Raw genomic sequence first — 57,671 nt, 5'->3', positions numbered from 1 at the left:
AGTAGGGCAAGGAGAGCCAGATAGAAATATTGTCTCATCATCCGACAGGTAACTTTGTTTCAGCAAAGATAGCCTGTTTCTTTCAGATATGCAAGCATTGTCAGCCTAATTTGCCGGTGGGTTGTACTGCCACAGTTCATGCGGAGAACCTGCTTTGTTGACATACATGCAATGAGAGGGGAAGAATACGCCTGCGCGTGCGGCGGCCGGAAGGGTGCGTCCCTCCGGAAGACAGCCTGTCTGGAAAATCCTCAATGGCTGTTTTTTTGATGAATTTTCTTTACGATTGCAGGCTGTGAAACCCTCCGTTCCGTGCATCCTGACCATTCCCGGAATGGCAGAATGTGATGGACTGTATCGTAACCGTTGGTCACTTGGCTTCCAATCAACGCCCGATAGCGTTCTAAGCGGTGCTTGTTTGCAAGCCAACTAACGCCCACTTGCAACGCAACTGGGTACCTCTTTCTGGAGTGTATTCTATCTGTCTGATTACAAACAGGTTGCTGATGTATTGGAATGTGCTTTTCTCTCGTTGGAAAGGTGTTTGGCATGGTCAGATGGAAGGTGGACGGAGGCTGTCGTTCCGTTTCTTCTGTTTCTGACTGGCGGCGGTAAATTATTATGACAGTACAGACTTCTTTTCCGCCTTCAGTCCGGTGTCCCCGGACCGCCGGGACAGGGTGTCCGGATCCGGCCGCCGGTCTTTCAATTGTAGCCGGCGATAAACCGGCGGGGGAATCAGGTATCCGTCCTGGCCCGATGTCCGGTCAGTCACCGGGATACCTGATGCCCCACGCCGGTCTGAGGAGACGCTGTTATCTCCTTGCCATGAAGTAGCTTGTGCCGGCCTGCATCTGCCGTACCTCGTAGACACCTGCTGCATCGGGTGTGACGTCAGCTGTCAGACCGTTGCTCAGGAAGGCCTTTACGGATCCGTCGCCATTGAAATGGAGCACTTTCTTTTCCTGTCCTTCAGCATTCATGTACCATGTGTTCTCCTGCTTGTTGTAAGTGAAATAGAACACGCTTCCGTCCGGCTTGGTGATCTGGTAGCCGTTCTCCAGGTATTTCACGGCATACATCAGCCCGTCGTCGCCCTTGATGTTACGGGTCTTGCCCACACGGTTGGCAACGGGGTTGTCGCCTGTCCAGAACTCAATGGTGTTGAGGATGAACATGTCGGCGGCACTGCAGATTGCGTAGGCCGGGGAGATGACCAGGAAGATGATCTCATTGAGGAACTTGGATTTCGTTGCATGCTTGTTCCACTTTGCGAGCTTGTTGAACAAGGCGAATGAGCCTACGCAGGAGCTCATGAGGGTCGCTCCTGCCAGGAGGACGACCATTGACTTTAGTCCTTTTACTTTCATACTTTCAATTTGTTAGTGAATGAATAGGGTTTTCTTATCATATAATGTAGAAACGGAAAGAAAGGCTGCTTATTTTGTCGCGGGTGATTTTTTTGGTCTTCAGGAATTGGGAGTGATGAGGTTCGTTTCTCGTGCGTTGATGGATTTAATGAAATATCACACGGAGGCAGGGAGCTGTTGGAGAAGTGAAAAGGTAAAAGAGCAAAAGGGCAGACGTTATTCTGTCATTCCGCCGTCCGGTCCTCAGTATGCCTTATGATGTAGCTGTCTTACTTTGTCATTCCGTATTCCGGAAGAATCTTTTTCCGATGGCACAGGAGCCGCCCCAGGCCGGGGGAGGGGACAGGGGCTCCCCGAACCGGGGCGGGGACAGAGGCTCCCCCTGGGTACTCCGAGGGAGGGGGGGCAGGGAGCGGTGGATGACGAGGGTGGGTGATGTATAATCCGGCTAAAATCGATGACTTGATGGCCGTTCCTTTCTCTCCTTCGTGTTCCTTGTCGTCTATCCTCCATAAAACAGGCTGATAATTCAGGAACTTTATATAAATTCCTCTATAAAACCGGCCTGTATTCCAGAGATTTTATCTAAATTTGCATATCATCGAACTTAAACATTGGTATCCATATTATACTTTAACAGAACAATGAAGAAAACCTACATTGCCCTTCTGGGGCTACTGATGGGGATGGCAGACATTGCCGGTGCGCAGACCGTGAAGTCTCCGGACGGCAATATCTCCGTGACCTTCTCGCTGAAAGGGAACGGTGTGCCGACCTACGAGATGACTTACAAAGGTAAGGCTGTCGTGAAACCTTCGCATTTGGGACTGGAGCTTGCCAAGGACAAACACGCCAGCAAAGGAATGAAAGAGACCAGCCTCATGGACGGTTTTGAGAAGACCGGCACCCGGACGACTGCTTTCGACGAGACATGGAAGCCGGTATGGGGCGAGACGGCTACCATCCGCAACCACTACAACGAGCTGGAGGTAGACCTCAGCCAGCCTTCCAGCAGGCGCGACATCGTCATCCGCTTCCGTGTCTACGACGACGGCATGGGACTCCGCTATGAGTTCCCGCAGCAGCCCGAGCTGAACTATTTTATCATCAAGGAGGAGCATACGCAGTTTGCCATGGCCGGCGACCACACAGCCTGGTGGCTCCCCGGAGACTATGACACGCAGGAGCAGGAGACACAGGAGTCGAAGCTGTCGGAAATCCGTTCGCGCTTCCATGATGCCGTGAACTGGGGCAACTCCTCTGTTGACGTGTTCTCGGAGACAGGTGTCCAGACCTCCCTGCAGATGAAGTCTGCCGACGGTCTGTACATCAACATCCACGAGGCGGCATGTGCCGACTACTCCACCATGCACCTCAATCTCGACGACAAGACGATGACCTTCGAGTCGTGGCTCACGCCTGATGCGACAGGTCTGAAGGGATGTTTGCAGACGCCTTGCGAGACCCCATGGCGTACGGTGATGGTAAGCGACGATGCGCGGGATATGCTGGCAAGCAACCTCATCCTCAACCTCAACGAACCCTGCAAAATCGAAGATACTTCCTGGATCCATCCTACCAAGTACTGCGGCGTGTGGTGGGAGATGATAGCGGGCGGCAAGTCGTGGGCTTATACGGATGAGTTCAGTTCCGTGAAGCTCGGTCAGACCGACTATGCACACGCCAGGCCCAACGGCCGCCATCCGGCGAATACTGCCAACGTGAAGAAGTATATCGACTTCGCTGCTGCCAACGGAATGCAGGAGGTGCTGGTGGAAGGCTGGAACATCGGCTGGGAGGACTGGTTCGGCCACTGGAAGCAGGACGTGTTCGACTTCGTCACGCCTTATCCTGACTTCGACCTCAATGCTCTGAACGAGTATGCCCACTCGAAGGGTGTGAAACTGCTCATGCACCACGAGACCTCTTCCAGTGCACTCAACTATGAACGTCACCTCGAGGAGGCGTTCAACCTGATGAACAAATACGGCTATGATGCCGTGAAGACCGGCTATGTGGGCGACATCATCCCGCGCGGCGACCATCACTATTCGCAGTCGATGAACAACCATTATCTCCATGTCGTCAAGGAGGCTGCCAGACATCACATCATGGTGAACGCACACGAGGCGACACGCCCTACCGGTCTCTGCCGTACATGGCCGAACCTCGTCGGCAACGAGTCGGCACGGGGCACGGAGTATGAAGCATTCGGCGGCAGCGACCCCAACCATACGGTCATCCTCCCGTTCACCCGTCTGCAGGGCGGCCCGATGGACTACACGCCGGGTATCCTTGAGACACGGCTCTCTGCCTGGTGCGACAACAAGAGCTATGTACACACCACGCTTGTCGGACAGCTCGCCCTCTATGTGACGATGTACAGTCCGCTGCAGATGGCTGCCGACCTCCCGGAGAACTACCGGAAGTACAACGATGCCTTCCAGTTCATCAAGGACGTAGCCTGCGACTGGGACGACAGCCGTTACCTGGAGGCCGAACCGGCACGCTACGTCACCGTAGCCCGCAAGGCCAAAGGGACGGACAACTGGTTTGTAGGCGGCAAGACCGGACTGGCTGCCCGCCAGAGTACGATCCGGCTCGACTTCCTCGACAAGGGGCGCAAATATGAGGCGACGATCTATGCCGATGGCAAGGATGCCGACTACGAGAAGAACCCGAGCGCATACGCCATTACCAAGCGTACGGTGAAGAAGGGCGATGTCCTCAGGCTCTGGGAAGCACGCGGCGGCGGCTTCGCCATCAGTCTGAAGGCGCTGTAAAAGACCATGGCTTATGAGGGTGTGTCAAAATGCAAATACCATTTTGATCATCTTGCAGTTTGAGACAATTCATTAAAAATGACCATTTCTGTACTCGATTTTGAGTAAAGAAATGGTCTTTTCTTTGCTTTTAGGAAAACCTGCTTATAGTTTGAAGGTTGTCAAGTTATTAATTTGCATTTTGACACATCCTCCTTTTCCGTTCTGTGAATTGCTGGGCAATATGCTGGCCGATGCCGTCCAGACGGGTCGTCATGCCGCCCTTTTCCGGTCTGTACGGCCTTGGGGCGGACATTCCTATGCGTCCTTTATCTCGATGGAATCATGGTAATCACCACGTGTCATGCCGTGTCTTTGCAGGTCGTCCAGCAGGTCGACCAGACTGTTCCAGAATCCTTTTACATTGTGGAGGACTATCTTCTTGCGGTGATAACCGATGGAGGCGGAGGCTGCTACGGTGAAGATTTCATCGAGTGTTCCTACACCGCCGGGCAGCGCATGGAACACATCAGCCCGCTCCATCATGATGGCTTTGCGGTCGTTGAGGTCTTCACAGGGAATCTCTACATCCACATAACCGCTCACTCTGCGTCCTTCCTCCATGATACGGGGAACGACACCGATGGTGCGTCCGCCGGCTTCATGCACCGCCTTGCCGACACATTCCATCAGTCCGCTGTTGCCGCCACCGTAGACAAGGACGTGTCCGTTCTCGCCGATCCACCGTCCCAGCTCTTCCGCAGCACGGAAGTAATCAGGATCGATGTCGTTGTTTGCCGAGCAGAATACAGCTATGTTCATGCCTGTCCTTCCAAGAGTCTGGCTGCCATCTCACGGCCCAGGCGTGTACACTCGTCCTTGATGGGCGGCGTGAGGGCCTGCTTCATCTCTACCGGCTCGCCCACCTTCTCGAAGTGGAGACGGTTCTCGTTCCATTCACCGATGGCGGCGACCGCCTTTGAAGCCCACGAATAAGAGCCGAACCAGCCGATGAGATGGTGCTTGATGTCGCGGTTGGCAACCTCCTGGAGCAGCACGTCCATCTCGTGGTAAAGGCCGGCATTGTAGGTAGGAGCGCCCACAATCAGGCCGCGGAAGCGGAAGATGTCCTGCAGGATGTAGCTGTGATGGGTCTTGGAGACGTTGTACAGGCGGATGTCCTTTACGCCGGCGAGGGATGCCGAACGGGCGATCTGCTCTGCCATGCGCTCCGTGTTGCCGTACATCGTGCCGTAGCAGATGACCAGTCCCGGATCCGTTTCGTACTTCGACATGCGGTCGTACAGGCTGATGACCTTGTCCACATACTTGTGCCATACCGGTCCGTGAGTGGAGCAGATGTAGTCGATGTGGATGCCGGCGAGCTTCTTCAGTGCGTTCTGGACCGGTGTGCCGTACTTGCCGACGATGTTGGAATAGTAGCGCACCATCTCCGGCCATGCCCAGTCGGTATCGATCTCCTGGTCGATGAAACCGCCGTTCAGTGCGCCGAAGCAGCCGAAGGCGTCGCCTGTGAAGAGGTGCGACACCTCGCCTTTGCAGAGTGTCATCATCGTCTCCGGCCAGTGGATCATCGGTGTCATGAAGAACTGCAGGGTATGGCTGCCCAGCGGAAGTTCCCCGCCGTTCTTCATCTCTGTCGTGTTGTCCTTGATGTCGTAGAAGCCTGCCATCATGTCAAAGGTCTTCTTGTTGCCGATGACCTGGATATTGGGATAGTACTTCTTCAGCAGCGCCAGCGAACCGGAGTGGTCCGGTTCCATGTGGTTGATGACGAGATAGTCGATCTGACGGTCGCCCAGAACCTCACGGAGATTCTCGATGAACTGGACGAAGAAGTCTACTTCTACCGTGTCGATGAGGCATACCTTCTCGTCGTCGATGAGGTAAGAATTGTAGCTGACGCCGTAAGGCAACGGCCACAATCCCTCGAAGAGCGCCTTGTTGCGGTCGTTGACACCTACGTAATAAACTTTATTGGCAATTTCTATCATTTTTATATTGGGTTTGGTTCTTTATTGGGAGGAGGAGTTGGAGCAGTTGAAGAAGCTGCGGAAGGGATCAGAGAGATTGGGGGTGTGAAGGCCGGCTGGTCCCTTTTGCGTATGTTCCTGTCGGACTTGCATCCTGCGGCACTGTCGGCTCGACGCCTTTCACCCCTTCCGGTTCCTTTCACTTCCGATGCCTTCTACCCTTTCATCCTCTCTCCGAACTCCTTGCTGACATAGTTGAAGATGTCCTTGCAGCAATCGGCCGAGAAAGCCAGGGCACTTGCGATGAGTCCGTCCCACTGCTCCTCGCTCAGCCCGCTGTCGAGGTCGGCCCGTGTGATGCCCTGCTTCAGCATTCCGAAGATGAAACCGGCATTGAAGTTGTCGCCGGCACCGATCGTGCTGACGACCTCCGTGTCGGGTACAGGATAAGCCTTCTTTATGTCCTTGCCGCCGCGCACCTCTACCGGCCGGCTGCCGTGGGTGTAGATGAACTGCCGGCAGTAGAAGGAGATTTCCGCATTGTAGACCTTGTCGGCATCCTCTTTCCTGTAGAGTGTCGCAAAGTCTTCGTGACTGCCGCGGACAATGTCGGCATAGTCAAGGTTCTCTATCAGGTTAGGCGTGATCCTTATTACTTCGTCCTTGTGCGCCGGGCGGAAGTTGACATCGTAGTAGATGATGGCTCCATGCGACCGTGCATAGTCGAGAAGTCCCACCAGCTGAGGCCGGATGACCGGGTTTACCGCATAGAACGAGCCGAAAAGCACGATGTCATCGGGCTGTATGTCCGGGTAGGTGAACTCCAGCTGGTCGTGCGGGTGATCTTTGTAGAAGATGTACTCGGCGTCATTCTTCTCGTTGAGGAACGCCAGCGACACAGGCGACTTTGAGTCGGGGAAGGTCGCCACGTTGTCGGTGTTGACCCCGTTGTCTTTCAGGAAGCCGATGATGTACTTGCCGACGTGATCGTTGCCGGCCTCGGAGATGAACGACGCATTGACCCCGCAGCGGCCCAGCGACGTGATGGCGTTGAAGGCAGAGCCTCCCGGTACGGCCTCGAGGGGCCTGTTGTCTTTGAAGATGATGTCCAGTACGGTCTCGCCGATACCTATAACTTTCCGCATTTTACTGTGACTTATGTTGTGTCTGCTTTTGTCGTGCAAATATAGTGTAAATCGGGCGGACTACAAAAAGAATCAGGTTCTTTTTTCTTTGGGCAGCAAAGTCTGCTCCCTTTCGTTCTTTTTTCTTAATTTTGCACCTTATGACGAATTACCAGACGGCAGCCCTCGGCAACGGACTGCGCATCATCGCTCTGCCTTCGGCCTCTCCGGTGGTCTATTGCGGTTACCAGGTGAACGCTGGGTCGGCCAGCGAACAGCCCGGTGAAGAGGGAATCGCCCACTTCTGCGAACACGTCAGTTTCAAAGGGACGGCGAGGCGTTCGGCACTGGAGGTCATCAACTGTCTCGAAGAGGTGGGCGGAGAACTCAATGCCTTCACTACCAAGGCGGATACTGTTTACTATGCGGCGATTCTGAAAGAGCATGTCGGTCGTGCGGTGGACTTGCTGACGGATATCGTCTTCCACAGTGTCTATCCCCAGAAGGAAATCGACAAGGAGGCAGAAGTCATCTGCGACGAGATAGAGTCGTATAACGACAGTCCGGCGGAGCTGATCTACGACGACTTTGAGAACCTCGTCTTCGGCGGTCACCCCCTTGGGCACAACATCCTCGGGACGGCGGACCGCGTGCGGAAGTTCACTACGGCGGATGCCCTCCGCTTCACCCGCAGGCATTACCGCCCGGAGAATGCCGTCTTCTTTGCCTACGGAGACATCGACTTTGACGCCCTCCTCCGTCTTCTGGCCGAAGCGAACGGCACAAATGTGACCGGCTTCGGCGGACCTGTCGGCGACGGGGAGACGGCAGGTCCGGCCTTGAGCAGCTACCGCCCGCAGACGGTCAGGACAGACAGGCATACCCATCAGGCACACGTGATGGTCGGCAACCGTGCCTATTGTGTACACGACCGGCGGCGCATGGCACTCTATCTGCTGAACAACATCCTCGGCGGTCCGGGCATGAGCGCACGGCTGAACCTTGCACTCCGCGAGCGGCGGGGACTCGTCTATACGGTGGAGAGCACGATGGTGAACTATTCCACGACAGGTGTCTGGAGCATCTATTTCGGCTGTGATGCCGGCGATGTCGACGAGTGCATGCGTCTTGCCCGCATGGAGCTCGACCGCTTCATGTCCGTTCCTCTTACCGATGACGAGCTGGCTGTCGCCCGGCAGCAGATCAAGGGGCAGATCGGCATTGCCTGCGACAACCGGGAGAACCTTGCTCTTGACTTCGGGAAGGGCTTCCTGCACTATGGCTGGAAGAAGGACATCACGGCCCTTTTCCGTGACATTGATGCCGTTACGGCAGACGAGGTGCAGGCGGTTGCGTGCGAGCTCTTCCCGCAGGAGCGGCTGACGACACTGATCTACGAGTGACACGGAAGGCGGGACACCGGGGCTTCGGGAACGACATTCCCAAGCCCTGGGAACGACATTCCCAAGCCCTGGGAACAGGATTCCCAAGCCCTGGGAACAGGATTCCCGATGGGTCGGGAACATCCGTACCGGGAAACGACTTTGGCACAGTATTTTCTGTGTCGCATACAGGAAACATATATATAGAACAGCATATTATATACAGCAGGGATAATGAAAGCAAACATCGAACGTACGGAAAAGAAGAGGGTCGTCATCGTAGGCGGCGGCCTGGGAGGGCTGGAGCTGGCTTTCAAGCTGGCCGGCGGTGACTTCCAGGTGGTCCTGGTCGACAAGAACAACTATCACCAGTTCCCTCCATTGATTTATCAGGTGGCTTCCGCCGGTCTCGAACCGAGCAGCATCTCCTTCCCCTTCCGCCGTCTCTTCCAGGGACACAAGGACTTCTTCTTCCGGATGGCAGAGGTGAAAGCGGTGGATGCGGCCGGGAAGACGGTCGTGACTTCCGTAGGCGACATCCACTACGACTACCTTGTACTGGCGGCAGGTGCCCGGACAAACTTCTTCGGCAACAAGGCAATCGAGGCCACCACGCTCCCCATGAAGTCCGTTAGCGAGGCCATGCAGCTGCGCAACACCATCCTGCGGAATCTTGAAAAGGCGGAGACAGAGGAAGACCCTGCGCGCAGGCAGGCGCTGATGAACATCGTGGTCGTCGGAGGCGGTGCGTCGGGGGTAGAGATTGCGGGGGCTGTGGCGGAGATGAAGAAGAACATCATCGCCCGGGATTACCCCGACCTGGATTCCTCGCAGATGCACATCTACCTCGTCAATGCGGGCAAACGCCTCCTTGCCGCCATGGATCCGGTCTCGTCGGCACGTGCCGAGCGCGATCTGAAGGCACTGCACGTGCACATCCGTCAGCCGCAGTTTGCGACGGAATACAAAGACGGGATTCTGAAGACGAGTGCCGGTCTGGAGATTCCTGCCCGGACGGTCATCTGGGTGAGCGGCATCTGTGCGAACACCGTTGAGGGGCTGCCGGCGGAGAGCATCGGCCATGCGGGCAGGATTCTCACCGACCGGTTCTGTCGTGTGAAGGGTGTGCAGGATGTCTTTGCCATCGGCGACCAGAGCCTGATAGAAGGCGATGAGGAGTATCCGCTCGGCCATCCGCAGCTGGCTCAGGTGGCCATGCAGCAGGCGAAGACCGTGGCGGAGAACCTCAAGTCCCTGCAATGCGGCGGAGAGGAAAAGCCCTTCAAATACAGAAACCTCGGCGTGATGGCGACCATCGGACGTAACCATGCCGTTGCGGAAATCGGCGGCCGGAAGTTCGGCGGCTTCGCAGCCTGGGTGCTGTGGCTCGTCGTTCATCTGCGTTCCATCCTCGGCGTGAAGAACAAGGCGTTCATCCTGCTCAACTGGGTGTGGAACTATCTGAATTACAAACAGAGCCTCCGGCTGATTCTGAAAGCGAAAGGATAGCAGGATGCCGTGCCGGATGACCGGCGGGCCGGACGGCGACCGGACAGACAGAAGGCAGGCAGCCTGCCCACAGCAGACCCCTCTCTTCCTCTCCCTTTATCGGGAAAAGAATGAGAGGGGGCTGCTGTGGGTAGGCTGCCTGCCTTTTTGTTGGAAATGCCTGCTGTCTGTTTCGGATCAGTCCTTCACGATGAGGCAGACGGCATAGGCCGCCATTCCCTCTTCATGTCCGACGAAGCCCATCCGCTCGGAGGTGGTGGCTTTGACGGAGACGGCATCAGGGTCGCAGCCGATAATCTCAGCTAAACATTTGCACATAGCCGGGATGTGCGGATTGATTTTCGGCCGTTCAGCGCATACGGTAGCATCGATGTTGCCCACACGAAACCCCTTTTCTGCAAGGAGCCTGATGGTCTTTCCGAGGATGACCTTCGAGTCCATGTCCAGCGTGTCAGCGGCTGTGTCGGGGAAGTGATAGCCTATGTCGCGCAGATTGGCAGCACCGAGCAGTGCGTCGCAGATGGCATGGATGAGCACGTCGGCATCGCTGTGACCGAGCAGCCCGAGGCTGTGTTCAATCTTGATGCCGCCGAGGTAGAGGCCGCGTCCTTCAACGAGTCTGTGTACGTCGTATCCCATGCCGACGCGGAAGGATGGGATGGAGGGGGATTGGGGGGTCTGCATGAGGATTGGGGGTGATAAGCGGTGATGGGTGATGATAAGCGGTGATGGGTGATGGTCGGAGGTGACCTTACTTCCTCTTGAAGAGATCTTTGATGCCGTCCATGTCGAACGAGAGAGAGAAGCGGAGGGTCTGGTCGAGTGGGTTGTTCTTGGCCGTCGCGATGACGTAGCCGGCATCGAGGGAGAAGACGTTCATCTTGAAACCGGCACCGACGGTGAAGTACTTGCGGTTGCCTTTGTTCTCACTTTCATTGTGATAACCGGCCCGGAGGGAGAACTTGTCATTGTAGGTATATTCCGCACCGACGCTCCACTGTATCTCCTGCATCTCTTCGGAGAATCCGTTGGGCGCATCACCGAAGCTCTTGAAGATACCCGATATGGACGAGACATCATAGTAATCCTTCTGCAGGCGGTTGTCGTAATCGACCTGCGACTCGTCGGCATTGCGCTTCGGATAGGTCGGAACGAGCAGTTTGTTGGCATCGGCGGCAATCGTGAAACGGTTGAACTCGTCGATGGGAACCATCAGCGAAGCTCCCAGCCGGAGGTTGGTCGGGATGAACTCGGAACGGTTGTCGCCGCCGAAGGTGATCTTCGATCCGATGTTGGAGATGTTCATGCCCAGTCCCAGCTGGCACTCCCGCTCACCGACGTTGATGTAGTTCTGGTAATAGCACGACAGGTCGGCGGCAAAGGCGGAACCCGGTGAAGTGTCGTCTTTGTAGCTGTAGGTCAGGTCGGAATAGATCCAGCGTACAGCGGCGCCGAGCGAGAAGTGCTCGCTGAGCATCAGGGAATAAGCCACGTCCAATGACATCTCGTAGGGATTGATGGTCATTGTTCCGTCGTCGGTCGTCACCTCACCCAGGGAGAAGTAGCGCATGGAGGCGGACACGGCACTGTAGTCGCCGATGCGGTAGTAACCGGCGAGGTAAGCGAGGTCGATGTCGTTCACCAGCTGGCGCAGCCAGGGCGTGTAGTTCAGTGAGACACCGGCACGGGAAATGGTGAAAGGGTACTTGGCCGGGTTCCAGTACTGTGAGTTCACGTCCGGGTCGGTGGCCGCACCGACATCACCCATACCTGCCGAACGGGCATCAGGCGCGATGGTCTGCGAGGTCACTGCCGTATTGACAGGATTGAACATATCCTTCTTGCTGTCCTGCGCAAAGGCGGCGGAAGCGGAAAGTACCGTTGCCGAGAAGAGGACGGTACGGAGTGTCTTATTCATTCTTTACTTGGGTTGCTTGTTGCTAAATGAAAATCCATGAGACGGTGTCCGGACGGAGAGGTGCGGATCGCCTTCCTCCTTCGGCATTGTCTCATGGGTTGTAACGTCATCCCTGCTTTATTTATTGTCCAGGATGATGAGTTTCTTGGCTTTGGACACCTTCGTAGCTCCGTCGCTGCTGAGCCGCACACGATAGAGATAGACCCCGGTGTGGAGGCGTTTCCCGCTGTCGACCGTCAGGTCCCAGTCGGCCGTGATGGCATTGCTTGATGCCGTTCCTGACGTAGCCCGGTGCCAGAGCAGACGGCCGCTCATGTCGAAGACTTCGATGTCGACATCCACGTCGGAGCCGACGTAGTTGTGTGCCACGATGAAGGTCGTCTCCGTGGTAGCCGGGTTCTTCGATGCGTTGACACTGTAGATTTCCGGGGCCAGACCCTTGACGACTTTAAAGTGGAGCGTGACGGTCGACGGGTTGTTCAGGATGTCCCATGCACGGAACTGGAGGGTGTGGTGTCCTTCGGAGAGTTCCGGCAGGCTGTATCCCGTCGAGCCGGATGTGTAGCTGCCGAAGTCGTATCGGAAGTTGTCGTTCAGGACATAGGTCTGCGTCAGCTTGCCGTCGATTGTCAGCTGCATATCGTGTCCGATGCCGTTGCCGGACGCGTTGATGCCGTCCTTGTCGGTAATCTGTGCGAAGAAGTATGGCGTGCTGTTGACTTCGCCGCCGTCCGCAAAGGACGGTGTGTTGAGATAGGCGTAGATGGACGGACCGATGGAGTCGTTGTAGACAGTCTCTGACCCGTCGATGCTGAAGCCCTCTTCGTGCCCTTGGGCCATGAGCGTGTGATTTTCATTGATGGCAGAAAAGTTCATCAGTCCGGTGCCTGAAGTGTAATTGATGTCGCGCGGCAGGGCGAAGGTGAAGGTGAACTCACCTTTGCGGATGCTGTCTGTTCCGTTGTACAACATTTTCTGCCGGTCGTAGAATGTGAAAGCCTTTTCTGCCGTCTCTTCCTGCTTCTTGCAGGTGATCAGTTCTCTTGTGTCACGTACGGTAGCTGTGAGCAGTCCGTTGAAGTCGGTCTGTTTCTCACCGTCCTTGGCTATATGGCCTTTTACCTTCACGATGGATCCGCCTTTGAGAGTTATCGGGTTGGATGTGTCCGGTGTCTGTCCGTTGATGGTCTCCACCTTGACTTGAAGGGTAGGCAGGTTCAGCGAGAGGGCAGGGTCGCCGAGGAGAGCGTACTGTAGTTTGTTCGGCGTGAGGTCGCTGTTGCCATTGATCAGTTCGCATTTCGCCAGCCGCTGGGCCTCGCCCAGAGTGGTCGGTCTGCCGTCCGTAAAGCTCAGCACATGGCGGAGGAAAGCCGTATTGATGGCTTTGTTGTAGTAGGCATATACCGTGCGGGTCGTTCCCCAGAATGCCACCGACCCTCCCTTCGCATTCAGCATGGCCGTCTCGCCGATGGTCGGCATGGTGGCATCGAAAGGCATGATGTCGCAGCTGGCGGTGATCCATAACGGCAGGTTGGCATTGGTGAACCCGGCGAAGTCGGTCAGCCGGAGCACCGCTTCATGGGAGATCTGGTCCTCCTTGCCATGGCCGGCATAGTCCATGATGAGTGCTCCCTGTGCCTGCTGCTGCCTGATGATGCTGCTTGCCTCGGGATAAGTGTTGCCTGTTGCAGACGACACACGGGTGTAGGCATCCCACATCACTTTCTTCACCTGATAGTCGGGATAGGCTGCCATGATGGTCTCGGCGGTCTCGTTGATATCTGTCATGTGCAGGTTGTTGTTGCCGTCGTCACCCATGAACATGATTGTGTTTTCCCAGCTGCCGCCGTTCTTGTTTTCGGCATAGCGGATGGTTTTGTCCACCAAGGTTCTGGCATCCGCTACGGTCGTCACCGGGAAGCGTCCCACTCCGAGGTCTTCCTTGTCACGGCGCAGGAGGTCGCTGCCCTCACCGTCGTCCATGAGGGTGAACCATCCGTCGTTGACATAGCAGTCGGTCTCGCTGAAGGAGTTTTCGCTCTCGTAAGCCAGCAGGTAGTCGTCCGGGTTGAGATGGCGGCACGCAGGGGTCAGCATTCGGTTGTCCCATACACAGTCGCCGAAGAGCAGGAGCGACTTCGGCAGGCTGCCGCCGGAGGCACGGTCGTAGAGCATCTTCATGTAGCGTCGGTAGGCCATTGCGTCCGGTGTTCCGCTGGAGAACTCGTTGTACAGTTCGTCAGCCGGAACGATACGTACCGTAAGGTTGTCGTGCGTGCGGTGGAAGTCGGCCAGCCGTTCGGCCTGTTCCAAGAGCTTCTGGCTTGTCGGAATGATGATGACCATCTCGGCCGGTCCGTCTGCATGATGGTCCTGGTTGGTGATGTTGTAGACGTATTCCGGTACCGGGAAGTTCGATTTCAACGAGGGTGCCGGCGCTGGTGCCGGATAGGTCATGGCGATGTAATCGATCCGTGCCGGACCGCCTGCCGTAGTCGTAACCTTGATGCTGTCGACTGCGCGGAGGTTGTCGAGTGCATAGCTTCTTATCTCCTCATAACCCTTGTCGAACGAGTCGTGGGGTGCTATTCTTATTTCACCGAGGTCTCTGCCGTTCGCCTCCAGCTTCACCGTCGAGGCATAGGTGCCTGTCGTGACGGCTACGGTGAGCCTGCCGGCTGCGGTATGTGCCTTGTTGGCCAAGGTGAAGACTTTGCTCTCGTTCAGCTTCAGCGGTGTCTTCTCGAAGAGATTCCGTCCGCCGTGATACCAGCTGAAGTCGTCCACCTCGTGCAGACTGTGATAGTCTTCGGCAGCGGGATAGAAGCTGTTGAGGAACTCCGTGCTGTCTGCGATGACGGCCGGTGTACCGCTGTCGTCCTCTGTCAGGAAGTAATAGCCATAATCGGAATAGGGGTTGCGGGTCCTACTGGACGATGTGTTCTGCTCCCAGCTGACAGGGCCGCGGGCATAGAAGAGCCGCCTGCCGCCTGCGTCATAGGTGGGGACTTCCTGCAGGTCGTCGTGCGAAGTGATGAAATCAGCTGTCAGTACTTCGTCCTGCAGATTGCCTCCATAGCCATAGACTTTCACCTTATTCATGTGTGAGAAGCCTGCACGGCGGATGAGTTCCGGTGTCAGCTGGTACACCCCGTTGGACGGAACGCGTATCTTCGCCCACTTGCCGCTGGCAAGGACGGAGTGTTCCGCATAGCGGCTGGCAGCGGAAGTTGCCTGCATGACGCCTGTACGGGTGGCAGGGTCTTTTCTCCCTCTGGCGGTCTTCGTTCTGGGCCGGGAGGTGAGTGCTATCATGAAACTGACGAGAAACTGCTTTCTCCCGTTGCGCTGTACGATGGGCATGAGCGAGATTTCCAGTACGCCTTTTTTGCGTTCCACCGTCATCTGGCGGTGAATCTCGGGCAGTGAGGGTGGTATGACGGCAGTCAGTGCATTGTATCGCTCGATGTCGGTCTTGCTCATGTCCATGAACTCCGGATAGCGTATCTCCAGCTCGTAGACGGAGTCGGCATACTGCTCACCCACAGGAATGGCATAGTGGAAGTGGGGCAGTACGGAGTCGATGGTCACGTCTTCCACCGTCAGGTTGAAGAATCTTTGCTGCTGGGCTGACAGTCTCATACAGCCCATGAGCAGCAGGAAGCAGAGTATAATGGATGTTCTCTTCATTGTGTTGGACAATCCTTTCATCGTCGGTATATGCAGCAGGTTTGTCCTGCATGCTTTCCGTGTTGTCTATTTGCAGTTGAACTCGAGGACTTTCCGGTCCTCCAGATATCCTTCCAGATGGTCGTTGATATGGACAGGACCGCAGCCTGACGGACAGCCCGTATAGAGGATGTCGCCCGTCTTGAGGGTGAAATAGCGGCTGATGTAGCTGATGATTTCATCCACTTTGTACAGCATATCGCCTGTATATCCCTCCTGTACTGTCCTGCCGTTGACGGCCAGCCGGAAGCGCAGCCGCTGGACATCAAGGAATCTGTCCTTCGGCACCCATTCACCCAAGGCGGCTGCGCCGTCAAAGCCCTTGCACAGATCCCAGGGCATTCCCTGTTCCATCAGGTGCTGTTGCAGTTCGCGTGCCGTGAAGTCGATGCCCACTGTCACGGCATCGTAATAGCGGTGGGCGAAACGCTCGGGGATGGTCTTGCCGAGCCGGCAGATGCGCACGACAAGTTCTGTCTCGTATTCTATCATCCCGAGGTCGTCGGGGATGAAGAAGGGCTTTCCGTCTTTCAGCAGGGCCGAGTCGGCCTTGGTGAAGAGGACGGGTGTCTCCTTTCCTGATAACGCTTCGTTCTGCGTTTTATTGTGTTCGGCGTAATTCATGCCGACTGCAAAGATCTTCATTGGGTGTTGGCTTTTTAGGATGGGGATGGGAGGTGATGGACGATGATAAGCGGTGTAGGCGGTGATAAGCGGGATAGGCGATGATAAGCGGTGATGGGTGATGACGGGAGCTTATGACCGCCTGTCATCGCTTATCTCTTCTGACAAAGAAAGGAGCCGCAGGAGCCAAACGGCTTTCCTGCGACTCCCTGTTCTTTTCTCAGAAGGATAGTCTCCGGCTTATTCGGCAGAGAGTGTGAAACGCTTGTAGGCAACAACCTTGAGGTCTTTGCTCTGTGCCTTCAGCCACTCGCCGACGCTCTGCTTGTCGCCGTCGCCGAACTGGAACTCCTGGTCAATGAGGCAGTTCTCCTTGAAGAATTTGTTGAGGCGACCCTTCGCAATGTTCTGGATCATGTTCTCATTGAGGTTGGCAGCCTTCTCGGCAGAAACGGTCTTGCGGATTTCGATCGCCTTGTCAGCCTCCTCGCGGGTCAGCCAGCCCTTTTTGATGTTCGACTCGATGTGGTCCTCGCTGTCAACGAGGTTGGCATTGATGCCTGCCTTCTTGATGGCAGCTACGACAGCCTTTTCCACCTGCTCTTCCTTGGTCTTCTCAACGGCAACCTTGAACTCCTCGTCCTTGACAGACTGTGGAACAGACTCCTCGTCGAGGGCTACCGGCTTCATGGCTGCCACCTGCATGGCTACCTTGTGACCGGCCTCCTCATTGTTCTCGTTGAGCTGAACCATCGTAGCAAGGGTGTGCTTGTTCATGTGGTCATAAACAGAGACGTTACCGCCCTCCAGGAAGTTATAGCCGTCAAGCTCCATCTTCTCACCCGTGACACCGGAACGCTGCTGGACAGCGGTAGCGGCATCCTCTCCGTTGGCGAGCTTCAGTGCCTTCACCTCGTCGAGGCTCTTGCACTTGTTGGCAACGGCAGCGTCCAGAATCTCCTGGACGAGTGCGATGAAGTCCTTGCCGTTGGCAACGAAGTCGGTCTCGCACTTGACAGCGACCATAGCAGCGAAGCCGTCAACCTGCTTGACGAGGACGCAGCCATTGGATGTCTCACGGTCAGAACGCTTGGCGGCGATAGCCAGACCGCGCTCACGGAGCAGGTCCTTTGCCTTGTCGAAATCGCCTTCAGCCTCTGTGAGGGCCTTCTTTACATCAGCCAGACCGGCACCGGTCATGGCACGGAGCTTCTTGATATCTTCAATAGATACAGCCATTTTATTGTTTTCCTTTCTAATGTTATTTAAATATCGTGGGCGTTGATGAGAGACGATGAGCCTTCATGTATCGCACGGATACGGCAGCCCATTGGCACTCACCAGCGCCCACTATGTTTTCAATTGTTACTCAGCAGCTGGTGTTTCTTCCTCAGCCTTGGGAGCCTCCTCGGCCTTGGGAGCCTCCTCAGCCTTGCGTGCAGCACGCTTCGGCTTTGCTTCGGCAGCCTCTTCAGCCTGCTCGGCTGCGGCCTTCTCGTCGGCCTTCTCAGCCTTGCGCTCCTCCAGACCCTCTGCGATGGCATCGCAGCAGGCGGTGAGGATCACCTCTACGGAATCCTTTGCGTCGTCGTTGGCCGGGATGACGTGGTCGATGTTCTTAGGATCAGAGTTGGTGTCGACGATGCCGAATACAGGAATCCCCAGACGGTTGGCCTCCTTGACGGCGATGTGCTCCTTCATGACGTCTACTACGAAGAGGGCAGACGGCAGGCGGGTCAGGTCGGCGATGGAGCCGAGGTTCTTCTCCAGCTTGGCGCGCTGGCGGGAGATCTGCAGCAGCTCTCGCTTGGAGAGGTTGGCGAATGTTCCGTCGTTCATCAGCTTGTCGATGTTCGTCATTTTCTTCACTGCCTTACGGATTGTAGGGAAGTTGGTCAGCATACCGCCGGCCCAACGCTCGTTGACGTATGGCATGTTTACCGCTGCGGCCTTCTCGGCTACAGCTTCCTTAGCTTGTTTTTTAGTAGCGACGAACAGGATCTTCTTTCCGCTTCTGGCAAGTCCCTTGAGCGCCTCTGCAGCCTCGTCAATCTTGGCTACAGTCTTGTGAAGATCGATGATGTGGATGCCGTTGCGCTCCATGAAGATGTAAGGAGCCATGGCGGGGTTCCACTTGCGACGGAGGTGGCCAAAGTGGCATCCTGCCTCCAGTAACTGGTCGAAATTTGTTCTTGACATTTCGTTTGTTTTTTTCTTGTTTACTTTCTTTTTAATTCTTTCTTGGCAAATGAGCTTTGCCAGGCTTGTTAGAATCAACCGGCGGGTAGTCCCCCGATCAGGAATCGCGCCGGTTTAGATACTAAACCGATTGATTTGAGATTTGAGGATTGAGGTTTGAGGTTTGAGGTTTGAGGTTTCGCTGCTGAATCAGCTGATGCTGTATCGCAACGCTCAAATCCTGATATTCATTCTCAGTATTCAACGCTCAATGCTCAATGTTCAAAGTTCAATGCTCAATGTTCAAAGTTCAATGCTCAATGTTCAAAGTTTAATGCTCAAAGTTTAAACCTCAAACCTCAAACCTCAAACCTCAAACCATTTATCGCTTGCTGAACTGGAAGTGAGCGCGGGCCTTCGGCTGACCTGGCTTCTTGCGCTCGACCTTGCGGCTGTCGCGTGTCAGGAATCCGTGGTCTTTCAGGTTCTTCTTGTCTTCAGCGTTGATCTTGACCAGTGCGCGGGCGATGGCGAGACGCAGAGCCTGGCTCTGTCCTGTGAAGCCGCCGCCGTCGAGGTTGGCCTTGATGTCGTACTGCCCTTCTACACCGAGCAACTGCAGTGGCTGTTTAACCACGTACTGCAGGATAGCTGATGGGAAGAATTCAGTTAAGTCTTTTTTGTTGATAGTGATCTTGCCGGTACCTTCAGAGAGGTAAACGCGTGCTACTGCGCTCTTGCGGCGACCGATTGCATTTATTACTTCCATCTTTCTCCTTATTATTTATACTGGTTAATATCAATTGCCTTTGGCTTCTGTGCCTCGAGACCGTTGAGTTCTGTTCCTTCGATGACATAGAGGTTGTCCAGCAGGTGACGACCCAGAATGCCCTTCGGCAGCATACCCTTTACGGCGTGGCGGATCATCCTGTCGATGCCGTTCTTGCGCTTGCGGAGCTCGGCAGGGGTGTTGAAGCGCTGGCCGCCCGGGTAACCAGTATAACGTGTGTAGACCTTGTCTGTCTCCTTCTTGCCGGAGAATACGACCTTGGCTGCATTGATAATGATTACGTTGTCGCCACAGTCTACGTGTGGAGTGAAAGTCGGCTTGTACTTTCCGCGAAGCAGCTTGGCTACTTTAGAGCAAAGGCGACCTACAATCTGATCGCTGGCATCGATGACGACCCACTCTTTCTTAGCTGTTTCCTTGTTGACGGAAATAGTCTTGTAACTTAAAGTGTCCATTCTAAAAAATTAATAATTTTACTACTAAAAAACGTTTTCTTTCTACGACCGTGCTTGTCCTAACCATGCTGCCCGGCCAAAGACAGCACTATTAACACGAGCCGTACGGGGCTCTAAGTGTACCCACAATAATAATCGGACTGCAAAGGTACTTATTTCCAACCTTATATTATAAGGGTGATGTTTTCCGCACCCATTATTTACGATTATTTAACTAATGCGATGCGCACATCCCCCGGCCGTCAGGCGTCAGACCCCTTGCCGGCCGTCAGGTCTCGGATGAATCTGCCGCTTCAGTCCGTTCTGTCAGACGGGGAACGTCCCATGCCGCATTTGCTTCCATGCCGTCCCGGCCTGATGGGAAGGTTGAAAGTTCTTTACATCTGCAGTCGCCCTGACGGTATTTTTCCGGGGTGGAAACAGCCGTCAGAACCGTTGGAGAAGGCAGGCTGCATCGCAACCGGGCGCTGACCGCCTTCCAATCAACGCCTGATGACGTTCCAATCAATGCCTGTCAACGTCCCAACTAACGCCTGTTAAGGCCGCAATCAGGCACCTTTTCAAAAGGTGCTTGTAGCAGTCTGGATAACAGCTGGTTGCGGACTGGAAAAGACAAGGTGCATCGGCCTGTCCCGCTGAATATACCCGGCATCCCGCAGATGTGTGTAATGGGCTGTCTTGCCGGTGTTGATTATGGTAAATAATCAGGACAGAACAAGAACGGATCCATCCTGCCTTGTACAGCAGCAGTGTGTCTGTATGCACTGTGGATAGCAACTTAGAAGAGAATGTGGGTCGCAAGAACGCCCTTCTGTGTTAAAATAAATTAAAAAGCAACACGTTGTATTGCACATAGGAAGCAAATCGCTATATTTGCAATGATAAGTCTTTTAAACAATAATTATATTGTGTGTTTTTCGATGAATTTAATAGTTATTGTGTCGAAAAGACGGTCGGCTTTTGTGTCGGGATACGGGTATATCCTTGTCGCCGGTGCCAATACGGCCGACTATGTCCATGCGAAGGTCTGGATGGCAAGATCGATTGAGGATGTAAGAACAGACAACGGAACCATTTAAATGAGATATTATTATGAGAAAGAAGCAAACACTTATTTTCGCACTGCTGACAGTATTCACTTCTCTCTGTCATGCACAGACCACCAGGTTTTCCATGACGCTGGGCACTGACCTGGGACTTGCCGGCAAGAACTACAAGATCGTCACGCCCAACGTCTCTGCAACTTATGACCTGACACCCAAGCTGTCGGTAGGAGCGAGGGTGGAAGACGCCATCACCCTGGCAAAGATACAAGGTGTCAAGACCTACGACTACCTTGCGACGCTTGGCGGACAGGTAAGCTATGACGCATTCCGCATCCTCACGATGATAAACGTGCAGCCTCGCCTCATCGTCGGCCACACGATCGGCGGCGGGCACGACAGAGGCTATATGTACTGTCAAGGCGGTATCTACCTGAAAGCTGACAGGAAGAACGGCGTGATGTCGGAAATCGGTTTCGGCATCCGCCACAACAATTACCGCGGAGACCTGTACAAGGACAAGACCTCCTTCTTCGTTTCTTACGGTTTCGTACTGCGATAAAGAACATGGAGCGTTTCCTGCAATCGTGAAAAGCGTCTCTGTCATCTTTTCCGCACGCTTCCTAAAGTGACGGGAAAGAGACCGTATTGAATTGGAAGCAGGAAGTCCGGCCGACAGCTGTCCCCCCTTGGGGAGCATTGCCCGGAAGGACTTTCCTGGTTTATATCTGTTGATGAACTGCACTGATGAAGGATGGGGTCTGCCGATGTTGCAAGTCTCTGCGCTGCGCTGTGCCGGGCCGCCGGCCGTATCATTCCGGGGCATCATCCTGTCGGCAACGACACGGACAAAGGACGGAAACTGCAGTGTCAGTATCCGGTGCGGCCCTATGTTCTGTCCCGGGAAAGGCTGAGGACTGCGGGACGGGGAAGGCTGTACCCGCTTGTGTTAATTATATCAAAAAGCAGCCACCATTATTTGCTTTGTGGGAAAATAATAAATATCTTTGCCAAGAAGTAAAAAGGATTTTGTAAATGACCAGGCAGAACCGGAAAACAAGACATACGCTTATAGCGTGGCTGCTGTTGGCACTTTTCATGCTGCCGATGGTTGTCAAGTCTGTACACGTATGCCAGGTGGAGACGGAGCTTTCCGCCGGTCATCAGACTTCCGGACAGCACAGCCAGAGCCACAATGCCGGCAGCTGTGCCATCTGTCATTTTGCCTTTTTCAATTACATGAGAGCTACGGACATCCGGCTGGATGCGGTAGCTGTCATCTTCTTCGGCTTCCTCTTCCTTTCCGCTGTCACACCTTATCGGCGTCCGGAGGTTGAAGTCACGAGTCTCCGTGCTCCTCCTGCCGACTTTTAGAAGACAATTCCCATATCGAGGAATCGTCTGACGCAGATGCAGTCAAAGGAGCTATGGCGGTGTAGTGTGTCCTTACAGAAAGGAATGCCATGCCGTATCCACACCATGGAACCATGCCGCTGCACCACGTCATTAGCTTGTCGCACAGCCGTCTATGTGCCTGTGACAAGCATACAGATCCATCATTTCATCAAGAATTCATAAACACATGGTAATGAATAAGGCTATTTGGGCTTTTGTTCTTTCGTCTGTGTGTGCGGTTGCCAGCGCAGGCAATCATCTGTCAGCAGCAGTTCCCCAGCAGAAAGGGAATGATGTCGACAGCAGTATTGTCATGCAGGACGTAACCGTACTGGGCAACAGACAGAAAGACCTTCAAATGCGTTCGTCCGTCAATACCATCAGCATTGACAGGCAGTTTCTTCAGAACAACTTCGCAGGCAGTCTCATGCAGACGCTCAGCGGCATCCCCGGCGTAAAGGCGATGAGCATCGGCTCCGGGCAGTCGAAGCCGACGATACGCGGCCTGGGCTTCAACCGCATGGTTGTAACAGAGGACGGCATCAAACACGAGGGGCAGCAGTGGGGCGACGACCACGGTCTGGAAATAGACCAGTTTGCCATCGACCGCATCGAAGTGACCAAAGGACCGGCCGCCCTGCTTTACGGCTCGGATGCCATCGGAGGGGTCATCAGCCTGTACGGCAACTACATCCCGACTGCGAAGTTCCAGGGAAGCGCATCGCTGTTCATGCGCAGCAACAACGAGTCGGTCGGTCTGTCAGCCCGTCTGCAGGGTGCCGGAGACCATTTCTACTGGAAAGCCAGCGGGACATTCATCGACTATGCCGACTACAAAGTGCCCACGGGCAGCATCCAGTACTATTCCTACGACATTCCGCTGCATGACCGCCGGCTCCGCAACACGGCCGGCTTTGAACGCGACGGGAGCATGACGCTCGGTTACAGAAGCCACAACTTCCATACAGAACTGAAGCTGTCGGATGCGTACAGCAAGAGCGGCTTCTTTGCCAACGCACACGGACTGGAGGTGAGACTGTCGGACATCGACTACGACAGGTCGCGCCGGGACATCGACCTTCCGTGCCAGAGTGTGAACCATCTGAGGGTCATGAGCCACACGGTCTACGAACAGGGAAGTCTTGCTTTGGAAGCCGACCTCGCCTATCAGAACAACCATCGCAAGGAACTTTCCGAACCGGTGTCGCATGGCTATATGCCGGTTCCGCCCGGCAGTCTGGAACGTGAGTTCAAGAAGGACACCTATACGGCCAACCTCATTGCACGGCTGTCTCTGGGAAGCAGGCATACACTCACCGCAGGCTTCAACGGCGAGTACCAGCACAACCGCCGTTCAGGCTGGGGCTTTATCATGCCGGACTTCGAGACGGCATCATTCGGTACATATGCTTTCGACCGGTTCACGGTCAGGAAAGACCTGATACTGAATGCCGGCGTACGGTACGACCACGTCAGGACAAGCATCCACAGCTACAGAGACTGGTTCAAAACGCCCGTCAGCGCCACCGACTCCGTCTTCAAGGAACGTTCGGAGGATCTCCGCCGTTCGTTCAACAGCCTCACGTGGTCGGCCGGCGTGAACTATTCTGTCGGCCAGTGGATTCTGAAGGCGAACGTCGGAAAGAGCTTCCGTGTCCCGATTCCGAAGGAACTGGGCACTGACGGTGTCAATTACCACATCTTCAGATATGAAAAGGGGAATCCTGGTCTGAACCCGGAAGAATCCTGCCAGCTGGACGCAGGCATCCACTGGGGGAATGACAGGGTGACGGTTCAGTTCGACCCGTACCTCAATTATTTCCCGAACTACATCTACATGAATCCGACTCCCGACTACTACGAGGGGCTGCAGTGGTATTATTACACGCAGAGCCGTGTCATCCGCTGTGGCTTCGAGCTGCAGACAGACTGGAAGATACTCCCCTCTCTGGATGCGGAACTGAAAGGTGAATATCTCTATGCCGAACAGCTGTCTGGAGAAAAGAAAGGGTACACGCTCCCCTTCTCGACCCCCTGGTCGGCGGATGCCACCCTGAAATACGGATTCTGCCGGAAGAAAGCCGGTAATGAAGGCTTCGTGGCACTCAACCTGCACGTCACCGGCAGACAGAACCGCATCGTTCCGCCGGAGAAGCCGACATCAGGTTACTACACCATCAACCTCAATGCAGGAAAAGACTTTGCCTTCGGGGACAGGAAACTGCGCCTGACCCTCAATGCGGAGAACCTCCTCAACCGCAAATACTACGACCACACGAGTTTCTACCGGCTCATCGACGTGCCGGAACCGGGACGCAACGTGGCGTTGATGGTGACTTTCGAGTTCTGAAGCATACGATTCCCGGAAGTGGAACAAGATATAACACTTGATCTTGCAAACCGACCTGAGACTGTCGGGGAATCATCATGGTGGACGGGGCACATCGCTCCTGTCACTGTGATGTCCTCACAGCCCAGACAAAACGAAACGAACAGTGAACTTATATTCAAACCAAGGCGGAAGCCTTCAAAAAACAAATCAAACAATGAAAAAGCTACTTTTTATGGGTGCTATGGCACTCCTGAGTGTGATTGCACTGGCATTCACGTCGTGCAGTAACGATGATGACGATCTGTTACAGAGCAACATCGAGTTCAAGAACGTGGAGTTCGGACACAAGAACAGCAAGACGGGCACGATCGGCGATGACCTTCACCTGGAATGCGACATCAAATCAGGCTCAAAGATACAGTCCGTTGAGGTCGTACTTTCCAAGGACGGGAAGAACGTCATCAAGAAGACCTACACCGACAGCAAGTACGTCGGCGTGCTGAACACCCGGTTCCACGAGCACATCGACCTTCCCGAGACACTCGCCGAGGGCAAGTACCAGTGCTTCATCATCGTCAAGAATGAGGAGAAAAAGATTGACTTTGTCAGTGCGGAAATCACGTTGAAGAAGAAAGCCGTCGACCCCAAAGCACCGAAGATAGCCAATCTCAAGGTAGACAAGATGGAGAGTACGGTGAACGGAAAGGTCACTTTCACGGCCGACATAGAGACGGTCGCCAAAGTGAAAGAGATTGAAATCGAGTTCCACGGTGACAAAGAGACGGAAATAGAAGTGGACGATCTCAACGGGAAAACGGGCAAGCTGACCTTCAAAAAGGAGGTGACGATTCCCGCTGAATGCAAGGCCGGAAAGTATCACATCCACTTCACTGTGAAGGATGCAGAGGGTCGCGAGACGACAGAAGAGATCGAAGGCTTCACGATCAAGTAACCGACAAGAAAACAACCATACAGCGTAGGAAGATGCGTCAGACGGACCAGCCGGCGGCCTGGCGCATCCTCGTCAGCCTCCGCTCCAGCCCATGAACAGCTGCCCCCGGAGCTTCCTACGCAATAAACGAACAAACGATGAAGAAGATTCTATTCAGTCTGGCAGCCGCAGCAGCACTGCTCCTCACGGCCGCCTGCGGCAACGATGACATGGCAGATGATATGCCTGTCATCACCGATGAGGGCATCACCGCCAACCCGGTCGACTGCCAGGTGTACAACCGAGGGGACAAGATTCCTTTCCGTTACCGCTTTACCGACAACGAAGAACTGGGCAACTACAACATCGAGATACACAACAATTTCGACCATCACACCCACGGTACGCAGGCCTCATCGTGCAGCCTGGACCCTAAGAAGAAGGCGGTGAAGCCCTGGGTCTTCAATCAGGACTACAAGATTCCGCATGGCTTGAAGGCCTACGATGCCAGCCAGGACATACGGATTCCGGAGGACATCGACCCCGGTGACTACCATTTCATGATCCGCCTGACCGACAAGAAAGGCAACCAGCAGCTCCGGGCCATGGCGATAAAGATAAAATAAAACCGATGCAATAAAGACGAAATAAAGGTTAAAACATTCTTGTTTTTAATTTCAAATGTAATATCTTTGCACCCCGGGAGTTAAATAAGCATTTACAAGCTAAAACAGTATAATTATGAAAAAAATCATGTTAATGGTAGCTGCCTGCGCAGCTATGGTAGCCTGCAACAATGGCAAGACTACTGCAAACAACGAGAGCAAGGACAGTGCACAGGACTCTTCCGTAGCAGCTGACTCAGCTGTTTACGAGGGCATGACCCCTGCTGCCGACGTTGCCGGCATCAAGTACCGTGTCGCACTCGCACAGGATTCTACAAACGGTTTCAGCGTGTCAGAGTCTTACATGAAGTCGGACACCGAGGCTGATACCACCTACAACTATACAGGCAAGTACCAGATTGTCAAGAAGGATGTAAAGGGCAAGAGCAACACTTACTATCAGCTCGAGCTGGGCAAGGACAACAAGACCAACTTCCTCGTCGTGAACGACTCGACGCTCCGTCTTGTCAACTCCGACTTCGAGGAGCCGGCTGTCAACTCGAAGGACATGAACTATGACCTGAAGCTGAAGAAGTAAACAACAGCCGGTCAGAAGCCGACCGGAACAAGGAACGACAAAAGGCCTGCACAGGGTTTCACACCCTGCACAGGCCTTTTGTCGTTCCATGCAGCAGATTCCTGACAGCCTGCACCGGCAAAGTCGGCAACCGGAGCGACACGCTTCAGCCCCTCCGGCAGCCTGTCCCCATGTATTATATACCACGGGGCGTAAAAGCGAGCGGGCGGGATGCGATCATGAGTTCGTCCGCTCATGTTTCCTCCGGGGGGGGCAGTACGGCAAGCCGTATTACAGCAGTTTCGCTATCTCCTCGTCAAGATTCCTGATCTGCGAAGGATTCTTCACGATGTTGTTGCCGCGGTCGATAAGATAGATGATCGGGAACGCCTGTGCCGGAGCGGTGTATGCCTGGCTGATGCCCGTGTCGTCATAGACGTTGATCCAGGGAAGACTGGCCACCTGCTCCTTCCAGAAGTGTGCGTTGTTGTCCAGCGAGACCATGTAGATTTCCAGTCCGCGGTCGTGATACTTGTTATAGAGGTCACGCATCTTCATGATGTATTCCGTCGAGCCCTTGGCGGCAAAGACATGGAAGTCGAGCAGTACGACATGGCCTTTCAGGTCTGTCAGATGACGTTCCAGACCGTGGTTGTCACGCAGTGGGAGGTCTACTACTCCTAGTTCCTTGGCCTCCAGTTCCACCGGCCTGTTCTGCGCCTTCACGATGCGTTCGTCTTTCATCCCCTTGATCGTGATGTTGTGCAGGTTCTGCGTGCGTTCGGTACCGGGATAATAGGTGTCCCAGCTCGTTGCAACGGCACCGAACACCTTGTTGTCGTTCGCGTCCTTGGCAGGATCGAAGATCAGACGGGCCTGGTTGCCGACGGCAATGTACTGGAAGAGGGCAAAATAGCTGTAAGCCCGCATCGGCTCCTTGAAGATATAGTTTCGTGACACGTCCCGCTTGTAGTCGGTCAGCATCACGTTGATGATCGAGTCGGCCAGTTCGGGACGTTCGGCAAGAATCGTCTGGCAACGCGCCTGCAGGCCGATCTGCTTCAGAGCCAGTTCCTTTATCTTCTCATTCTCGTAGGAATCCTTCACGGTGTAATCGGTCGCCATCTGCGGATAGGAGGCTTTCACATCGACCGTCTCCGTCGAATCGATGCCGATGTTGATGATCTGTCCTGCTATACGCAGCCGGTAGAACTCGGGATTGTCCATCTTGTCACCAGCAAACGAGAAATTCCCCTTTTCATCGAGCTTGACAGAATCGACGGTCGAGAATCCGTCCAGTCCGTTGTGTTCAAAATAGAGCACAGAGTCCTTGGCATTTGCGACGGAACCCGTCACGTGGAACTTTTCTCCTGTACAGCCTGTCAGTACCGCCAGTCCTGCAGCCACTGCTCCAGCCGCCAGTATTCTTCCGATAGAATGCTTCATTGCCTGATAGATATTACGTTTTTGTTTATATGCTTTGTGCAAAGGTAACGTAAATTGATAAAACTGCAAAGCAAATGTCTCCAAATATCGCTGCGAGGCCGGCAAACTGCCGGTGTTTTTCACTGCCGGTCCTGTCGGATTCTGTTTTTGCCGGGCTATCGGATATGGGCGGAAGAGGACGGGAAAGGCTGTCGGATCATGCGGTCTTTATGCACCTTCTCTCTGTCAGGGCATCCGCCTCGGGTAGTCGTGTGGGCCTCTCATGCAAGGGACGGTCGCCTGAAGGAGCATCTGTCCAGGGTAATCTTTAGACTCTGCCTTGAACGGACAGAAGTCTCTGCAGGTTCTGTTTATGCAAATGGCTCCGTATCGGCTGTCAATGAGCGGCACATCCTGAAAAGCCTTTGTAAAGATGTTTTGCAGAGAAGCCGGATGTGCAGCCGGAGGGGGGTACCTGCCGAACAGCCGGTGAGAACATGGAAGAGGGAAGCGAGGTGCTGCATGGGGACTACCGCATGAGTTCGCGGAGGACCGTCTCCTGCTCCCTGTAAAAGCTCTTCTCATCGATGTCTGACACGGGGGCGACCTCCGCCAGGCTGGCTGCGAGGTTCTGCATCTCCCATGTGATGGAATACCCTAACTGCCTGCGCATGGCGAGGCACTTGTCCAGTTCGTAACGGGCGCGGGCCTTGTCTCTGCCGAACAGCAGGCCGGCGAGGGTGAACCGCATACGCTGCCGGAACTTCTCTTCACGTTGTGCTGAGATGGCTTTGCACAGCAGGGCGATCTTATAGCGTTCGTCATCGACGAGCTCAGAAAGTTCGTGGAAGAGGTAGGACTGCCGGTGCTTGCTGATGAGGTGCATGTAGATGTTGACGGCCTTGTCCTTCTTGCCCATGATCCGGTAGATCATCGCCTTGTAACGCTGGTTGTTCATGTTGTAAGGACTGTGTTTCAGTGCCTCGGCCAGAATGGGAGCGGCCTTCAGCGCCATGTCGACCGTCGGCTTGCCCTCTACTTCCTTGAACACTTTGCCGACGACACGCATCCCGATGGAGGGAACGGGATGCCCGTTGCTCTCTCCTCTTGTCCAGTCCTCCTCCGTCAGTCGGGTGATGTCCCACTGCGTGATGAAGTCGAGCATAGAGAAAGCCGGGTGATGGTCGAAGACGAGCAGGGCGGCTCGCATCATGGCATTCTGCCCCTTCAGGTCCTTGTCGTCCATGGTAGGGTAGAGTCTCACCAGACTCCTGAATATCTTATACGCTTCCTCCAGTCTGCGTTGCTGGAACCGGAGTCTCATCATGTCCACACCCACCCAGAACATGGCAATCGTTGTATAGTGCCCCTTGTGTGCGGCATACATGGGCAGGATGGCTGCGTATGCTTCTTCGGTCCGTCCTTGTTTCCGCAGTTCAAAGATGTCTTTTATCTCCATAATATCCATGATAAAGAAAACAGACCCCGAAGCCGGGACACGATGCTCGTCTTCAGGGTCTGTCTTTGTTTATGGTTTATCTGTCAATTTCCTAAATGATTACTGGTTGGTCACCGTAAGGCTGCCGGAAGTGTCCGGATTCGGTTTGCAGGCAACGTTCTTCTGCGATTCATATTCAAGGATAAAGAAGTTCATCCATGGGCAGACATAACCGGGCTTGGAATTGATCTGTGCAATCGGCTCGTAGTTTGTGTTGTCTTTTCGTCGAACCTGTAATGCAAGGCGCTTGTAGTCGAAGTAAGTAATCCCCTCTCCCCAGAATTCTATGCGTTTCTGGATCATCAATTCCTTGACGAACTCGTCCATTGTCGTGGCGTTGGCCTGATAGGAGTTGTCTGTGTAGCGATAGGTGTTGACAAACGAGTTGAGGGCGGCGACACCGGCTGCTACGCCATCGAGATGTGCCGTACACTCCATGTCAATGAACTTCATCTCCTCTACACGCATCAGCGGAAGGCTGATGAATTGACCTGCATAAGGATCTACCCTGTTGCCATTTGCCGGTCGGAATTTCGTGTTCACGTAAGCAGGAAGTTCTTTCCATTCTTCCTCGTTCAGCAAGGAGCATGGTACCTTATGCCCTGCTATTGTGAGAGAGTCGTATTGCTTGTATCCCTCGTGCGTCCCTGCTGCATCGGGAGCGACCCATGAATAACGGCGCCAGTCGCCTTGTCCGATCTGACCGTAAAGCCAGCTCCCTATCATGCGATAGGCTCCATAGGCACGTGTCAGCCCCCAGTCAGTCTCAGTTGTCACCGTACTTGTGAAGGTGTAGTACATATAGGTAAGCTCCTCTCGGGTACTATAGCCGAGGCACCACATCCAAGCCTGGTTAGGTGTGTTGAAGCCTTTCTTAGGGTCATGCCATTCTGTTTCTGTGACAGGGCTGTAACCATTTGATGCTAAACGCGCATAGCTGCGTGCTTTCTCGTAGCATTCACGAGCTGTTCTCACACCCAATTTGTCGTATGTAATGCTTGTGGAGTCTTCGGCTGCTACTGCGTTTTTTAGGTCGTCAGTTGATTTGTCAAAACGTGTGGCCAGTTCCAGCCATAGGCGTGCCTTCATTCCATAAATTACATTGAGGTCAGGCATTTTCTTATTAGGTCGAGTATAGTCCTTCAGATACTCTTCCGCATGATTCAGATCGGTCAGGATAAATCGGTACATCGTATAGAAAGGAGCGCGTGGGTTGTGGCGTTGCATCTCTTTGGTTGTCTTCTCTGTAACGATAGGCACGGTAAGCCCCCATATCTTGTCCTTTTCTGCCTTATCGTCCAGACTTGCGATACCTGTCTTCTTGAACTCAAACTGACGTGCTATATCCAGATAGGCCATTGCACGGTAAGCCAGGGCTATTCCCAGATAGTTCTTAGAAGTCTGGGAAGCCGTGGCAGGGTCAATCACACTTGTAACATTGTTGCAGGTTGCTATGAGGCTGTAATAATAATCGTAAGTATAATAGGCCTTGTAACGTGAGTCATTTCCGTTCTCGACAGCCGGCCAATAGCTGTAACTGCTGTTGTAGACGGGAATGTCGGAACCGAGGATTTCCCGATAGAACATCTGGCACGGGTAACCCCAATCGTTCAAGGGCAAGGCTCCGTCACCCCAAGAACCGAACTTGATCATATAAGAAACGATGCCGTTCAGCAAACCCTGCTGAGAGGAGGTCAGGTCTTTTACTTGTTTGGAGGTCAGTGTTGATGATGGGTCGACAGAGTCTATGCATCCTCCAAGTCCCGAGATTACTGCAAGCATGACCAGTGACATGAAGTAATTTAATATACGGTGTTTCATACTTCTTTGATTTTTAGTTGATGTTGATCTTAGAAAGTTAGCTTTAAGCCTGCTGAAACGGTACGTGTTGGACTGTAATCAGCTGTGCTGCTGCTTCCGTAGAAAGAGCCGCGAGGGTCAAATCCTTTCCGCTTGCTCCAGTAGTACACATTGTCTGCCGCCAGATAAACACGGATACCGGTCAGTCCTATGCGCTGAACCCAGTTGTCAGGCAGTGTATAGCCGAAGTTGATGCTTTGTAAAGTCAGGTAACTTCCACTGATCAGGAATCTGTCACTTACAGACACGGAATTCGGGTCATTGTATTGCCAGCGGGGGATATCACTTGTAGGGTTGTCCGTTGACCAGGCTTTCCGTGCGTCCTTGTGGATTGCACAGCCGCCAGATGTTCCAATAGGAACTCCCATCAGACTCGCATAACCATAGTCGTAAGCTTTTCCACCGATAGAGTAGCTGAAGGAAACGGAGAGGTCGAATCCGTATGCGCTTAGTGTCGTCCCGAAACCGCCATAAAGGTCTGGATGAGGACTCCCGCAGTCGTAATAGGTTGCGTTTCCATATACATCTGTTTTCTGCAAGTTCCCGTCATTGTCAGTATAGTACCACATTGATTTCCCTTCCTCTGACAGTCCCGCATAACGGCGGATATACCATGTGTAAAGAGGAAGTCCCTCGGCATAGAGCCTATCTCCTGAAACATAACCTGGATGTCCGTCAACAACCAAGTCGGCCTTGAGCTCATCTGCGAGTTTGGCAATTTTATTCTTATAGGTTGTAGCGTTCACGTTGACATCCCAGCTGATGTTCTTTTTCTTGAGGACTGTGGCGGAAATGTCCACTTCCAGTCCTCTGTTCACCATGTCGCCAATGTTGTCATAGGAACCTTTGTATCCGGCAGAATTAGGGGCATCAACGAAGCACAGCATGTCTGTTGTCTTCTTGTAGAAATACTCGACACTTCCACGTAGACGGCTGTTGAGAAGTTCGAAATCGAAACCGATGTTGAAGTTGTTGTTGGTTTCCCAAGTGATATTGGGATTACCTTTTTCGTTCAAGACAAGAGCGACCTTACCATTGTTGTTCACAATAGAATAAGTATCAATATAGTGGAAGTCGCCGATATTATCATTACCCTGCTGTCCGAAAGAGGCTTTCAGCTTAAGCATATTCAGCCAGCGGAGTGACTTCATGAATTTTTCTTTTGTGACGATCCATGCACCGCCAAGAGAGTAGAAGTTACCCCATCGGTGGTCTGGATCAAAGCGGCTTGACGCATCACGCCTGTAAGAGATACTGCCGAAGTATTTCTGGTCGTAATCGTACTGTCCTCGGCCAAAGAATCCTTCTGATTCGTATGCGCTGTTTCCGCTTTCTCCAGTCTTGTCCAGCTTGATGGCTCCCGCCAGCGTCTGGTTGGTAAAGTAAGATGCCATGCCCGTTTTTGTACCAAACAAGTTCTCGTAACGACTGCGATAGAATTCGTGTCCCAAGAGTATTTCCATATGATGGTGTCCGAAATCATGGTGGTAGTTGACAAGCTGCTGGAAGTTGTAAGAGTATGTCTGGTCACTTGATCTTGACACGAAACCTGTCGGGTAGGCTGTGCGGCTATAACCATAAAATGGCTGTGTCGCATCTGTCCCGCGTGAGTCGTAGCTCGTAAGCGTCCCGTTGAGTGTGATTTTCAGATCGTTAATCGGCATAATGTCAGCGTATCCGAAGAAAGAATACATGTTGTTTTTACTACTGTTTGTATTCAAACTGTTCTCCTGCAAAGGATTGTTGTTTGGCAAGATGGGGCGTGCATATCCTATCAAAGATCCGTCTCCGTAATCATACATCTGTCCGTTCTCGTCGGTCATGATGTTGCCTGCACCATCACGGATAAATGCCGGGTAGATGGGAGCCATGTTGTTGATCTGATAGAAAAGACCGTTGTCGTCAGAACTAATAGAATGGTACTTTGTACGACTGAAGTTTACGTTTGTACCTACGCGCAGCCACTTGAGTGCCTCATAGTCGGCTTTGGCACGTACCGTTATTCGATTAAAGTCCGAATTATAGGCAATGCCCTCATTGTTCAGATATCCTAAAGAAAGATAGTATTGCATCTTCTCACTTCCGCCGGTCAGGCTGATGTCATACTGTTTTCGTGCACCGTGTCGGAATCCCAGTCGCTCCCAGTTGTCAGGGGTCACCATGTACTCTTTCCCATTGTAGTTGAAGATATGCCCCAGCGTTGCATGCGGATTGATGCGGCCGTCGGCCCCGATAAGGTATTCTCCGTTGGGGATTGTGAAGATCTGATAGCCCAATCCGCCTTCATTTGGTGGTGATAGAAGCTGCTTGTTGGCCTCCACCATAGCCTGTGCAGGTGTCAGTCCAAGTCCGTTGAGCTGGTAGTTATACAGTGCCTTGTAATAATACTCATAGTATTCTGCGGGGTCGCTGATGGTCTCGTAGTCACGCTTGATGCGGGTGTTGGCACCCCATTTCATGTCGACTGTGATGCGGGCATTGCCTGCCTGCGCGCGTTTGGTCGTCACCATGATGACGCCGTTGGCGCCGCGTGCGCCGTAGAGTGCCGTCGAGGAGGCATCCTTCAGCACCGTCACGGAGGCCACGTCGGCAGGGTTGATGTTGTTCCATCCGCCGTCGTAGGGAGCACCGTCCACGATGATCAGCGGGCTCTGTCCGGCGCTGATGCTGCTGAAGCCTCGTACACGGATGGCGGGTGTCGCTCCCGGCTCACCGCTGTTGTCTATGATCTGTACGCCGGCCGCTTCACCTTTCAGACTGCTCATCACGTTGTTCAGCTGCTTTTGCTCCATCTTCTTCGAGTCTACGATGGCGGCGGACCCTGTAAAGGCGGAACGTTTCTGTTCTCCGAAGGCCGTTACGATGATTTCGTCCAGGGTGGAGTTGTCATTGACCAGCGTCACTTTCATTTCGGGTTTGGCAATGCCCGAAAAGGTTTTCATGCCGACATAGCTGATTTCCATCTTCGATCCCGGCTTCACATTGCCCAGTGTGAAATGGCCGTCAGCATCGGTCACGGTTATTAACTTGCTGTCGCCCGCAATCTGCACAGTCGCTCCGATGACGGTCTCGCCCGTCTCGTCGACGACGACGCCCTTGGAGGTAAACAACTGCTGGGCGAAGCTGACAATGGCTGACAGCATGAACAAGGAACATAAAACGAGTCTTTTCATATTCATAAGGCAGGTCCTTTATGTTATTATCATGTTAGGTTGTAAGTAATAGACTTCTATGGCGCAAATATAGCTAAAAGTTTTAAACAAACAAATTAAATCGGGTGTTTTCTTTAAAAAAATATATATCTCCCTGTTTTGACTACGGAACAACATTGCTGAAAAGGCGGCTTTTGTTTCCAATATCATGTTAAATCGCTGTCCGGCTGGCAGTTTCCGTATGAGCCTGCCGCCGGCTGCCTGCCGAATCTGTGACAAGGACCGGGACAGATCCGTTCCACTGCCTTCTGCTGATGAGAAGGTGCCTGACACAAATCGTGCTGTTGGTGGTCGCCCGTCTTGCTGAGGCCTGACACGCATACAACAGCCGCCGGTACGGAAGCCGCCTGTCGTGAAAGAGGCGCTGTCCGGCCGATGCCGGCATGGCTTTTCGGATGAAGCCGGTGGGCTGGCTTTTCCTAAAACAAAAAGGAACAGCCAGTTGAAAGGAGATCACGCATGGGAATCCATGCGGTTCAGGTCTTGCCGGACGGCAGCCGTTGTTTTACCGGGGAAAGATGGCCGGCGGGGCACATGAAAGGAGGAGGCCGGATGCTCTGCCGGTCAGGAGGAGGATGTCCTGTGTCCTGCCCGGCGGCAATATGTCTGCGGCTGTCAAGGATATATGGGAAAATAGCCGTACCTTTGCCGGCATAACCAATAACCATAGCATAATGAAATATCTGTTGGTATCAGACATCCATGGCAGTCTGCCCGCACTTGAGAAGGTACTTCGGTTCTACGACCGTGAACATTGTGACATGCTCTGTATTCTCGGAGACATCCTGAACTACGGCCCGCGCAACTCCATTCCGGAGGGTATCGATGCCAAAGGGATTGTGGAAGCCCTGAACAGGCGGGCCGGCAGCATTGTGGCTGTAAGGGGGAACTGTGATGCGGAGGTCGACCAGATGCTGCTGGATTTCCCGATGATGGCGGACTATCTGCTGCTGGTCGACGAGGGCAGGAGACTTTTCCTGACCCACGGGCATATATATAATAAGGTGTCGATGCCGAAAGGCAGCATTGATGCAATCGTCTACGGACATACGCACCTGTGGGAACTTACGCGCCAAGACCGTACGCTTGTCTGCAATCTCGGTTCCATCACTTTTCCCAAAGGCGGGAATGTCCCTACTTTCATGGTCTATGAGCACGGTGTCTTCACCGCCTATACGCTGGACGGGGAGGTGCTGGCGCAGGAGAGTCTGTAAGGTCGCCGTCGCCAGGCGGTGAAGGATCCGTCACCGCCTACCGGTTAAGTCCGTTTTTCCCAAAGAACAGTCTTGAAACGCCTGTCGCGTCCATCATCCAGGTTATTCCGAACGATCCGGCCATGGCAAAACCTACACTGACGGCGAGAAAAAGCATCCCCGTAGGCTCTGCACGGAGCAGCAGGGGCTGGTAGTACTTGGCGAGAATCGTAAAGACGGGAGAGAAGAGCAGGAGGGGAAAGGTGTTTCGTCCGATGAAGAGCATCAGGCGTTTCAGCCCCTGTGGAATCCTGCGTGAATAGATCCACAGCAGTGAGCAGATGACGAAGTAGACGATGCAGGCACCCCAGAATGTTTCCTTGTGGTAATGGCCGGGGTCGAGACACACTGTGGCCAGCAGCGGCAGAGTCCACCAGCTGACAGGGAAGGCACGGCGGAAGTCGCCCACCATCTGCCGGACGGCAGCCCCTGCGAAGAAATAAGCGGCATTGGCGGTCGAGAGCAGTCCGCAGCCATGGGAGAGCAGCCAGAGGAAAAGGGCAAGGAGAACGAAGCGCCCCGTCAGCATCTGGTTCTCCAGGCTTATCAGCCTTTCGGGGATGAGCGGTTTCCCCGTTCCGGCTGTCCGGACGGATCTTCCCCTCGGTTTCCTGAAAGCCACGTAATAACATGCTCCGCACAGCATCAGTGTATGCAGGTACCAGTAAGGGCCTGTCGGATGAAGGAAAATGTGGTCGATGAGCAGTCCTGGGGTCAGGTGGTCGATGTGCTCGCGGATAGGCAGCAGCGATGCCATTACGGTGTAGCCGGTCTCCATCACGGAATAGGGAATGAATATCCACAGCAGTGTCTTCCCCAAGGCCGCCCAGGGTTTGCTGACATTGAACAGATAGCCTGATACCAGCAGAAACCCCGGCATGTGGAAGGTATAGACCAGTTGTTTGGCGACAGGGTAGGTGTTTCCGATATAGACAAGATGGAAGGCGATCATCAGGGTGATGAACGCACATTTCAGGAAGTCCAGCTCCTCTATCCTCGGTTTAGCTTTCTGCATTTGGATAATCATGCCGGCAAAGGTATGAAATTGACCGGAAACGGCAAAGGCTGTGTGTGATAAAGTAAGGAGGAAGGGCAGGGCATGGGATTGAAAACCATATCCTCAAGGAACACAGTCCCCTGCCGTGCGGCATTTGTTCCTTGTACCGTCGGTGCTGGAAGCACCGGAGAAAGCCGTCCCCGGGCTGTAGGGAGGATGCCTTCTTTCCCCTGTGTGCCGGACCCGGATATGCGGGAAAAGCCTTTCCGGGCAGTAAGGAGCGTGTTATTTGTGACTGGTACTGTCGGACTTGAAGGAGTCGGAGATGCCTTTCCCGAGTTTCTTGAAGAACTTTTTGCCCCCTTCGCCTATCTTGCGGGTGATCTCTCCCATGGTCTTGACTTCACGCTTCACCACCTGTCCTACGCCTCGTGAGACGGATTGCAGCCCTTGTCTTACCTCCATTTCACCGGAATCCTTGCGGGCCGTCTGCCGGGGTGCAGTGCTGGCGGTGACACGCTGGCTGCCGGCTGGCTGCCGACCTTCCGTGCCGGACACGGTCTCTGTCCGTGAACTGTTCCGGGCTTCTTTCTGCAGTGCTTTCTTGTGTGCCCTGACGAGTCTCGGGGAAGCTCCTGCGATGCCGCTGTACTCTGTCTGGGCTGCTGCCGACAGGCACAGCATCGACAGGACAACCAGCATTTTCATTCTGATAGCTTTCATTGTCATTTCTTTGTTGTACGGATGAAAAACGCCCGATGCCCGGGAATATTGCCGTCCTTAACAATCGATAGGACGTATTAAGGCCCTTTAAAAGCTTCTTCCATTAAATGCGTAGATGGGGAATAGAATAATGGCTTATGCACCTGCATGGCATGACTGTCCGAAATCAGATGGCCTTGCAAAGGAGGATAAACTGCAAGATAAGATGCTGAAAAGGCGCATTGATGCGATGCCTGTCCATCAGCCTGTCTTTCCGTCTTCCACAGACGACTTATTCCCATATCACCGGCGTTTGTAAACATTTTTATGCTGTTCAAAGCTGACACATGCTCTTCCGGCTTCTGAAAGATGCCTGATTGACCTGCAACAGGTGCTCTTTCGGCGTGTTACCAACGCCCTTTTGAAGTCCAATCAAGCACCTTTTGCGAACGGCTCAATAACCAATTGACTGACTGTCGGTTACAGACCTGCTTTTTGCACGTGTTCTTTTTGTTTGCAGATGGTTTGTTTGCAATTATGTAATGACTTTTCAAAATCCCATCTGTATTCTCAACGTATTCAAATGGAAAGGGATTTGTAATCGGAGGATGAAAATAGAATGGAAAGTTGACGCTCTTGGCATATTTTCGTCGGTTCTTCCGTTAAAGCTATGCGAAAAGCATCCACGCCTTTAACGGAAGAACCCTTTGGAACAGGCAGGTATGTCCTATCTGACAAGACTCCGGAGGGCAAACCAGGCATGGAGGAACACGGTCTGGAGAAGTCCGTAATGCCGCCGCATCACATCGAAACGCTCCCGGAGCGACTCCTTGTGATGGAGGGTCGTCTGTCCCTCCTGCACGTAATCGGCCACGACGGCATGGATGTTGCGCAGCAGCAGTCCGCGCCGTTCTCCCTCTTTCATCACCCGGATGCACCAGTCCACGTCTGCTGAATAGCGGTAGCCGGTGTCATACGGCAGCGACCGGGCGATGTCCGTGCGGGCGTAGAACGCCTGATGGCACACCAGCATGCCGTAGCGGAAGGAACGCCAGGTGAGGCGTTCGGGCGGACTGAGCCGGCGATGGCAGAGGAAGTTGCCCTTCTCGTCGATGATGTCCGTATCGCCGAAGAGGACGGCAGGACGCTCTTCGCCGTCGCCCACCACGGCGGCCAGCACCACGCGGTCGAGCGTGTCGGCGGCAGGGAAGCGGTCGCCGGCGTTCAGGAAGACGACATAGTCGCCTGTCGCCAGCCGCAGTCCCTTGTTCATCGCATCGTAGAGCCCGTTGTCCGGTTCGCTCTGGATGCGCACTACATGTTCGTTGTCGGTTTCGGCAGACTGCTGCCGATAGCTTTCGGCAACCTGCACCGTTTCATCCGTCGAGGCTCCGTCAATGATGAGATGCTCTACATGAGGATAGTCCTGCATGAGTACGCTGTCGAGTGTCGCCTGCAGCACCGGAGCCGCATTGTAGGTTATCGTGACAACAGAGAATGTGATCATAGACAGAAATTCTTATAGGCCATCGCCTCGTTATACACTTCCAGGTACTGTCTGGCAACGCTCCGCTGCGAATAGCTGTGCAGCACTTTCGCCGCGGCCGCTTCTGAGAGAGCCTTATAGTCGGCCTCGTCCAGCACCCAGCGGATGCCTTTTGCCAGGTCGGCGGCATCACGTTCCGCCGCCACGTAGCCGTTCTTCCTGTGGTCGATCATTTCGGGTATGCCCCCGACTGCGAAGCCCACGCACGGTACCCCGCACGCCATTGCCTCCATGATGGTATTGGGAAGGTTGTCTTCGAGCGACGGAAGGACGAATACATCAGCGGCATTGTAGACGTCCCGGATGCGCTGCTGGTCGCTCACGTAGCCGATGGGATAGACCGGCAGTGCCAGTTTCCCCTCCAGTTCCTCGGCGTGTCCGCCGAGGATGGCGATGCCGGTATGTCCTTTCATCTCCGGATGCTCTTCCGCCATCCGGGCGACCGCCTCCACGAAATAGTCCATTCCCTTGCGCTGGTCCGTCACACGCTGTGAGACGAAGAGCACGAGGCGTCTGTCGTCGGGGAGGTGCAGCCGCTTCCGGGCCGCCTGCTTGTCCTGTGGCTGGAAGAAGTGACTGTCGATCGGGTTGGGGATGTCCCTGACGCTGATGCCGCGCAGGAGTCCGCTCCGTTTCGCCTGCCGGGAGAGCCACTGGCTGCAGGTGACGAACCAGATGTTGCCGTGACTGAGCATTTCCTTCTTGCGTTTCCACACCTTTGCCGACAGGTCGTGCGGGCTGCCGCCGCCGGGCAGCAGCGGGCAGTTGCCGCATCCGTTCTCGTAGCGGCAGCAGCCGTGGGCATAATGGCAGATGCCGGCTGCCGGCCAGAGGTCGTGCATCGTCCACACCACCGGCTTGCCCGAGCACAGGATCTTGCGGATGTTCTTCAGGGAGAGCATGCCCTGGTTGATCCAGGAGAGATGTATGATGTCGGCCTCCTTGAACTCCCTCAGCTTCGTGATGTCGCTCCCTGCGTTGGCGATGTCTATCTCGAAGAGGTGTTCCCGTGAGAAGTGCAGGTGGCAGAACACGCAGAACCGTTCCCAGAGCAGGTGCCGCTGGTTCTGCCATTCGTGGCCGAGACTGACCACGGTGATGTCGTCCGTCAGCTTGTCGCGCACCAGCATCTTCGCCTTCACGCCGTTGTTGTTCAGCGCATCCTTGAGCCGGTTGGCGGCAACGGCCGCCCCGCCTGTCTTCTCACTGGTATTTACTATCAGTATTCTCATTGGCGTATCGTTTGCAGCAAAGTTACAAGAAAAGCGATAAACAGACAAGAAAAGTAACAAAATATTGGTTGTTTGCGTACACAATGAGTTGATTTGCGTCAAGAATGATGCGGTGTTCAGGGATTTCTCCGGTGAAAAGTTGTGTGAAGACAGAAATCTCTCTACCTTTGCATCGTCAAAAGGTTAATAGATTGTTTAGGTTAGTAGTAATAGATTTAGGTTTTTAGTTATTTTATTAAGGTAAAAGTTTAACGATTGATCTGGGATGATAAAGGCGGCCGTGAGGTTTCCTTTCATTTGGAAAAGATTTCTTAGTTAAACATACTGATAACGCCGGTGCTCGCTGAGAGTACCGGCGTTTTTCCTTATCTTATCCGTTCTATCGTATATCCGTTGTCCGTGTCTTCCATGAGGCTGTGATACTCGATTTTTTCTATAAGCCCCTTTGTATCAACATGGACTTCCATGAAATTCCTCGTCGGATAGAACCAGTCTTTCTCCGACCGGAGGGAAATCACGGTCCCCTGTCCGGTGTGTGCAATATGGTAATTCACCACGCCTTCAAATCTGTCGAAAAAGTATTCTCCTGATGTCTGCCCTGCTGAAAAGCGGTTGTTGAAGGTGGTCATCATCTGCAGTTCAGGCATGGAAGGATAGAAATCCCATAGATCAACTCTGTTTACGATATAGAATGTCATCACCATGGCCACCTCTTCTGCGGTATCGCCCGACTCTCTCCGGTGTGCTTTCTTCCATGCCGGAGCCTGGCGCATCAACATTTTCATCAGCTCTTTCGCAAACCGTTCCTTGTCCTTCAGTTCTATGCCCGTATCGTTCGATGCCGGTTTATACACGATGACGAAGTGATTGCGGCGCAGCAGCTGACGGAATTCTCCTATCGGAATCCTGAATCCATGGAACTCCAGGTCTTCCTTGCTGGAGGAGAGAACGGTATCGGCAATCAACTCCAGACGGCAGAGACTGTCAGTTGACAGCAGCGGCACAAGCCGGAACATATGGTCAAGACTGTTCTCTTCATACGGTTTCGGCCATGTGACCCGATAGGTCAGCGTGTCGCCGGCAACATACTGCGGGCGGAACAGGGGGGCGGGTTCCGGCACGTGGGCGGCACCAGCCTTCAGACGGTCGTAAAGGCGGCTGCGCTTCGCATCCGCCGGATTGCAGACGAGCAGCAGGCTTCCGTCGTAATGTTCTTCGGGGATGGGACGCGGGATGGCAACAGGCTCGTCATCCACGAAGATGGCCGCCACGTCGCTTATTCTGCGGTGACTGAGCAGGGCGAAGGCATCCCTTGACGTCCGGTTCATATTCAGGGAGAACAGCCAGGGATTGTCATCACTGTTTTTCCGGGCATCCTCCGACCAGACATCCGTGTACTGGACAGAGGGGATGGCATAGGGGCTTTTCATGTCAGCTATATAAAGATACAGCTGTGTGTTGCTGAGGCCGTCCAGCTGGAAAAAGTACCGGTAGCGCGAAGCGTCATAGAAGTCTTTCTCACGGGCAAGTGCCAGCAGAGCTTCCACCTTCGCCGAGTCGGTTCTGTTGACGATGAAAACCGTAGAAACCCCTTTGTCCTTTCCCTCCGTGTCGTAGGCAGCGGAGTCCACGACAACGGAATCCATGTCGTCCTCCCAGGAAGCCGTATCTTCCGCGTCACTTTCCTCATCATCCGACGGAGACGGCGGACAGGTGGGGTGTGTCGGGCCGGCCGGATCGGAACCGGGAATATACAGTTCATGCGTAAGAAGCTCCATGAGCGGTGTCTCCGTGATTTTTCCCTGCACCGGCAGCAGCTTCTCGCTGACCGCTGAAATGATTTCAGGGAGATCAGCCGGAACCGGATAGACGGACACGTGTGCTGGTTTCACGCCTTGTGCCCGTACGGTCTGCAGGCAGCAGGCAAGCAGTAGTAAGAGGAATGTTCGTTTCATAAGGATTCTGGTTTAGGTGTATGCGACGGTCCCCTCACAGCTGTCCAGCCTCGACCTGCAGGACGATGCGTTCTACCAGCCTGTCGGCACCCTTGGGGTCGTACCGCTTCTTCAGACTGCTGCCGAAAGCCCAGGCGAAAGCCTGGTAGAAACCGGCGCGGACCGGACCGAGGAAGGCCTGGACAAGTTCGTAGGAGGTGGAGTTGCATTCCCGGTCAATGAGTTTGATGAGGAGCTTTCCCTGCGAGAAGCTCAGCTTCTTCATACGGGGTTTATAGGTGTTCCATATCTCTTTCTCCACCCGCTTCATGTGCTCGGACCGTTCTTTTTTCGACGGGATGGTCTCAAGATAGGCTCCGGTCTCCAGGATGATCTGATGGCACTCCTTGGCTATCGGCAGCACTTTCTTGATGTTGTAGACCAGCCTGTAATAAGCCATCTCCTGCGATTTGTTCTTGAACTCCAGCGGGGGGAAGACATAGACATTGCTCGTCCGCACATACTGGATACTGTCTGTCCCCACTTTCGCCTTGCCGATGTGGACCATGGGCACGAACGTGGGAGAATCCATATCCACCGTCCGGTCCTCGGGATTGATATGGTCCTGCGCAGCTGCCCCCATCGTGAAAAACGGCAACACCGCAAATGTGAAAAGTATCCGTCTGTTCATATCTGTTGGCAAAGGTACAAATTTTAGGATAAAAGCAGTTTTATATTCTGAAATATTGCAGACGGATAAAACTTGAACGGTATAGATTTCTATGCGCAGCCCCCCTCCGCCCGACAAACCCTCGTTGTTCCAGGAAAAATGTCCTCATTCATCAGATCCGATCGTCTGGCTTTGGCTTGTGCAATGTTTCTTCGACGGCAGGCGGTTCCCGTGCCGACGGCATGTTGTATGCGTGTGTGCGTTCAGCACGGCAGGTGTCCACCGCCGGCACGGTCGGTGTCGGGCACCGTCGCATCGACAGAAGGCGGATAGACGGATTCTTTCCTGTTCCGGTCACACATATTGCAAAGGGCTGTTGGCGGTCTTGGATGTAAGATGCTGGCCGGACAGTGGTAATGCCGGGAAAGCCGGCTCTGTCCCTTTGTCCTCGGGTCAGGGACGGCTGCGGACATTCGTCCGGCCTGTTCTCCTCCCGACGTGTTCCTGTCATCCGGGACGGGCGCTCTGTCCCGGACGTGTGCGCCGGCAGCAGTTTCTCCGTCTGCCGGATAGAAGCGGGGCAGGACTCATCCGATCCTTAAACAATGTAAAAACTGTAATAATTTCAAGTTCGGGGCTTGCTTCTTTCAGAAAAACCCCTTACCTTTGCACCCGGACATTAAGAAATAATTTATTATGGTAAAAAGAAACGAATTATATAAGTGTGCAGAGAGTGGCAGCATCGTTGAAGTTCTTGCAGGCGGTGAGTGTGGGTTGGACGGCATGAAGCAGCTGAAGGAGAATACCACAGATGCAGCTACCGAGAAGCATGTGCCGGTCGTTGAGAAGATTGACGGCGGCTACCGTGTCACAGTCGGCGAGGTGGAGCATCCCATGACGGAGGCGCATTCCATTCTCTGGATAGAGCTGATTACCGATAAGAACGAAGTGCTCCGCAAGTATCTGGAGCCGACAGACCGGCCGGTAGCAGAGTTCAGGACCGATGCCACAGAGGTCTATGCACGTGAGTACTGCAACCTCCATGGGCTGTGGCGTTCGAAATAAACGCGGGTATTTAAACTGACATAGAGTACAGGGTACACGGGTTCTCCTTGCGGGGGTCCTTGTGTACCCTTTTTCTATGGTTCTTTCTTTAGGGCAGAGCGGGGGTAGTCCCGGAGACAGGAGGACCGCGGAAGAGGGAAACGTCCTGGCCGTTGTCAACGGCGTCAAGGTCGTCTGCTGTCCGCACTTCTGCCGTTTCTGCGAGGAAGTCCGGCCGTCCTCCTGTCTGTCTGCTGGTATGGGACGGTCTTGCCGGTGAAGGGTTCTCGTCTCCGTGCATCAGGAGCGTTCCTGCTGTCGTCCGTGTGGAGCGGAAAGCAGACAGCTCCGACAGGTTGATGCCTGCCGGAGCTGTCCGTATTCATGTTCTGTCTTGTTTACTTGCCGATGGCAAGCAGCTGTCCTCCCACCACCTTGGTGAATTTCCCCAGGTGGTTCTGGCGGCAGAGCTGCTCGAGGCTGATGCCGTGCTGCCGTGCGATCGTCTCCAGTGTCTCGCCGTTGACCACCTTGTGGTAAGTGATCTGGCTGCCCTCTGCTGCGGCCTCTGTCCGTGGCGTGTGGCTGGAGAAATCGGTGTTGTAGGTCTTTTCCTGCCGTTGGCTGTAGCTGCGGTTGCCCCTTCCCTGGATGTTCTCACGGGAATAACCGAGGCTTGACGAGGTACCGCGCGCTGCTGTCGCCCGGTCAGACTCCTGTGCCACGGTGCTGCGGCGGAACACATAGTAGTCGCCGGTAACGTCCTGATGGGCGAAGTCGAAGAACAGTGCCGGGTTCAGGGCGACACCTGCCAGACGTGTCTCGAAGTGGAGGTGCGAACCGGTGGAACGTCCCGTGTTGCCGCCCAGACCGATGGGCTGGCCTGCACGTACCGTCTGGTTGGGTGAGACAATCTGCTTGGAGAGGTGTCCGTAGATGGTCTCGAGTCCGTTGTTGTGGCGGATGACGATGTACTTTCCGTATCCGTTGGCATCGTATTTCACGACGCGTACCTTGCCTGAGAAGGCTGCCCGGATGGTATCGCCGATATAGACCTTGATGTCCAGTCCCTGGTGGCGGCGGCCCCAGCGGCGGCCGAAGTTACTTGTGATGACACGGCTCGGCGTCGGCATGTGGAAGCCGCGGAGGTCTATCTTGTACACGTCCGGGAGGTTGCCCCCGCGGTGTGCGTAGTTGTTGTTCCAGTCGTTATAGAGTTCGGATGCGGGTTCTTCGATTTCTTCCGCCTCACGCAGTCGGGTGATGACCATGGTGTCGAGTGCTTTGGCACGGCGGTCGATAGGAGCCTGGCGTGCGAGCAGGTCTTGTGCGTTGGCAGAATGGGATGTCAAGGTTAAAAGAGATGTAAGTGCAAAAGTTCTAACTATCTTTCTGAAAGTCATAATCAAGTTGTTTTATTTCTAAACTCAGATGCCATGCCGGCACGGGACCGTTTTTCATGTCCCTTTCGATTGGTGGAGGGTTGTTTGCCGGAAAAATGGCATACAACTTTGAACCAAAAGACTTTGCAAAGATAATGAAAAAATATAGGGAAAGTTGCTGCTTAACAGTTTTTATAGGCTGTTTAACAAAACGGCTCACTTCTTCCTGCCCGCAGATGATTTATGTCAAGCCTTTAAACCATAGTCTCCCGGCGGTTTTCTGGTAATTTCCGCTATGAGATGGAAGCCCAGTCAATATTAGTCTTTCTTAACGTTTTGAGCCTGTTCCAAAGCAGACTGTATTCACTTTTCCGGCAGTCGGGGTCGTCATCGATGATCTTCTGCGCCTCCTCACGCGCCATCTGTACGATCTGTCCGTCGCGTGCGATGTCGGCGATCTTTAGGTCGAAGGCGATGCCGCTCTGCTGTGTCCCTTCCAGATCGCCGGGTCCGCGCAGCTTGAGGTCGGCTTCTGCAATTTCGAAGCCGTCGTTTGTCTCGCACATGATGTCGATGCGCCTGCTGGTCTCCTTCGTCAGCCTGTGGCTTGTCACGAGGATGCAGTAACTCTGGTCGGCCCCGCGTCCGACGCGTCCGCGCAGCTGGTGGAGCTGGGAGAGACCGAACCGCTGTGCGTCGAGGATGACCATCACGCTGGCGTTGGGTACGTTCACGCCCACTTCTATCACTGTCGTGGCAACGAGAATCTGGGTCTGTCCGCTGACGAACTTCTGCATCTCCGCTTCTTTCTCCTTGTCCTTCATCTTTCCGTGTACCTTGCTGAGCCGGAACTCGGGGAAGATGTCGCACAGAGCCGCAAAGCCGTCTTCGAGGTTCTTGAGATCCATCCGCTCGCTCTCCTTGATGAGCGGATAGACGATGTACACCTGCCGTCCGAGGTGTATCTGCTGTCGGATGCCGTTGTAGAGGCTCGGCATCTGGTCGTCGTACTTGTGGAGGGTCTGTATCGGTTTGCGTCCCGGCGGCAGTTCGTCGATGACGGAGACGTCGAGGTCGCCGTAGATGGTCATGGCGAGCGTCCGGGGGATGGGCGTGGCCGTCATGACGAGGATGTGCGGAGGATTCTCGCTTTTGCCCCAGAGCCTGGCACGCTGTGCCACGCCGAAGCGGTGCTGTTCGTCGACGACGGCCATGCCGAGGCGGTGGAACTGCACTTTGTCTTCGAGGAGGGCGTGTGTGCCGACGACGATGTGGATGGAGCCGTCCATCAGTCCGTCGAGTACCTCCCGGCGTCTCTTTCCTTTTATGATGCCTGTCAGCAGTTCTATGCGCAGGTTCATCCCTTTCAGGAAGTTCCTGAGGGTCTGGAGGTGCTGTTCGGCAAGGATTTCCGTAGGTGCCATCATGCACGCCTGGTAACCGTTGTCGATGGCGATGAGCATGGACATCAGGGCGACGAGCGTCTTGCCCGAACCCACATCGCCCTGCAGCAGGCGGTTCATCTGCCGTCCGCCGGCCATGTCGGCACGTATCTCGTGCATCACCCGTTTCTGTGCTCCGGTGAGTTCAAAGGGCAGGTTGTGGGTGTAGAACCAGTTGAACTGTGCTCCGATGCGGTTGAAGATGTACCCCCGGTACTTGCGCCGGTGGTCGCTGGCATAGCGGAGGATGTTGAGCTGCACGTAGAAAAGCTCCTCGAACTTCAGGCGGACACGGGCACGCTGGGTGTCGTCGACCGACCTGGGATAATGGATCTTGCGCAGGGCAGCATCCCGGGAAATGAGGTGCAGGTGGCTCGTGATGAAGGGCGGCAGCGTCTCCTCCAGAGGCTCGCTGAGCTTGCCGATGAGTGTCTTCGTCAGCTTCTCCACGGCCCGGGAGGTAATTCCGGCCTTCTTCATCTTCTCGGTCGTGATGTAAAAAGGCTGCATCCCCATGTCGTTGAGCTGCAGCTGGGCGGCATCGTCGATATCGGGATGGGAGAACTGGATTCTGCCGTTGAAGACGCCTGGCTTTCCGAAAACGACATACTCCCTGTTGAGCTGGTAGTTCTGATAGACGTACTTCGTTCCGTTGAACCATACGAGGTCGCAGATACCGTGTCCGTCCGTGAAGTGGGCGATGACCCGTTTCCTGCGCTTCCCCGTCTCAGTCTCCTCGAAGCGGATGATCCTGCCTTTTATCTGTACGAAGGGCATGTCCGGCGAAAGCTCTGAAATGAGATATACTTTCGTGCGGTCGACGTATTTGTAGGGGAAGTATTCCAACAGGTCACGGTAGGTACGGATGCCAAGCTCCCTGCTCAGAATTTCTTTCTTTCTCGGGCCTACGCCCTGCAGATACATGATGTCTTGCGATAGTATGTCCATTTCTAATTCAGGATTCGAAGGCCATCATTCATATATTGTGGGTATATGTCAAGGGTGTCTTGAAGTCTATGCCTTCGGATGATGCGGTGTGAGTGGGACTGCCTTGCCTCTCCCTCTTTCCCATTTGGGAATTTATCTGTCTGCTTCGGATTCTTTCCATGAAGAAAAACATTTCTTTCCATGAAGAGAAACATTTTTCTTCACGAAAATAATTCTCCATCTGCCATGAAGATAATCTCCAGAAGGGCTTTTCCAAGCTTTGCAGCCGTGCATTCTGCATCTCCTTTGGCGCATTGGTCTTTGACTCATAGGCTTCTGCTTTAAGCCTCTGCCGGCTTGTTGTTCTCATCCGGTAAACATTGCTTCAAGCATCGGTCATCATGCCTTCGAAAAGAAAACGATGTGTTGAGAGCTAAGAGCGTCTTTGCCACCTGCAGGTCGAACGGCGTGGTGATCTTGATGTTCTCACGGTTGCCTTCGACCATGGTGACGGGATGTCCGAGGCTCTCGACGACGCTGGCATCATCCGTAAATGCCGGATTCTCGTCCTGCCTGTATGCCCTCTTGGCAAGCTGGATGTCGAACACCTGCGGTGTCTGCACCGTTCTGTAGTCGCCGCGCTGCACGTTTCTTCCTCCCGGTGCGTCGCCGGTATAGCGCAGGGTGTCGGTCACAGGGAGTACGGGAATCGCCGCATTCGTCTTCTCTGCCGTGTCGAAACAGCGGGCGATTGTCTCTGTGGAGACGAACGGGCGTACCCCGTCGTGGATGGCGACGAGCCCTACCGCATTGTCGGGAATCGCCGACAATCCGTTTCTGCACGACAGGAAGCGGCTTGCACCGCCGTCAGCCAGCCGGTATTCCTCACCGAAGTGATATTCCCCGCACAGCTTCTGCCAGTAGGCCTGCTGCTCTTTCGGCAGGACGAGGACGATGTTCATGTCCTTGTCGTAGGCGCGGAAGCGGCTGATGGTGTGCATCAGGACAGGCTTCCCGCCGACGGGCAGGAACTGCTTGGGGATGTCAGCCCCCATCCGCAGCCCCTTCCCGCCGGCGACGATGATGACGTATTTCATGCTGTCCGTTGTCTTTCAGTGCAGGGCGGTCAGTTCGTCGAGCAGCATCCCCTTCTTTATCTCGTCGGCCTTCTCGGGTGATGTGAGCTGCTCGAGCAGTCTGAGACCATAGAGGAAAGAAGCGGCAGGTCCTTTCCCGGTCGTTATGTTTCCGTCGACGGTACACAGCTCGTTCGTGTATTCTGCCCCTGTGAGGAATTTGTCGAAACCCGGATAGCAGGTCGCACGTCTGCCTTTGAGGATGTCCAGAACCCCCAGCACCATCGGGCCGGCGCAGATGGCTCCTATACGCTTTCCGTCTTCATACTGGCGGAGGAGCATCTTCCCAACCCGGGAGTCGTCTTTCAGGTTCTTTGCCCCCGGCATGCCGCCCGGTATCAGCAGCAGGTCGGCGTCGTCGGCATTGCCCAATTCCTCTATGAGGAGGTCGGCCTTGACCGGTACGCCGTGTGACGACTCCACAAGACGGCTGCCCGTGATGCTGACCGTCTTCACTTCTACGCCGCCGCGGCGCAGGATGTCTACCGGCGCCAACGCCTCTACCTCTTCGAAGCCGTTGGCGAGAAACTCGTACACTTTACCCATATTTGTTTTGTTTTTAAGTAATAAATCCAATTAAAATATTTACTTTTGCAGATGCAAGTATGCTGCAAATGTACTAAATATCTATGGTTTTGTAGAGTTTGTCAGGCTAAAAGAATTTAAAAAGATACGTTTTATGATAAAAAGGAGACTTCGTTTTGCGCTTTTCGGGAATGCGTCCAAGGTCCTGGAGTCTGTCCGGATATGGGGTATGTTAGAATATCTGGTCCGTCACGATGCGGAGATCTATCTGGACCAGAGCCTCTACCTCGGGCTGCGGCAGAAGCTGGAGGGTGCTGTCGCCATAGCCGGCGTGTTCGAAGGGGGAAACTTTGATGTCGACTACGTCATCTCGCTGGGCGGCGACGGTACGTTCCTGAAGGCGGCGGGCAGGGTAGGTGCGAAGCAGATACCGATCATCGGCGTGAACATGGGGCGGCTCGGTTTCCTTGCCAATGTGAATCCCGGTGATATTCGGGCTACACTCGATGAGGTGTTTGCGGGACAGGCCGAGATAGAAGAGCGTGCCGTCATCCAGCTGGAGGCAGACGGCGGGCCGTTGGAAGGCTGTCCCTATGCGCTGAACGACATTGCCATTCTGAAACGTGACAATGCGGCGATGATCTCCATCCGGGCAAGTGTCAACGGTGAATACCTCGTCACCTATCTTGCCGACGGACTGGTCATCAGTACGCCGACAGGGTCGACAGCTTACTCGCTCTCTGTCGGCGGTCCGATCATCGTGCCCCAGTCGGGTATTCTGAGCATGACACCCGTTGCGCCGCACAGTCTGAACATCCGCCCGATCGTCATCAGCGATGACAGTGAAATCCGGCTGGAAGTGGAAAGCCGGAGCCATAACTTCCTGGCGGCTGTGGACGGCAGGTCGGAGAAGCTGCGGGAGGGCGTGACGCTGACCATCAGGAAAGCTCCGCATAAAGTCCGGATTGTCAAGCGGAGCGGACAGCGTTTCTTCTCTACCTTGCGTGAGAAACTGATGTGGGGAGCGGATGCCCGCAGGCTTTAAGACGGGAAGAGGCTGCCGGTCTGTGCGAGGACAGCAATTCCGTCTCCCCTTCTCCGGAGGCTGGTAAGCCTTTCCGCCTCTCTCCGGACGCTGCGCAAGCCTCTCCACTCTTGGATACAAAGACAAACAGAAAACAATGATGAACAGGATAAAAAGACTCTTGCAGGTTCCTGAAACGCACTATACGGCCAGGGAAATCTTCCGCTGGCTCTGGATCGCCTGGCGCGGAAACCGTAAGCAGGCGGTGCTGAACGCACTGATAGGCCTGCTTGGCGTGGGTGTCTCGCTGGCTGCCGTAGGGGCTGTCCAGCACGCCATCGACGTAGCGTCTCATGTCATCGACGGCAGTATCTATGTGGCAGTGTCCGTCATGGGAGCTTTGATTCTCTGCGACTTCGCCTTGAACATTGCTTCCGTATGGGTGCGGAACCTGCTGGGCATCAAGGCGCAGAACCGTATGCAGCAGCGTATGCTCGACCGTATCCTGCGTTCGGAATGGCATGGGAAGGAGCGTCACCACAGTGGCGACGTGCTGAACCGGCTGGAGTTTGATGTCGCCAATGTGGTGAACTTCCTCACTGAGACCATACCGAGTTCGATCTCTACGCTGGCGATGTTCCTCGGTGCGTTTCTCTATCTGATGTCGATGGACTGGCGGCTGGCGATTCTCATCGTCGTCATGATACCGCTGTTCATCCTGATCAGCAAGGTCTATGTGCGCCAGATGAGGCGGCTGACACGAGAAGTGCGTGACTCTGATTCGAAGGTCCAGAGCGTTCTCCAGGAGACCATCCAGCACCGGATGCTCATCAAGACGCTCGAGAGCGACGAGATGATCGTGGGCAGGCTGGAGGGGACACAGCGCGAGCTCCGCAGCAGGGTGGTGCGCCGGACGAAGTTCTCGGTCTTCTCCAACCTCGTCCTGAACTTCGGCTTCGCCTTCGGCTATCTTGTCGCCTTCACGTGGGCTGCCATCCGTATGTCGCTCCACTCGCTGACGTTCGGCGGCATGACGGCCTTCCTGCAGCTGGTGAACAAGATACAGAGTCCTGCCCGCCAGCTTACGAAGCTGGTGCCCGCTTTCGTGTCCGTGTTTACTGCTGCCGAACGGTTGATGGAGCTGGAAGAAGATCCTTTGGAGGTACAGGGAGAGCCGATAGAGTTGGACGGGCCGTGCGGAATCCGTCTGAGGCACGTGGATTACCGCTATCACGACGGCGACCGGGAGATACTGAAAGACCTCAGCTTCGACTTCTATCCCGGTTCCTGCACAGCCATTCTCGGCGAGACGGGTGCAGGCAAGACCACACTTGTGCGTATGCTTCTCGCCTTGCTGAAGCCGAAGAAAGGGTCGGTGGAAATCTACAACGGACAGGAACACATGGAGCTGACGCCGCTCATGCGTACCAACTTCGTCTATGTGCCGCAGGGCAACACGCTCCTCAGCGGTACGATCCGTGAGAACCTGCTGCTTGGGAAAGTGGATGCCACGGAAGAAGAGATGGTCGCCGTGCTCGAGAAGAGCTGTGCCGACTTCGTCTTCCATCTCCCCTTAGGGCTCGATACGCCCTGCTCGGAGCTGGGAGGCGGCCTCAGCGAAGGACAGGCACAGCGCATTGCCATTGCCCGTTCGCTGCTGCGTGACCGCAGTGTCATGATCTTTGACGAGGCTACGTCGGCCCTTGATCCGCAGACGGAACGCCAGCTTTTGCAGAACATACTTTCCCGGCACGACCGGACGGTGATCTTCATCACCCACCGTCCGGCGGTCGTAGATTACTGTGACCAGACGCTGACAATCGAAAAAATACAATAAGCCGTTTGCTGTATTCAGAATAAGGTTGTATATTTGCAGCATGACTGACAAGCTGAAAGAAAAACTTGGGGACTGGCTGTTGGATATAGCCAAGTACCTGATGACGGCGGTAGCTCTTACGTCTATTTTTGATGGACTGGGCGCACCGATGACTTCCATTGTTGCACTGTTCATATCTATATTGCTCATGGCTTTGGCCGTTATCCTGTTCCAGACAAGTAATAACAATCAAGAAGGAGATAAATAACATGGGACTACTCTATGCTTCACTGGCAGCTTTGTTCGTAGGTCTTGTCTCAGTAGGCTGGGCACTGACGGATGAGTGGAAGAAAAAGAAAAAAAGACAGGGACAGTTATGAAAAGAATATTCTTAGCGGCTGCCTGCCTGCTCTTCATGGCGGCAGCGACGGCTTCTGCACAGACAACAGACACCGTGCAAGCAGCGGGTCTGGATGCCAGGTATGCCGTGAATATGCTGAAACCGGGCACACCTGCGCCGGAATTCAAGTTGAAAACGTATGACGGAAAGGACATACGGCTGAGTCAGTATCGCGGCAGTTATGTGGTGTTGGACTTCTGGGCCAGCTGGTGTCCTGACTGCCGGCGTGACATTCCGGCGATGAAGGCTCTCTACGAGCAGTTCCGTGACCATGGCGTGCAGTTCATCGGCATATCATTCGATACCGACCGTGACGCATGGGCGAAGACCTACTGGGACCGCTATCAGATGCATTGGATACAGGTGAGCGAGTTGAAGAAGTTCAGGAAGGCAACCGTCATTGACCGCTTGTACAAGATTGACTGGATCCCCTCGATGTATCTCGTTGGCCCAGACGGCCGGATTGTCATGGGAACGGTGGAAATCAACAAGCTGAAGGAAAAGCTGGAGACCGTCGCACCAGCTCCGCAGACAAGCAGAACAGACGTACTCCCCAGTTTCGACGGCGGACAGGAGGCCGTCGCCGGATATTTCGCCCAGCGGCAGCACCACACTATCCAGTCCATCCGTTCGAAGGTACATGCTGAGATGACCGTCGTCTTCAATGTCGAGATGGACGGCTCCGTCACCGGCGCACGTGTCGTCAGGGTAGAGAACGTGCAGGGGACAAGCAAGCATTTCCTGAAGATGGATGCCGCAAAACAGAAGCGGGTGCTGGACAACTGTACGGAGTTCTACAAGAACCAGGCCGTCCGTCTGACCAACGCCATGCCGAAATGGAAGCCTGCCGAACAGAAAGGCCGACCTGTCCAGAGCAGGGCAAGTCTGACAATCGTCTTCCAGGCGTAGCCGGAAGGCCTGTTCGTCAGGGATTGTCTTCAACATCCCCTGCTGCTTGGGAACATGGTTCCCAGCCGCTGGGAATGTGACTCCCAACGGGCGGGAACACAAGTCCCGGCCGGTTGGGAATCGGCATCCCATATATTACGACTGATAAACCAATAATAAAACTGTAAAGCAATGAGAACTTTTCTGCTATGTATGATTGCGCTGTTTGCGCAGTCGGTGAGTATGACCGCACAGGTGGCGGGACGTATCGAGTTTCCGTACCGGGCCGACTATGAGGACCAGCTGGTGCTGCCTGTCGGCGATAAAGGACTGGTCGTACAGTCGTTTGCCAAGGACACCAAGGACGGGAAACGGTATTTCAAGACCGCATATTATTCAACGGCAATGAAGTATGTCGGTGCCGACTCGATGCTGATAGACAAGGGAATGTACTACTATTCCAATGTGGTTGAGAACGGCGTGCTCTACACGGTGCTGCGTGAGAAAGACGGGTCGTTCATGGTCGTCGCCTTCAATGCCGCCACACGCAAGTGCAACGTTACGGACGGTGAGTACACCCGCAAGGGATCGATGCGCAACCTTGTCATTACAAACGGATCGGTCGTATTCAGCTCGACGCAGAAGAAGACGGACCGCATCGGCATCATTGACCTGAAGACCGGCCACTGTAATTTCGCCGACATCCATTTCCCGAAAGTGAAGGACAAGGACATTTTCATCCTTGAGAACACCGTGATTGACAATGTCATCTATGCCTTGGTGCGCACCGGGGATGATGTGCAGCTGGTGCGTGTGGACAAGCAGGGAAAGGTGCTGGGGACAGACAACCTGACGGCAGATATTGCCGAGCGCATCGTCTCTGCCTCTGTCTCCAAGGCCGGCGGCAGGTTCTTCGTCACGGGAACCTACTCGAAAGTGAAGAAAGGGGGATCGGAAGGAATCTTCTTCTCTGAACTGAAGAACAACCGGTTCAACAACATCAAGTTCTACAATTTCCTTGATCTCAAGAATTTCACCGAGTACATGAGCGGCCGCAAGCAGGCGAAGGTAGAGCGCAGAAAAGCAAAGGCCGAGAAGGCCGGCAAGGAGTACGCATTGGACTATCTGATGGCCTCGCACCGCATCATGACCGACGGCAAGGATTACTTCTACCTCGGTGAGGCTTATTATCCGGTGTACCGTACCACGATGGTGGGCAATATGGTCATGTCGACTTTTGCCGGATATGCCTACACGCACGCTGTCCTGGCGAAATTCAATGCGGCCGGCAATCTGCTCTGGGACGAGTGCTTCCCGATGGATCCGCGCACATTGCCGATGTATGTGAAACGTTTTGTCTCGGCAAGCATGAAGGGAAACAATGTGAACCTGCTTTTTGCCGACAAGAACCGGCTGGTTTCCAAACTCTTCAGGAATGCTGACGGCAAGGTGATCCAGGACCGTACGTCGGAGATGATAGAGACCGGAAATGATGAGGAGGATGTCAAGAAAATGCGCTATTCCAACTCGCAGTACTGGTATGGAGACAACTTCCTTGTCTATGGGACACAGGTGGTGAAGAACTCGAAGACAGGTGAAAGGCGTAAGGTGTTCGCCATCACAAAGTATACAATTAGATAAAAGGAAAAGACGACAATGGAAAATTCTTTCAGACACGGCAGCCTCTTTCTGTGGCTCGCCATGGTAGTCTGCCTGCTCTGCGTGCCCCGTTCCGTATGTGCACAGGCTTGGGACGGTGATGGGGACGTAAAGGTTTATGCCGGCTATGCCAATGTCGGCGGCAAGTCGGGCTTCGAGGCAGGAAGTGATTATGCCATCAGCGACTTCGTGTCGCTGGGCGGCCAGATAACGGTCATTCCTCTCAAGGACCGTGACGATGATGATTACGGTGCCCTGGATGGTTACGACTTCAGTCTTCATGGTGATTACCACTGGGCGGAGGTGATGAAGCTGCCGTCCGTGATGGACATCTATACCGGTGCATCCATCGGACTGCGCACGGGCGGTCTGCAGGCCGGCGTGCGTTATAATTTCAGTGAGACGTTCGGCCTGTATGTGCAGGTTCGCCAGAACCTGTTCAAGACTTTCGGCGAGAACTCCGACCATGCTCCTGTCTATAAGGGGAAGACGGCCCTCTCTGTAGGCCTGACCCTTACATTCTGATGCAGTACATCCGGCTGTGTAAAACGAGCGTATGTCAATTGTCCAATGCGCAGGATCTGATGCCTGCCATGAGCCAGCTTGACATGCGCTCTTCTTGCTGTGCCGTGCTTATATATTATTAAGAGGAGATACCAAGGGAGTCTGTCCTGCTTATGATGCGCTTCCTTATTGTTTTTTGAAGCACATGATGTAGTAAACAGGCATATACGTAATGCCATCCTGCGTGTTTACGGTCTGCTCATTGGACAGAACAAATGCCTGGTGGACATTGTAGTGCTTGTTGGCTGCAAACTTGTCCTCTTCTATATTCAGTTCGATGTAATTCTTGAATTTCTTCTGGCCGATATGTCGATGATATATGACTTTCCGATTTGTCGTGCTCCATCTATCAGAAGTATCTTTCCATCAGGTGTCTGAAGGTGAGAGCTTATAAATTCCCCGATCTTTCTATACAGCATGAATACACTTTTCTAATGTTTATACTGCGGAAAATATACACTTTTCCTGTAAAACAAGCAAGCAAATACTACACTTTTTCTGTAGTATGGAGATCCGTATACTACACTTTTTCTGTATCAGGTTCTCTGGTTCCTGTACTTTTCTGCTAAATGGACTGTTGGAAACCGCACTTTCCCGTAAAGCTGGTTCATAGAAAGTGAAATGTTCCCTATTGCATTTTTCTTGGAAGATGAGGCTGTTGTCAGTCCTGCGGTGCTGGCGGAGGGTAAACGTCCTCGTAAGTGAAATGGACGGAGTGGATAGGTTACGTCACGGGTGCCGCTTCATATTTTATGGACTTTATTTGGCTTTACAGTCCTAAATGTTTATCTTTGCAACATTACTTTTTAAATTAGTGAACAGACATGAGTATGAAATCAATTTGTATATTGGGGCTGTTCGCCGCTTTGGCGGCAAGCTGCTCCACGGGCATGCAGCAGAAGAAAGCAGACAGGTGTGCTGCCGCCGGTTTCGATTCCATTGAGATTGCCCCTACATCCGGAATGATGAAAGTACGTCATACGGTAAGATGGATGGTGTACAAGAACCGTCGTGTCGTGAAGAACGAAGTGTATCTCCCGCTTAAAGAGTCGGATGAGGACTCTATCGTGTCTGTACAGATCAGCGGTGTAACGGCCTGGAAGATAAATGAACTTGTCAGGGCACTGTATGTCGACCATACCTCGAAAGACATAGACTCGTTGGTTTCCGATGATTATTGTTATGACATGGGCGGACTGTGTGTCTCGGTCTACTGCCCGGGGAAGGTCGTCCGGTACGAGTACGACCATGGCTATGCCGGTGCGCGATATTCTCCTGCGTTCAACAAGCTGATGGAACTCACGGGGCTGGAGTGGCGGCTTCCCCAATAAGCAGGTCGGGTCGGGATGCCGGACGGGAAAGTCTTTTGGAGGAGAGATTACATGTGTGAAACATCTCTTTCCTGACGGCCCGGCACTTCGTTTCGTCAGATCCATTTCAGCATCACACACAAGCGGTATTTGCAGGAACGATGAGCGGGGGCTGCCGGTGTGTGTCGGTAGTCCCCGCTTGTTGGATGGAATTTTTGTTGCTGCGTCCTGCTCCTTGCTTGTAATCTGCAGACGGTGTCTTTTATTTGTTTTGATGGGAACGCATAATTTTATCGTAGTTGTCGCCGTTCCCCAGTATCCTGTCCCTGATCTTGTATTTCGGACTCAGCAGATCTCTTTGCGGAACATAATATTTTGTTTGGATTCCACTGAGGTCGAAGAGGATCTGGCACACATTGTCTGTCATGAAAGGCTTGTCCAGTGCAGCCTTGATGTTTCTTATCACTTGAGGATGCTTCCTTTTGTAAGTGTCAGAACACCATA

General features: G+C 54.0%; 47 protein-coding genes and 1 pseudogene (1 of these 48 running past the window's edge). 19 read left to right on the top strand and 29 right to left on the bottom strand.

Annotation, left to right across the window (positions count from 1 at the left end; translation table 11 throughout):
* Together HMPREF9141_RS05675 and HMPREF9141_RS05670 are read right to left on the bottom strand one after the other, a co-directional pair.
* Nucleotides 1-38: the 5' portion of a substrate-binding domain-containing protein gene (locus HMPREF9141_RS05675; protein ID WP_040554909.1), read on the bottom strand. The gene continues 2,596 nt to the left of window position 1, outside the view; the window shows 38 of its 2,634 coding nt (coding positions 1-38); the start codon lies at nucleotides 36-38; its stop codon lies off the left edge, out of view.
* A gap of 777 nt (nucleotides 39-815) precedes the next feature.
* Complete coding sequence (locus HMPREF9141_RS05670; RefSeq protein ID WP_007367604.1) at nucleotides 816-1,370, bottom strand: DUF3332 domain-containing protein; 555 nt, start codon at nucleotides 1,368-1,370, stop codon at nucleotides 816-818.
* 644 nt (nucleotides 1,371-2,014) lie between these two features.
* Here HMPREF9141_RS05670 and HMPREF9141_RS05660 point away from each other — a divergent pair.
* Complete coding sequence (locus HMPREF9141_RS05660; RefSeq protein ID WP_007367602.1) at nucleotides 2,015-4,153, top strand: glycoside hydrolase family 97 protein; 2,139 nt, start codon at nucleotides 2,015-2,017, stop codon at nucleotides 4,151-4,153.
* A gap of 297 nt (nucleotides 4,154-4,450) precedes the next feature.
* On the opposite strand, the gene HMPREF9141_RS05655 is transcribed toward HMPREF9141_RS05660, so the two are convergent.
* From HMPREF9141_RS05655 to HMPREF9141_RS05645, 3 genes are all read right to left on the bottom strand, one after another.
* Nucleotides 4,451-4,954 (bottom strand): LOG family protein, encoded by a 504-nt coding sequence (locus HMPREF9141_RS05655; RefSeq protein ID WP_007367600.1) that lies wholly within the window; start codon nucleotides 4,952-4,954, stop codon nucleotides 4,451-4,453.
* Nucleotides 4,951-6,147 carry an FprA family A-type flavoprotein gene (locus HMPREF9141_RS05650; RefSeq protein ID WP_007367599.1) on the bottom strand — a complete coding sequence of 399 codons (1,197 nt, stop codon included), beginning with the start codon at nucleotides 6,145-6,147 and terminating at the stop codon, nucleotides 4,951-4,953. The genes HMPREF9141_RS05655 and HMPREF9141_RS05650 overlap by 4 nt, the downstream gene beginning before the upstream one ends.
* A gap of 194 nt (nucleotides 6,148-6,341) precedes the next feature.
* Nucleotides 6,342-7,271: a carbohydrate kinase family protein gene (locus HMPREF9141_RS05645; protein ID WP_007367598.1), complete on the bottom strand. Its 930-nt coding sequence runs from the start codon at nucleotides 7,269-7,271 to the stop codon at nucleotides 6,342-6,344.
* 140 nt (nucleotides 7,272-7,411) lie between these two features.
* Between HMPREF9141_RS05645 and HMPREF9141_RS05640 the strand changes: the two genes are divergently transcribed.
* Nucleotides 7,412-8,653 (top strand): M16 family metallopeptidase, encoded by a 1,242-nt coding sequence (locus HMPREF9141_RS05640; RefSeq protein WP_007367597.1) that lies wholly within the window; start codon nucleotides 7,412-7,414, stop codon nucleotides 8,651-8,653.
* Between the two features lie 213 nt (nucleotides 8,654-8,866).
* Nucleotides 8,867-10,141: an NAD(P)/FAD-dependent oxidoreductase gene (locus HMPREF9141_RS05635; protein ID WP_007367596.1), complete on the top strand. Its 1,275-nt coding sequence runs from the start codon at nucleotides 8,867-8,869 to the stop codon at nucleotides 10,139-10,141.
* A gap of 177 nt (nucleotides 10,142-10,318) precedes the next feature.
* Here the strand turns inward: HMPREF9141_RS05635 and ispF are convergent, their stop codons facing one another.
* From ispF to rplM, 8 genes are all read right to left on the bottom strand, one after another.
* Nucleotides 10,319-10,825 (bottom strand): 2-C-methyl-D-erythritol 2,4-cyclodiphosphate synthase, encoded by a 507-nt coding sequence (gene ispF, locus HMPREF9141_RS05630; protein ID WP_040554578.1) that lies wholly within the window; start codon nucleotides 10,823-10,825, stop codon nucleotides 10,319-10,321.
* 67 nt (nucleotides 10,826-10,892) lie between these two features.
* The gene (porV, locus tag HMPREF9141_RS05625) at nucleotides 10,893-12,059 is read right to left on the bottom strand and encodes a type IX secretion system outer membrane channel protein PorV (RefSeq protein WP_007367594.1); all 1,167 of its coding nucleotides are present in this window, start codon (nucleotides 12,057-12,059) and stop codon (nucleotides 10,893-10,895) included.
* 117 nt (nucleotides 12,060-12,176) lie between these two features.
* Nucleotides 12,177-15,752, bottom strand: coding sequence for a type IX secretion system sortase PorU (gene porU / locus HMPREF9141_RS05620; RefSeq protein ID WP_040554576.1), 3,576 nt, complete (start codon nucleotides 15,750-15,752; stop codon nucleotides 12,177-12,179).
* A gap of 66 nt (nucleotides 15,753-15,818) precedes the next feature.
* Nucleotides 15,819-16,436, bottom strand: a complete 618-nt coding sequence (locus HMPREF9141_RS05615; RefSeq protein ID WP_007367592.1) for a fumarylacetoacetate hydrolase family protein — start codon at nucleotides 16,434-16,436, stop codon at nucleotides 15,819-15,821.
* Between the two features lie 219 nt (nucleotides 16,437-16,655).
* Complete coding sequence (gene tsf / locus HMPREF9141_RS05610; RefSeq protein WP_007367591.1) at nucleotides 16,656-17,654, bottom strand: translation elongation factor Ts; 999 nt, start codon at nucleotides 17,652-17,654, stop codon at nucleotides 16,656-16,658.
* Between the two features lie 126 nt (nucleotides 17,655-17,780).
* Entirely contained in the window at nucleotides 17,781-18,614 is an 834-nt protein-coding gene (gene rpsB, locus HMPREF9141_RS05605) for a 30S ribosomal protein S2 (RefSeq protein WP_040554575.1), read from the bottom strand.
* Nucleotides 18,615-18,975: 361 nt separating this feature from the next.
* Nucleotides 18,976-19,362 (bottom strand): 30S ribosomal protein S9, encoded by a 387-nt coding sequence (gene rpsI / locus HMPREF9141_RS05600; RefSeq protein WP_007367589.1) that lies wholly within the window; start codon nucleotides 19,360-19,362, stop codon nucleotides 18,976-18,978.
* A gap of 11 nt (nucleotides 19,363-19,373) precedes the next feature.
* Complete coding sequence (gene rplM / locus HMPREF9141_RS05595) at nucleotides 19,374-19,838, bottom strand: 50S ribosomal protein L13 (RefSeq protein WP_007367588.1); 465 nt, start codon at nucleotides 19,836-19,838, stop codon at nucleotides 19,374-19,376.
* A 920-nt stretch (nucleotides 19,839-20,758) separates the two neighbouring features.
* Here rplM and HMPREF9141_RS05590 point away from each other — a divergent pair.
* From HMPREF9141_RS05590 to HMPREF9141_RS05555, 7 genes are all read left to right on the top strand, one after another.
* Nucleotides 20,759-20,917 carry a hypothetical protein gene (locus HMPREF9141_RS05590; RefSeq protein ID WP_156792435.1) on the top strand — a complete coding sequence of 53 codons (159 nt, stop codon included), beginning with the start codon at nucleotides 20,759-20,761 and terminating at the stop codon, nucleotides 20,915-20,917.
* Nucleotides 20,918-20,930: 13 nt separating this feature from the next.
* A complete protein-coding gene (locus tag HMPREF9141_RS05585) occupies nucleotides 20,931-21,443 on the top strand; it encodes a hypothetical protein (protein ID WP_007367585.1) in 513 nt (170 codons plus the stop codon).
* Nucleotides 21,444-21,916: 473 nt separating this feature from the next.
* Nucleotides 21,917-22,255: a hypothetical protein gene (locus HMPREF9141_RS05575; protein ID WP_007367583.1), complete on the top strand. Its 339-nt coding sequence runs from the start codon at nucleotides 21,917-21,919 to the stop codon at nucleotides 22,253-22,255.
* A 214-nt stretch (nucleotides 22,256-22,469) separates the two neighbouring features.
* Nucleotides 22,470-24,626: a TonB-dependent receptor gene (locus tag HMPREF9141_RS05570; protein ID WP_040554571.1), complete on the top strand. Its 2,157-nt coding sequence runs from the start codon at nucleotides 22,470-22,472 to the stop codon at nucleotides 24,624-24,626.
* A 196-nt stretch (nucleotides 24,627-24,822) separates the two neighbouring features.
* Entirely contained in the window at nucleotides 24,823-25,560 is a 738-nt protein-coding gene (locus HMPREF9141_RS05565) for a DUF4625 domain-containing protein (protein ID WP_007367580.1), read from the top strand.
* A gap of 137 nt (nucleotides 25,561-25,697) precedes the next feature.
* Nucleotides 25,698-26,165 carry a DUF4625 domain-containing protein gene (locus tag HMPREF9141_RS05560; protein WP_007367579.1) on the top strand — a complete coding sequence of 156 codons (468 nt, stop codon included), beginning with the start codon at nucleotides 25,698-25,700 and terminating at the stop codon, nucleotides 26,163-26,165.
* A 115-nt stretch (nucleotides 26,166-26,280) separates the two neighbouring features.
* Nucleotides 26,281-26,742 (top strand): copper resistance protein NlpE N-terminal domain-containing protein, encoded by a 462-nt coding sequence (locus HMPREF9141_RS05555; RefSeq protein WP_007367578.1) that lies wholly within the window; start codon nucleotides 26,281-26,283, stop codon nucleotides 26,740-26,742.
* A gap of 270 nt (nucleotides 26,743-27,012) precedes the next feature.
* Here the strand turns inward: HMPREF9141_RS05555 and HMPREF9141_RS05545 are convergent, their stop codons facing one another.
* From HMPREF9141_RS05545 to HMPREF9141_RS05530, 4 genes are all read right to left on the bottom strand, one after another.
* A complete protein-coding gene (locus HMPREF9141_RS05545; RefSeq protein WP_040554907.1) occupies nucleotides 27,013-28,167 on the bottom strand; it encodes a redoxin domain-containing protein in 1,155 nt (384 codons plus the stop codon).
* A 508-nt stretch (nucleotides 28,168-28,675) separates the two neighbouring features.
* Nucleotides 28,676-29,605, bottom strand: a complete 930-nt coding sequence (locus tag HMPREF9141_RS05540) for a tetratricopeptide repeat protein (protein ID WP_040554569.1) — start codon at nucleotides 29,603-29,605, stop codon at nucleotides 28,676-28,678.
* A 99-nt stretch (nucleotides 29,606-29,704) separates the two neighbouring features.
* Nucleotides 29,705-31,465, bottom strand: a complete 1,761-nt coding sequence (locus tag HMPREF9141_RS05535; RefSeq protein ID WP_007367572.1) for a RagB/SusD family nutrient uptake outer membrane protein — start codon at nucleotides 31,463-31,465, stop codon at nucleotides 29,705-29,707.
* A gap of 29 nt (nucleotides 31,466-31,494) precedes the next feature.
* Nucleotides 31,495-34,683, bottom strand: coding sequence for a SusC/RagA family TonB-linked outer membrane protein (locus tag HMPREF9141_RS05530; RefSeq protein ID WP_007367571.1), 3,189 nt, complete (start codon nucleotides 34,681-34,683; stop codon nucleotides 31,495-31,497).
* 707 nt (nucleotides 34,684-35,390) lie between these two features.
* On the opposite strand from HMPREF9141_RS05530, the gene yfcE reads away from it, so the two are divergent.
* Complete coding sequence (yfcE, locus tag HMPREF9141_RS05520) at nucleotides 35,391-35,930, top strand: phosphodiesterase (protein WP_040554566.1); 540 nt, start codon at nucleotides 35,391-35,393, stop codon at nucleotides 35,928-35,930.
* A gap of 37 nt (nucleotides 35,931-35,967) precedes the next feature.
* Here yfcE and HMPREF9141_RS05515 read toward each other — a convergent pair whose 3' ends face one another.
* From HMPREF9141_RS05515 to HMPREF9141_RS05490, 6 genes are all read right to left on the bottom strand, one after another.
* Nucleotides 35,968-36,996, bottom strand: coding sequence for an acyltransferase family protein (locus HMPREF9141_RS05515; protein ID WP_007367569.1), 1,029 nt, complete (start codon nucleotides 36,994-36,996; stop codon nucleotides 35,968-35,970).
* 255 nt (nucleotides 36,997-37,251) lie between these two features.
* Nucleotides 37,252-37,689, bottom strand: a complete 438-nt coding sequence (locus HMPREF9141_RS05510) for a hypothetical protein (protein WP_040554564.1) — start codon at nucleotides 37,687-37,689, stop codon at nucleotides 37,252-37,254.
* Between the two features lie 706 nt (nucleotides 37,690-38,395).
* Complete coding sequence (locus tag HMPREF9141_RS05505; protein WP_007367566.1) at nucleotides 38,396-39,175, bottom strand: glycosyltransferase family 2 protein; 780 nt, start codon at nucleotides 39,173-39,175, stop codon at nucleotides 38,396-38,398.
* Nucleotides 39,172-40,446 carry a glycosyltransferase family 4 protein gene (locus HMPREF9141_RS05500; protein WP_007367565.1) on the bottom strand — a complete coding sequence of 425 codons (1,275 nt, stop codon included), beginning with the start codon at nucleotides 40,444-40,446 and terminating at the stop codon, nucleotides 39,172-39,174. The genes HMPREF9141_RS05505 and HMPREF9141_RS05500 overlap by 4 nt, the downstream gene beginning before the upstream one ends.
* Nucleotides 40,447-40,811: 365 nt before the next feature.
* Nucleotides 40,812-42,401 carry a hypothetical protein gene (locus HMPREF9141_RS05495; RefSeq protein ID WP_007367564.1) on the bottom strand — a complete coding sequence of 530 codons (1,590 nt, stop codon included), beginning with the start codon at nucleotides 42,399-42,401 and terminating at the stop codon, nucleotides 40,812-40,814.
* A 34-nt stretch (nucleotides 42,402-42,435) separates the two neighbouring features.
* Nucleotides 42,436-43,071 carry a DUF4294 domain-containing protein gene (locus tag HMPREF9141_RS05490; protein WP_007367563.1) on the bottom strand — a complete coding sequence of 212 codons (636 nt, stop codon included), beginning with the start codon at nucleotides 43,069-43,071 and terminating at the stop codon, nucleotides 42,436-42,438.
* 675 nt (nucleotides 43,072-43,746) lie between these two features.
* Here HMPREF9141_RS05490 and HMPREF9141_RS05485 point away from each other — a divergent pair.
* A complete protein-coding gene (locus HMPREF9141_RS05485; protein WP_007367561.1) occupies nucleotides 43,747-44,115 on the top strand; it encodes a desulfoferrodoxin family protein in 369 nt (122 codons plus the stop codon).
* A 377-nt stretch (nucleotides 44,116-44,492) separates the two neighbouring features.
* On the opposite strand, the gene HMPREF9141_RS05475 is transcribed toward HMPREF9141_RS05485, so the two are convergent.
* From HMPREF9141_RS05475 to HMPREF9141_RS05455, 5 genes are all read right to left on the bottom strand, one after another.
* Nucleotides 44,493-45,497 carry a peptidoglycan DD-metalloendopeptidase family protein gene (locus HMPREF9141_RS05475; protein WP_007367559.1) on the bottom strand — a complete coding sequence of 335 codons (1,005 nt, stop codon included), beginning with the start codon at nucleotides 45,495-45,497 and terminating at the stop codon, nucleotides 44,493-44,495.
* Nucleotides 45,498-45,769: 272 nt separating this feature from the next.
* On the bottom strand, nucleotides 45,770-47,866 hold the full coding sequence (recG, locus tag HMPREF9141_RS05470; protein ID WP_007367557.1) for an ATP-dependent DNA helicase RecG: 2,097 nt from the start codon (nucleotides 47,864-47,866) through the stop codon (nucleotides 45,770-45,772).
* A 28-nt stretch (nucleotides 47,867-47,894) separates the two neighbouring features.
* A complete protein-coding gene (locus HMPREF9141_RS05465) occupies nucleotides 47,895-48,215 on the bottom strand; it encodes a hypothetical protein (protein ID WP_257009575.1) in 321 nt (106 codons plus the stop codon).
* Entirely contained in the window at nucleotides 48,187-48,942 is a 756-nt protein-coding gene (locus HMPREF9141_RS05460; protein ID WP_007367555.1) for a 2-C-methyl-D-erythritol 4-phosphate cytidylyltransferase, read from the bottom strand. Before HMPREF9141_RS05460 ends, HMPREF9141_RS05465 begins: the two co-directional genes overlap by 29 nt.
* Before the next feature lie 15 nt (nucleotides 48,943-48,957).
* A complete protein-coding gene (locus HMPREF9141_RS05455; RefSeq protein ID WP_007367554.1) occupies nucleotides 48,958-49,527 on the bottom strand; it encodes a DJ-1 family glyoxalase III in 570 nt (189 codons plus the stop codon).
* 133 nt (nucleotides 49,528-49,660) lie between these two features.
* On the opposite strand from HMPREF9141_RS05455, the gene HMPREF9141_RS05450 reads away from it, so the two are divergent.
* From HMPREF9141_RS05450 to HMPREF9141_RS05415, 7 genes are all read left to right on the top strand, one after another.
* Nucleotides 49,661-50,551, top strand: a complete 891-nt coding sequence (locus HMPREF9141_RS05450) for an NAD kinase (protein ID WP_007367553.1) — start codon at nucleotides 49,661-49,663, stop codon at nucleotides 50,549-50,551.
* Nucleotides 50,552-50,687: 136 nt separating this feature from the next.
* Complete coding sequence (locus tag HMPREF9141_RS05445; RefSeq protein ID WP_007367551.1) at nucleotides 50,688-52,367, top strand: ABC transporter ATP-binding protein; 1,680 nt, start codon at nucleotides 50,688-50,690, stop codon at nucleotides 52,365-52,367.
* Nucleotides 52,368-52,407: 40 nt separating this feature from the next.
* Nucleotides 52,408-52,614, top strand: coding sequence for a DUF6722 family protein (locus HMPREF9141_RS05440; RefSeq protein WP_007367550.1), 207 nt, complete (start codon nucleotides 52,408-52,410; stop codon nucleotides 52,612-52,614).
* A gap of 108 nt (nucleotides 52,615-52,722) precedes the next feature.
* Nucleotides 52,723-53,655, top strand: coding sequence for a redoxin domain-containing protein (locus tag HMPREF9141_RS05435; RefSeq protein WP_040554904.1), 933 nt, complete (start codon nucleotides 52,723-52,725; stop codon nucleotides 53,653-53,655).
* 171 nt (nucleotides 53,656-53,826) lie between these two features.
* The gene (locus HMPREF9141_RS05430; protein ID WP_040554559.1) at nucleotides 53,827-55,275 is read left to right on the top strand and encodes a hypothetical protein; all 1,449 of its coding nucleotides are present in this window, start codon (nucleotides 53,827-53,829) and stop codon (nucleotides 55,273-55,275) included.
* A gap of 15 nt (nucleotides 55,276-55,290) precedes the next feature.
* Nucleotides 55,291-55,818 carry a DUF6646 family protein gene (locus HMPREF9141_RS05425; RefSeq protein ID WP_007367547.1) on the top strand — a complete coding sequence of 176 codons (528 nt, stop codon included), beginning with the start codon at nucleotides 55,291-55,293 and terminating at the stop codon, nucleotides 55,816-55,818.
* Between the two features lie 869 nt (nucleotides 55,819-56,687).
* Nucleotides 56,688-57,188, top strand: coding sequence for a hypothetical protein (locus HMPREF9141_RS05415; protein ID WP_040554558.1), 501 nt, complete (start codon nucleotides 56,688-56,690; stop codon nucleotides 57,186-57,188).
* Nucleotides 57,189-57,429: 241 nt separating this feature from the next.
* On the opposite strand, the pseudogene HMPREF9141_RS05410 reads toward HMPREF9141_RS05415, so the two are convergent.
* Nucleotides 57,430-57,671 (bottom strand): annotated as a pseudogene (locus HMPREF9141_RS05410) (phosphoethanolamine transferase); the annotation flags it as partial.

The sequence above is a fragment of the Prevotella multiformis DSM 16608 genome, assembly GCF_000191065.1.
Lineage (GTDB): Bacteria > Bacteroidota > Bacteroidia > Bacteroidales > Bacteroidaceae > Prevotella > Prevotella multiformis.
The sequence above is the reverse complement of the archived record's forward strand: the minus strand, read 5'-3'. Positions and strand labels throughout refer to the sequence as shown.

What these genes read in the sequence shown, in the direction of transcription:
- HMPREF9141_RS05660 (WP_007367602.1), top strand. Translation starts at nt 2,015, where the DNA reads ATGAAGAAAACCTACATTGCCCTTCTGGGGCTACTGATGGGGATGGCA.
- HMPREF9141_RS05505 (WP_007367566.1), bottom strand. Translation starts at nt 39,175, where the DNA reads ATGATCACATTCTCTGTTGTCACGATAACCTACAATGCGGCTCCGGTG.
- HMPREF9141_RS05570 (WP_040554571.1), top strand. Translation starts at nt 22,470, where the DNA reads ATGAATAAGGCTATTTGGGCTTTTGTTCTTTCGTCTGTGTGTGCGGTT.
- ispF (WP_040554578.1), bottom strand. Translation starts at nt 10,825, where the DNA reads ATGCAGACCCCCCAATCCCCCTCCATCCCATCCTTCCGCGTCGGCATG.
- HMPREF9141_RS05455 (WP_007367554.1), bottom strand. Translation starts at nt 49,527, where the DNA reads ATGGGTAAAGTGTACGAGTTTCTCGCCAACGGCTTCGAAGAGGTAGAG.
- HMPREF9141_RS05440 (WP_007367550.1), top strand. Translation starts at nt 52,408, where the DNA reads ATGACTGACAAGCTGAAAGAAAAACTTGGGGACTGGCTGTTGGATATA.
- HMPREF9141_RS05565 (WP_007367580.1), top strand. Translation starts at nt 24,823, where the DNA reads ATGAAAAAGCTACTTTTTATGGGTGCTATGGCACTCCTGAGTGTGATT.
- HMPREF9141_RS05575 (WP_007367583.1), top strand. Translation starts at nt 21,917, where the DNA reads ATGACCAGGCAGAACCGGAAAACAAGACATACGCTTATAGCGTGGCTG.
- HMPREF9141_RS05415 (WP_040554558.1), top strand. Translation starts at nt 56,688, where the DNA reads ATGAAATCAATTTGTATATTGGGGCTGTTCGCCGCTTTGGCGGCAAGC.
- rplM (WP_007367588.1), bottom strand. Translation starts at nt 19,838, where the DNA reads ATGGACACTTTAAGTTACAAGACTATTTCCGTCAACAAGGAAACAGCT.
- HMPREF9141_RS05510 (WP_040554564.1), bottom strand. Translation starts at nt 37,689, where the DNA reads ATGAAAGCTATCAGAATGAAAATGCTGGTTGTCCTGTCGATGCTGTGC.
- HMPREF9141_RS05545 (WP_040554907.1), bottom strand. Translation starts at nt 28,167, where the DNA reads ATGAAGCATTCTATCGGAAGAATACTGGCGGCTGGAGCAGTGGCTGCA.
- HMPREF9141_RS05460 (WP_007367555.1), bottom strand. Translation starts at nt 48,942, where the DNA reads ATGAAATACGTCATCATCGTCGCCGGCGGGAAGGGGCTGCGGATGGGG.
- HMPREF9141_RS05495 (WP_007367564.1), bottom strand. Translation starts at nt 42,401, where the DNA reads ATGAAACGAACATTCCTCTTACTACTGCTTGCCTGCTGCCTGCAGACC.
- porV (WP_007367594.1), bottom strand. Translation starts at nt 12,059, where the DNA reads ATGAATAAGACACTCCGTACCGTCCTCTTCTCGGCAACGGTACTTTCC.
- HMPREF9141_RS05650 (WP_007367599.1), bottom strand. Translation starts at nt 6,147, where the DNA reads ATGATAGAAATTGCCAATAAAGTTTATTACGTAGGTGTCAACGACCGC.
- HMPREF9141_RS05465 (WP_257009575.1), bottom strand. Translation starts at nt 48,215, where the DNA reads ATGAGAACAACAAGCCGGCAGAGGCTTAAAGCAGAAGCCTATGAGTCA.
- HMPREF9141_RS05555 (WP_007367578.1), top strand. Translation starts at nt 26,281, where the DNA reads ATGAAAAAAATCATGTTAATGGTAGCTGCCTGCGCAGCTATGGTAGCC.
- HMPREF9141_RS05655 (WP_007367600.1), bottom strand. Translation starts at nt 4,954, where the DNA reads ATGAACATAGCTGTATTCTGCTCGGCAAACAACGACATCGATCCTGAT.
- HMPREF9141_RS05585 (WP_007367585.1), top strand. Translation starts at nt 20,931, where the DNA reads ATGAGAAAGAAGCAAACACTTATTTTCGCACTGCTGACAGTATTCACT.
- HMPREF9141_RS05560 (WP_007367579.1), top strand. Translation starts at nt 25,698, where the DNA reads ATGAAGAAGATTCTATTCAGTCTGGCAGCCGCAGCAGCACTGCTCCTC.
- HMPREF9141_RS05435 (WP_040554904.1), top strand. Translation starts at nt 52,723, where the DNA reads ATGAAAAGAATATTCTTAGCGGCTGCCTGCCTGCTCTTCATGGCGGCA.
- HMPREF9141_RS05425 (WP_007367547.1), top strand. Translation starts at nt 55,291, where the DNA reads ATGGAAAATTCTTTCAGACACGGCAGCCTCTTTCTGTGGCTCGCCATG.
- HMPREF9141_RS05490 (WP_007367563.1), bottom strand. Translation starts at nt 43,071, where the DNA reads ATGAACAGACGGATACTTTTCACATTTGCGGTGTTGCCGTTTTTCACG.
- yfcE (WP_040554566.1), top strand. Translation starts at nt 35,391, where the DNA reads ATGAAATATCTGTTGGTATCAGACATCCATGGCAGTCTGCCCGCACTT.
- HMPREF9141_RS05445 (WP_007367551.1), top strand. Translation starts at nt 50,688, where the DNA reads ATGATGAACAGGATAAAAAGACTCTTGCAGGTTCCTGAAACGCACTAT.
- HMPREF9141_RS05475 (WP_007367559.1), bottom strand. Translation starts at nt 45,497, where the DNA reads ATGACTTTCAGAAAGATAGTTAGAACTTTTGCACTTACATCTCTTTTA.
- recG (WP_007367557.1), bottom strand. Translation starts at nt 47,866, where the DNA reads ATGGACATACTATCGCAAGACATCATGTATCTGCAGGGCGTAGGCCCG.
- HMPREF9141_RS05540 (WP_040554569.1), bottom strand. Translation starts at nt 29,605, where the DNA reads ATGGAGATAAAAGACATCTTTGAACTGCGGAAACAAGGACGGACCGAA.
- HMPREF9141_RS05515 (WP_007367569.1), bottom strand. Translation starts at nt 36,996, where the DNA reads ATGATTATCCAAATGCAGAAAGCTAAACCGAGGATAGAGGAGCTGGAC.
- HMPREF9141_RS05500 (WP_007367565.1), bottom strand. Translation starts at nt 40,446, where the DNA reads ATGAGAATACTGATAGTAAATACCAGTGAGAAGACAGGCGGGGCGGCC.
- HMPREF9141_RS05590 (WP_156792435.1), top strand. Translation starts at nt 20,759, where the DNA reads ATGAATTTAATAGTTATTGTGTCGAAAAGACGGTCGGCTTTTGTGTCG.
- rpsI (WP_007367589.1), bottom strand. Translation starts at nt 19,362, where the DNA reads ATGGAAGTAATAAATGCAATCGGTCGCCGCAAGAGCGCAGTAGCACGC.
- HMPREF9141_RS05640 (WP_007367597.1), top strand. Translation starts at nt 7,412, where the DNA reads ATGACGAATTACCAGACGGCAGCCCTCGGCAACGGACTGCGCATCATC.
- HMPREF9141_RS05450 (WP_007367553.1), top strand. Translation starts at nt 49,661, where the DNA reads ATGATAAAAAGGAGACTTCGTTTTGCGCTTTTCGGGAATGCGTCCAAG.
- HMPREF9141_RS05615 (WP_007367592.1), bottom strand. Translation starts at nt 16,436, where the DNA reads ATGAAGATCTTTGCAGTCGGCATGAATTACGCCGAACACAATAAAACG.
- HMPREF9141_RS05635 (WP_007367596.1), top strand. Translation starts at nt 8,867, where the DNA reads ATGAAAGCAAACATCGAACGTACGGAAAAGAAGAGGGTCGTCATCGTA.
- HMPREF9141_RS05670 (WP_007367604.1), bottom strand. Translation starts at nt 1,370, where the DNA reads ATGAAAGTAAAAGGACTAAAGTCAATGGTCGTCCTCCTGGCAGGAGCG.
- porU (WP_040554576.1), bottom strand. Translation starts at nt 15,752, where the DNA reads ATGAAGAGAACATCCATTATACTCTGCTTCCTGCTGCTCATGGGCTGT.
- HMPREF9141_RS05645 (WP_007367598.1), bottom strand. Translation starts at nt 7,271, where the DNA reads ATGCGGAAAGTTATAGGTATCGGCGAGACCGTACTGGACATCATCTTC.
- HMPREF9141_RS05530 (WP_007367571.1), bottom strand. Translation starts at nt 34,683, where the DNA reads ATGAATATGAAAAGACTCGTTTTATGTTCCTTGTTCATGCTGTCAGCC.
- HMPREF9141_RS05535 (WP_007367572.1), bottom strand. Translation starts at nt 31,465, where the DNA reads ATGAAACACCGTATATTAAATTACTTCATGTCACTGGTCATGCTTGCA.
- rpsB (WP_040554575.1), bottom strand. Translation starts at nt 18,614, where the DNA reads ATGTCAAGAACAAATTTCGACCAGTTACTGGAGGCAGGATGCCACTTT.
- tsf (WP_007367591.1), bottom strand. Translation starts at nt 17,654, where the DNA reads ATGGCTGTATCTATTGAAGATATCAAGAAGCTCCGTGCCATGACCGGT.
- HMPREF9141_RS05485 (WP_007367561.1), top strand. Translation starts at nt 43,747, where the DNA reads ATGGTAAAAAGAAACGAATTATATAAGTGTGCAGAGAGTGGCAGCATC.
- HMPREF9141_RS05430 (WP_040554559.1), top strand. Translation starts at nt 53,827, where the DNA reads ATGAGAACTTTTCTGCTATGTATGATTGCGCTGTTTGCGCAGTCGGTG.